Origin of the sequence: Eubacterium barkeri (genome assembly GCF_900107125.1) — a bacterium.
In the GTDB taxonomy this organism is placed as follows: domain Bacteria; phylum Bacillota; class Clostridia; order Eubacteriales; family Eubacteriaceae; genus Eubacterium_O; species Eubacterium_O barkeri.
Genome location: NZ_FNOU01000003.1, coordinates 57,672 through 115,342 on the forward strand (window position 1 = coordinate 57,672; position 57,671 = coordinate 115,342).

The following is a 57,671-nucleotide window of genomic DNA, read 5'->3' on the forward strand; positions in this document are numbered from 1 at the left end:
GCCACTTCCGTCAGGGTATCATCCATCTGTTCCACCACATGCAAGGCATTCATCCCTGTGGCGGCTTCAATCCGTCTGATTCCGGCAGCTACACCGGTTTCACTTAAGATTTTAAACATCCCCACCTGGGCAGAGTTTGTAATGTGGCAGCCACCGCAAAGCTCGATGGAGAAATCCCCTACCTTAACGACACGGACGGTTTCCCCGTATTTTTCCCCAAAGAGGGCCATGGCTCCCATGGAACGGGCATCATCGATGTTGGTTTCAAAGATACTGACATCCTGGGCTTCCAAAATCTCTTTATTAACGATTTCTTCAACCTGACGTTTTTCTTCCGCTGTCATGGGCTGGAAGTGGTTGAAGTCAAAACGCATCCGGGTGGGGGAAACAAAGGACCCGGCCTGCTCCACATGATCCCCAAGAACCATTTTCAAGGCTTTCTGCACAAGATGGGTGGAGGTGTGATTTCTCTGGGTTGCCGCCCGAAGGTCCTTATCCACCTTCGTCGTGACCACCTGCCCCACGGTAAAGGTTCCTGAAAGGACTTTGCCGTAATGGATATGGCGGTTTAAGCTGCCCTTTTTACAATCTGTTACCTCAATAACAGCACCATCCTCACCAAGGATCAGGCCCTTATCCCCAACCTGTCCACCACTTTCGGCGTAGAAAGAAGTCTGGTCTAAGAGAACCAGGACCTCATCTCCGGCGGTGACATTGTCCCGGAGATCCTCATCCCGGATGAGTCCTAAAATCCGTCCCTGGGTTTCTAATTGATCGTATCCCACAAAGTTCACCAGAGCGTCAGCTCCCAAGGGATTAAAGGGATCATCAGACCATACGGCGGTGTCGCTTTCTTCCCGAGCTTTCCGGGCACGGGCCCGTTGTTCTTCCATGGCTTCCTGGAATTCCTCGATGGATACAGTCAGTCCCCGTTCCTCAACGATTTCCTTGGTCAAGTCAAAGGGGAAGCCATAGGTATCGTACAGCTTAAAGGCGCCTCGACCTGGAAATACGGCTTCTTCCTGGGCGATAATTTCGTCCAGCTCCATTTCCAGCAGATTGAGCCCCTGATCAATGGTTTCTTTAAAGCGCTCTTCTTCGATCTTAATGATTTTCTGGATATAATCCAGCTTTTCATTGAGCTCTGGATAGGCACCCCCGGATACCCGGGCTACCTCCTTGGCAACATCGTATAAAAACAGCCCTTCTATCCCCAGAAGCTTGCCGTGACGGGCAGCCCGGCGGAGGAGACGACGGAGCACATATCCCCGTCCTTCGTTGCTGGGCATGACCCCATCGGCAATCATAAAGGTGACGCTGCGGACATGGTCTGTAATCACTCGAATGGACACATCGTCATCGTATTTTGCCCCGTATTTTACACCAGCCTTCTGGCAAATATAGTTGAGGACGTGGCCGATGGTGTCTACTTCAAAGATATTGTCCACACCCTGCATAATAGTGGCTAAACGTTCCAGCCCCATACCGGTGTCGATATTGGGGTTGGCCAGGGGGGTGTAGTTGTCGTTTTCATCCCGATCAAATTGGGTGAAGACCAGATTCCAAAATTCCACATAGCGGTCACAGTCGCAGCCGGGACCACAGTTTGGACTATCGCAGCCGTATTTTTCACCGCGATCGTAGAAGATTTCAGAACAGGGACCACAGGGGCCAGTGCCATGCTCCCAGAAATTATCCTCTTTCCCTAAACGGTAAATATGGCTTTCCGGGACCCCCACCACATCGTGCCATAAATCATGGGCTTCATCATCATCCAGGTAAACGGTGACGTATAATTTTTCCGGGTCCATGTCCATAACATCCGTACAAAATTCCCAGGCCCATGGAATGACTTCCTTTTTAAAATAATCCCCAAAGGAAAAATTTCCCAACATTTCAAAGAAGGTACCATGACGGGCAGTTTTGCCCACATTATCAATATCCGGTGTCCGGATACACTTCTGACAGGTGGTCACCCGTTTACGTGGGGGGATTTCATCCCCGGTAAAATAGGCCTTCATGGGTGCCATGCCGGAGTTAATCAGCAGCAGGCTCTTATCATTGATGGGCACCAGAGGAAAGCTTTTTAGCCGAAGATGGCCCTTGCTTTCAAAAAAAGCCAAAAACTGTTCACGAACTTCATTTAATCCTAATGGTTTCAATTTAATCTCCTTTTATTTTTTCCAGGGCAAAAAGCGAAGAGCCCCATCCCCATAGGGACGAAGCTCTTTATTGATATCCGCGGTACCACCCAGATTAGCACCAGTCGGTGCTCTCTTTTGCATAACGGCGCATCACCGTCATCCCCTAGGGCTGCAGCCTTCAGGGATAAAGCTCGAATGGGGCGTCCCCATGACTTCCATAGAAGCTTCCAGCACCGCTTCTTCTCTGGGATGGTCTGTCACAAAGTAATCATTCTCATTGCCTGTATTTATTACTAATAATCATTATAACAAAGCTAATGGATTTGTCAATCCTCATTTTTAGGCGCAGACGGAAGATCTGCCTTTGCCTGGGCAAATCCTGCCACCAGGTATTTCATAACGACACGAACAGTCCCCATGAGCGGCACGGCTAAAATCATCCCAAGGCCACCGAACATGGCGCCGAAAAAGAAGATTGAAAAGATGATAAGAACCGGATGGAGGCCCACATCTCCAGACATCAGGGCGGGCGCCACCACATTGCCACAAATGACTTGAACAATGCCCATCCATATCAGGATATACACCATTAGAATCGGGCTGGTGAACAAGGCCATCACACAAATGACCACCATCCCCACTGCCGGTCCAAAATAAGGAATCATCGTCGTTACTCCGGCGATAACACCAATGATGCTGGCATAAGGAAGTCCAATGACAGAGGCCCCTACACCCGTTAAAATCCCCGCTAAAATCGACATCAGGCCCTGTCCCCGGATAAACCCGCCAATGACCATGTCAATATCACAAAACATCTTGCGAATTTCATCCCGAAAATCAATGGGCACTAAATACATGAGCGCATTGGTAAAGACTTCCTTGTCCATGAGCAGCATAATCATCACCAGGGGAATAATGACTAAATTCATCAGCTGGCCACTATTGGCAATGAGGAAATTGGATAATCCCTGGAGCATCTGCCCCACGGTGGACCCAAGGGTCTTAAGGGTTTGTTCTAAGTTTAAGTATTGGGACATCCCCGAAGCATTGTACTTGGCAATAAAATCCTGGATGTCATTGGTATACCGTGAGAGACTTTCAATCATCTGTGGAATATTGGCGACCAGGGAGGCGATGTTGCTAATTAAATTAGGCACAAAGCTTAGGAAGGCTAAAACAATGATGGCCAGGAGTGCTAAAACGACAATCGTCACTGAAAGGCCACGTTTTATTCCCTTTCCCTCCAGCATCCGAACCAATGGGTTTAAAAGATAGGCAAAGATAATGGCTAAGAAGAATGGCATAAACATACTGGAAAGCGTTGGCCAAATCATTAAAAAAATGACAATGACAAAGGCCATGATCACGCAATTCGTAATAAAAATCCGTTTTTTCTCTGGTGATAGCTTCATGTCAGTCCTCCCCTAAAACCTTATTGAACACACCACCACTCCTCTTGGATTGTGGGATTTCATAATAATAATGCTGATAGTGGAGCACCCCATCCTGAGATGTCATCTGATCCATGGGAATAACAGCATATCCCCGATCCATATCGTCAAAGAAGCTTCGGGAAATCTCAAATTCCTGTACTTTACAATCTTCTCCAACCCGGGCATCTGCCACCCGTCCGATGAGAGTCCCGGCGTAATCAACAACCGTTAGCTTGAACAGGGAATCACTGCCTGCCATGGCGGCCTTCATTTCCTTGGCAGATAAGCGCTTCAAGGCTGACTCATCTGACAGCTCCAATACATCCGCCGATAAGGTGATAACATCCTCCGGACGAATAAAGAGGGCCTTACTCCATATCCCTCCCATGGAGAGCACCAGAGCATCTATGTGCCCGTCCCGAATTCGGATATCCTTCACTAGTCCTCGGACCAGTCCATTTTCGCCACAATGTACTGGCAAGTTGATCCATCGACTTGCTTTCATATCTTCACTCCTTTACGATATATTTGGATATTATTATACCACAGCTCTTCTTTCATTATATTAAAAAAACCGCAAAATGCGGTCTTTTTTTGATAAGCATTATGCTTGCTTGGATTTATAATCTTCAATGGCAGCAGCAATAGCTTCAGCAGCCAATACAGAACAGTGGATTTTTTCATGGGGCAGGCCGCCTAAGGCCTCAACCACTTCAGAATTTTTCAGCTTAGCGGCATCCTCAATGGACCGCCCCTTAATCATCTCCGTTGCCATGGAGCTGGTGGCAATGGCCGCCCCACAGCCAAAGGTTTTAAAGCTTGCATCCTCAATGATCCCATCCTCTGAGATTTTAAGGTACATTTTCATAATATCGCCGCAAGCAGGACTTCCCACCTGTCCCACAGCATTGGCATCGGCCATTTCACCGACATTCTTTGGGTTTTGGAATTCTTCCATAACCTTATCTGTATATTCCATCATTGTATTGTTCCTCCAATTTTTCTTTATTTTTCAGCATTTCATTTTTTATTAAATTTCAACTATTTCTAATGATGATGGTGTCCATGATCGTACACGGCGTCATCAATGGGGGTACTGGCATCAACGGGTGACATCATACGGAGGCGTTCAATAATGGTGACCAGATTGTCCACCACAAAATCGATATCCTCCCTGGTAGTATGTCGGCCGATGGTCAGCCTGAGGGAGCCATGGGCTATTCCAGCGGGCAGGCCAATGGCTAAAAGCACATGGGAGGGGTCCAGAGAACCCGAGGTACATGCCGATCCACTGGATCCAGCTACCCCAATGAGGTCTAAGCTCAACAGAATGGACTCCCCTTCAATGTATTCAAAGCAGAAATTTGCATTGCCAGGCAGACGCTGGGTTGGATGTCCGTTTAAACGCACCTGGGGAATTTTGGTCATGACCCCTTCAATGAGGGCATCCCTCAAATCCTTCATATGCGTAATGTTCGCATCCATTTCTTCATGGGCTAACTCAGCGGCTTTACCAAATCCTACAATAGCAGGGGTGTTTTCCGTTCCAGCACGGCGTCTGCGTTCCTGGGCTCCGCCGTCGATTAAATTTTCAATGGGAACACCCTTTCGGATGTACAGGGCGCCAACTCCTTTGGGGCCGTAAATCTTATGGCTGGACAGGGACATTAAATCAACATTCAGGTCCTTTACGTCAAGGGGAATGTTCCCCAGGGCCTGGACCGCATCGGTATGGAAGATAATCCCTTTGGGCTTGACGATTTCGGCAATGGCCTTAATGGGCTCCACCGTCCCAATTTCATTGTTGGCAAACATAATGGACACCAGGATGGTCTCATCCCGGATGGCAGCTTTTAAATCCTCCAGGGAAATGAGCCCATATTCATCCACTGGCAGATAGGTCACTTCAAAACCCTCCCGTTCCAGTGTCTGACAAGTGTGCAGCACTGCGTGGTGTTCAATTGTCGTGGTGATAATATGGTTCCCTTTTTTTCTGTTTTTTCGGGCAACCCCTTTAATCGCCCAGTTATCCGATTCAGAACCGCCAGCAGTGAAATACACTTCTTTGGGATCCGCACCAATAATATCAGCGACCTGGCGCCTGGCGTTTTCCACTGCCCGCTTGGCTTCGTGTCCTTCCTGATATACGGATGAGGGATTACCATAGTATTCAGAGAAATAGGGAAGCATCTCTGGCAGTACCCGTTCATCCACCGGTGTGGTAGCCGCATTGTCTAAATATATCCGTTTCATAAGTCTAACACCTCTTTCAATACCTCTATCTTAATTGATTTATCTTAATCTTCTACTGGTAAAACCGCCCCACTCTGGATCAGTAAATCCGCCAAGGTCCGATGGTCAATAATCCCCCGGATGCTCTCCTGGACTTCCATCCACAATCCCCGGGTGACACAATCCGCAGATTTTTTACATACAAAACCCTTGGGGCCCCCAACACATTCGGCCAATTCAATGGGCCCCTCTAATGCGTCAATAATCTGTCCCACCGTGATCTCTGCCGGTGGTCTGGACAACTGATAGCCGCCGCGGGCACCACGCAAGCTTTTAATGAGTCCTGATTTTTTCAGGGCTGAAAATAATTGCTCCATGTAGGCGTTGGAGAAGTCCTGAATAGCCGAAATCTCTTTAATCGATATGGGTCCGTCACCATAACGCCGGGCTAATTCGTACATAGCCAACACGCCATATCGGCCTTTTGTCGACAATCGCATTCGTCTTCCTCCTTTATTCCTAGTATTCCACTTGGATTTAAGGGTATTATAACACGTTTCACCAATGTTGCAAGCCCTTGGATTGTTTTTTCTCAAAAATTAAGAAAAACGGAGGATTCGAACCCATCGGCTCGACCTCCGTTTAAAATAGTCATTAACTCGGTGCATGTTTAACCATCGTGATGATGGCATTACCATAAGTATGACAGCGATCTGCGTTAAATCCAGGAATCGTTCGCAGCTCCTTTAAGGTTTGGGGCTTCATATTCACAATGCCATCCAGGGCCCGATTGTCAAAGATTTCAAAGACTGAAATCCGTTGGGCATCTGCCTGCTGCTTACGCCACAACACCAGAGCGTCCCGTAGAGCCAGCTCTGAACGGGTAAATCGGTCTTCAGGACGATATTTTTTAATGTGACGGGCCTCCCGGATTTTCTCCCGTTCCTCCGAAGACAGCTCCGTCAGAACATCCCCGGTCACTGCCCGTGCCTCTTTACAGGCACTTTCCTCCTGACGCTTTGCCTCCCGGGCTGCTTCCATTTCTTCCTTTAAGGCCTGAAGCCGGACCTCCAGCTGGTCGGATTTTTCAAGGACATCCAGGACCTGTTCAAACTGCGTCATTTCCTCTGCGGAGAAAACCGGATCAGAGACCATCATATCCTTTTCCAGTACACGGGTGAAATCCTTGGTGTTCACCACCCGGGCATTCCCAGTAATCTCAACGGAGCGTAGCTCGCACCGATCACTGAATACCACATAAGATTTATAAAAACTCCCATCCGTACTTGGGAAAAAGGCCATAAGATCTGTAATCGCCCCATCATTTTCCCAAATGGGATTTTCCACAAAATCACGCTCATCCGTTGCAATAAAATGGGTCCACCAGTGGCTTTCCTCCCGACCGAGAATCCATCCCTCCATATCCATGTAGTTAAAGACATAAATACCTGAAGCACAAAGCATCACCAGGGACAAAACCGCCGTGCTGCCATCCTCCCGAGGGACATATAGATTCGTGTAAACCTTGCTTTTCCCAACATCGATGGCTTCGATCATCTGGCTGAGCATTTGTTCACTGGGATTATCCTGACTAAAATCAATGACAGGTATGAGCACTTCTGCTTTTTCTTTTTTAGACTCCGTAACGCTAAGCTTCTTTTTCGTTATAAAAACAATGACTCCAACGATGACGATGAGTATTGCAAAATAGACGATTCCTAAAACTGGTGAAATCATGGTTTTCTCCTTTTTTCAAGATGTACTCATTATATCATAAAACCATAATCATAGATTAACTTTCTTTCTTGATTTTATTGGGAACCGGCAGTGATTGCGCCTTGGATTTAGATTCCTCATCAAAGGTTGACACATAAAGATATTTGCGAATGCCAAAGAGAATGGCGATCCCAATGATACATAATAGATATTCCAGTGCCGATGCGTGTTCCACCACTAACTGACGGGCGATGGAGAATAAAAGAATCTCAATCACTGAGCCTGGGGTTTGCTTGATCAGCATTTTTAAAAATTCAACCCCAATGATCACACTAAAGGCCTTTCCTAAGAAATCGGAAAGTCCAAAGATATCTGCATCCGTCTGAATGATTCCCGTATATAACTGTAATCCTAAGGCGACCAATGCTGCCAACAATGCAATAATTAACATCACTGCAATGATGAGCTCAAAATAATAAACGAAATGTAACACTTTTTGAAAAAACTTATTTGTCATACGACGTACGATCTTCCCTTCTCTGCTGAATTTACTGCGTCTTCTTTTATTATCTAATTTGTAAGCGTTATGTCAAGTGGAATTATTTGACATGCCTCTTTTTATTCTGTATAATAAGTAAATCACACTAGACGGGGAGGTAGCGGTGCCCTGTAACCTGCAATCCGCTATAGCAGGGTTGAATTCCCCAAAGAGGTTCCATTTTTTAGAGTCTGCCGGTATCAAGTGGTGTTGACGTTTGGACCCTCCGCAATAAAAACTTATGAACCCTGTCAGATCCGGAAGGAAGCAGCAGTAAGTAAGACCTTTTATGTGCCGGAGGATTATCTGAATTGAGCTAACTGATAGTGTAACGTCTGAAGGATGTCTATCGATGCGGGGTGTGTGTGTTTTTATTTCAATCGATTTTCGATATCCAGGTCTCATCCCGGTAGGCGGCGTAACACATTTCCACAGTATCTTTTGTAATACGGTGGGACAAGGGGGGTAAGGTCTCTAACGAAAAGAAATCCGCTGCTTCAGTCTCAATATTCTCCATAAAATGCCCGCCTTCTATGTCACAAAGCATAAAAACCTTATAAATTGAAAAAGGACAATTTTTTTGGCTTCTTAGCCAGTCCATCATTGCCACCAGACGGGTTGCGTGAACCACCATTCCGGCTTCCTCCCGTACTTCTTTCTCAACATTTTCTTTAACGGATAGACCAATATCTGCCCAGCCTCCGGGCATGGACCATTTTCCATCCTGTGTCTCTTTCACCAACAGAATCTGATCATTCTTAAAAATAGCCCCACGGACATCTACCTTTGGTGTCTGGTAGCCCGTTTCATTGCAAAACAAGTCTTTAATCTGATGAGTATCCACCTCTGTGTACGTTTCTAAAATTTCGATGGACAACGCCCGAAAGGCCTCATATCGTTCAATATCAAATTGATTATCACAATAAGCCAGTCCGCATTGGGACAGGGACTGAATTTTTTTTGCCCAAGTGAGCCATTTTTCTTCCATATGATCTTCCTTCTTTAAAATTATTTTAAATAAAACCGTTTTTTTAATGCTTTTTAAGAAACTCTATGCTATACTAAAAGCAATCATTAACTCATAGAGGAGGTCAATTAAATGTGTGAACCAAGATTCTACCGTTGCGCACACTGTGGCAATATCTTAGGGATTGTCAATGATGGAGGTGTTACCCCCATTTGTTGTGGTGAAAAAATGACTTTATTAAACCCCAATACCACGGATGGTGCCCATGAAAAACATGTCCCTGTTATTACCGTTGATGGCAATTTAGTCACTGTTGATGTTGGAAGCGTTGCTCATCCGATGCAGGTTGAACATTACATTCAGTGGATTTGTCTGGAAACTGCAGAAGGCAACCAGCGCAAATGCCTCAAACCGGGTGATGAACCTAAAGCAACCTTTGCTCTGGCACCTGGCGACAAAGCTATTGCTGCTTACGAATATTGTAACCTACACGGTTTATGGAAAGCAATGGTATAGTATACTATTTTTAAATGAAACGATCTGAGAAGAAGAAACCCCCCGCAATCTTAAAGGATAGCGGAGGGTTTTATGTTTTAGGATTATTTTGTGTTTTTTCTTAAAGTACCATATTCAGGAAATCAATGGTTCTCTGATTCTGGGGATTGCCGAAGACATCACTGGGCTTTCCTTCTTCTACGATGTAGCCATCATCAATAAAAACAACACGATCTGCCACTTCCCGAGCGAAGCCCATCTCATGGGTGACAACCACCATGGTCATCCCCTCCTGAGCTAAGCTTTTCATAACATTTAAAACTTCCCCAACCATTTCAGGATCAAGTGCACTGGTGGGTTCATCAAAAAGCATCACATCCGGATTCATGGCTAGCGCCCGGGCAATGGCAACACGCTGCTGTTGACCACCAGAAAGCATTCCTGGATAAGCATCTTCTTTCTCGGACATCCCAACGCGTTTCAACAGCTTTCGCCCCACTTCTTCCGCCTGTTCCTGACTCATTAGTTTTAAAGAAATGGGTGAAAAGGTGATATTCTTAAGCACCGTCATATGGGGAAAGAGGTTGAATTGTTGGAAAACCATCCCAATGTTTCGACGGTATAAATTGATATCTGCATGACTTCCGGTAATTTCATTGCCATCCACCACAATAGTTCCGCTGGTGGCCTCTTCCAACGCATTAATACAACGGAGCATCGTACTTTTCCCAGAGCCGGATGGTCCGATAACACAAACAACCTCACCCTCCTCAACGGAAAAATCAATATCCTTTAAAACTTCTAACTCACCAAAACTCTTTTTCAAATTATTAATTTCTATTTTTGCCATATTGCAGCCTCCCTTCGATATAGGATGAAATTTTCGAGAGGATCATGATAATCACAAAGTAAATAACACCAACAATCAGCCACATCTTAAAGGATTCCAAATTATTGGCAATGATGAGCTTCCCAGCCTGGGTCAGCTCCGCCATCCCAATGACGGAAAGAATGGAGCTATCTTTCAGCGTGATGATACACTGATTGACCAATGCCGGAATCATCGTCCGTACCGCCTGAGGTAAGATTACCTTACGCATGGCCATCGGATAGGGTAGACCTAAACTACGGGCCGCTTCCATCTGGCCTTTAGGAACAGACTGAATCCCCCCTCTGACAAGCTCTGCCGTGTACGCCCCGGCATTGAGACTAAGGGTAATAATCCCGGCCACAATGGCCTCCATACGGATATTAAGGGCACTGGTCATCCCAAAGTAAATAAAAAAAGCCTGAACAATCAGTGGCGTCCCCCTTATGATATCGACATATACTCTGGAAATACCTCTGAGTATCTTTTTAGGGGATACTGATAACAGGCCGAAGATTAATCCCAACACTGCTGCGATACAGAGCGAAATCAATGTCGCTTCAACCGTGACCCATAACCCCTGCATTAAACGCGGCCAGGTCTGGATCAATAATTCAAATATATTCACAATGTCTCCTTTCCAGAACGATACGCAGTACCAGGTATCCACCCAATACTGCGTTCCGGACTTTAATATGTAATTTTCTTAATCAATTATTTGGTAATATAGGTATCGATAATTTCCTGATATTTTCCATTTTCCTTGATGTTTTTCAAGCCAGCATTAAACTTTTCAATCAGTTCAGCATTCTTACCCTTAGAAACAGCCAGGCCATAAGGACTCCCGTTCTGGAGCTCGCCGATCATCTTAAGGGGCTGTCCCTTTGTGATGGCATAACCTAATACTGGATAATCTTCGAAGCATGCCGCTGCATTGCCAGATTTTACATCTTCATACATATTGGCAGAATCTTCAAAAGTGGTTAACGTAAACCCATATTTATCTTTAATGGAATCTGCAAATTGATATCCTTCTGTCCCTGTTTTAACGGCTACTTTCTTACCCTTAAGGTCCTCATAGGATTTGATATCGTTATTATCGGCAGCAACAGCCATCCCCACACCAGATTCAAAGTAAGGATTCGAGAAATCAAATTTCTGTTTTCTTTCATCCGTAATACTCATTCCAGCGATGACGCCATCGACCTGCTGGGATTCCAGAGCCTGAACAGCCGCATTAAAGCCTAAGACCTTGAGTTCATATTTAAATCCCTGATCTTCTGAAATGGCTTTTAACAAATCCATATCAATCCCAACCATTTCACCTTTTTCATTTTCAAATTCAAACGGGGCAAAGGTTGTATCTGTTGCGATGACATAGGTCTTATCCCCACCATCAGAACCACTGTTGGTGCTGCCGGATGAACAGGCTGCAAGGGAACACACCATTGCCAAAACCAATACAACTATACCGATTTTTGCAAATCTCTTCATTACAAAATCCTCCTATAAACATAAATTTATTGTTAAAATTATACCATTATTATGTTATTGATGCAAGAAAAAAAGGATTGGCGGCCTTTATAAGCCGCCAGTCCCTCCGATATCTGCTTAAATCTCAGGGTGCATGCTCAAATATTTCTGTAATGCGTCTAAATCCCCTTCATCAATAATGATTTCGGATTCCCCGCTATCCAGCAATACCTCATCCGGTAAAACCGTGATAATCGCATCTTCATAGTCCATGGGACGATGTGTTGCAATTCGGCGTTCGCGCTGCTCAATATCCGCCTGCCGTTTCGCCAGGTCAGCTTCCATCGAGTCCAAGTCGTCAATCCGACTGTTAATTTGCTGGGATAAACGGATTAAATCATCCAAAACCTCATCCACCAGGTACTGCTTATTCACAATGGTTTGGAGTTTATCCCGAACGATATTACCCGTTTCCGCAATTTCATCGTCCGAGGATAGGGTATCAATTTGTTCCAATTCCACTTTAAAGCTTTCCACTGCTTTTTTAAGGTTCGTCGTATCACGACTGGATGTTCCCACCTCAGTCATCAAGCTACCCAGGCGGTTTTCCAACTCTGTCAAATCCGCAGCATCTGATGCTGGCACATCTTCCACCACATCCTCAGCGTCAAACAACGCCGATTCAACAGGAGTGCCCATTTCTACTTCTGATTCCAGCACCAACGGTTCTTCTGCCACATCCTCCGTTTCAAAGAAAACAGAATCTCCGGCTTCATTGGTCTCTTCATCAAACAATACCGAGGCCTGTCCGTCTTCCATTGGCACTTTCTCTAGAACTGGTTCCTCCACCAATGTCTCAGGTGCGGTATCCATCGCCTCTTCTAATGATAATGGCGACTCTGAAATTTCCTCAGAGTCCTTGGAATTAGTGAAATCCACACTTTTCACTGCCGATAAATCAATGATCCCTGTATCACTGGTTACCGCCAAATCATCAAAAAGGCTTTCTTCCAATTGTACAACCCCTACTGGTATTTCCTGGGTAATGGCAGATGGTGGTAAATCCTCCAGAGAATCGCCCTCTTCAGCAATCATTTCTTCTTCCAAAACTGCTTGGGTATCTTCCCACTCTGCCGCATTAAGCTCATCAAAGAGTGAAGGCTCCTCCTCATCACTGGATAGTGCTGAGTAAATATCATCCAGCTCCCGTTCCTCGGCCTCACGATCCCGTCCGGACAGCCATGCCTTTTTTTCCTTCAAATCAGCAATGGGAACACCATAAAACTTTTGCCAAAGTAAATGCGCAACAACAACGAGAACAAGATCCGCGCCTGTATTAATAAATAATAAACGACTACTAACGCCAAAGGCCATCAGCATATCGACAAGGATAATGATCCCATTTGCAAGGAGAATGAAGATTGCGGCCGCCCAAAAACGCCGCGCTAATCCTGTAATATCACCGATTCCCATGACCAGGATTTTAATTCCAACAAAAAAACCCGCAATGATCATCATATTCGTATCAAAACCACTTCCCATAAGGGATAATGCAATTGTGGTCCCAAAGGTTGTCAGTATCACTGCAACACAATCAAAAATTAATAATAAACCAAGTCTGTCACTATTTCCGCCCATCTGCTACTCCTCTTCGTTTCCATTATCGGTCTGGGATTCTGGATTAGATTCTGATGCATCCGCCAACTGCGGTAAAGCCGCCCCCAAGGAACCTGCCAATAAATCAGTATCCTTAATCATTTCTTCCATTTCACGAATTTTATCATACTCCTGACGAAGAATGGCTTCCCGGCGGCTCAGCACCGCCTCCCGTTCCTTCAGATTATTGAAAATATCCTTAAGGGACGATAAAATGGCCTGCACTTCAGCCTCACGCCGTTCCACATCCTCCAGCTTTTGAATAAAATCCTGGGAATCCCCGTCACTGGGGTCCACCTGTTTCGGCGTTGTATCCGCTGAAGCCTCTTCCCCCATCAAATCCTTCAGCAGTGCATCCTTCTCAAAGATTTGTTGCTCAATTGCATCTTTCGGTGATTGTCCGACTCCACCTTCCATTCCATATCCACGGCTCGTATCTTTCATTTCAGCCACTCCCTACTTTATTCTATATTTCAAAAATCTCGTATCATTTCAAGTAATCTCTGCTTATTATAGCAGAAATGGGCATAAATGTATAACATCTTTCGGAAAAAACTCACGTCAAACCATTGAATTATGGTATAATGTTCAATATTTTAAAAAATCATTAAAAAAGCGAGGTAATCATTTGGATTATTCCAGGAAACAGAAACAAAACCCAAATCAGGCACCCGGTGATTATCGCAACGTCGCCAAACCTCAGAAGAGAACGGCATCGGGAAAAGCTACCAAAACCTTACAAACAACTCAACGGATATCCTCTTCCCAGGATCGCCATACACAGCAAACAGCAGCAGAGCAAGCTGCAGCTGCCCGTTCCCGACAAAAACGGCTGGCACGACAACAAGCCAAACAATCCTCCAAAACGACGGCAAGCCGTAAGTCCTCCAAGGAACCGCAGCGCACAAATTTCAGCTCTCCCCCTCAACGACCAACCCCACCGCCTAAAAAGAAAAAAAAGCTCAGTCCCTTTAAAAAACGGGTCATTCTTGTGGTTCTTCTTCTTTTAGTCGGTTCGACGGCCTACGCAGCTTTTCAGATTATGGGAAACCTGAACAAGGATCTTTCCTCCCAGGATTTAAGCAAATATGGGATTAGTTCAAGCGCCGCCAGCATCGCCCAGGATCATCGCATTGTCAATGTTGCCATCTTCGGAGTGGATGGACGGGAAGATGTCGAAGGCGAGCGCTCCGACTCAACGATGATTGCCACCGCTGATTTTGAGCACGGTGGCATCAAAATCACGTCCCTCATGCGGGATACCTATGTTTCTATCGATGCTGAAAATGACTTTGATAAATTAAATGCAGCTTATGCTCTGGGTGGCCCAACCACCGCACTCAAAACCATCAATCAGAATTTCGATACGGCCATCACAGATTATTTAGTCGTCGATTTTACCTGTATGGTTGAAATGGTCAATGCCGTTGGCGGTGTCACCGTGGATATCACCTCGGAGGATGAGCTTTATTGGCTCAATCAGTATCTAATGGATGTTAATGACAAGGTCAAGACCAGTTCTCCCGATGTGTCTGGTACCGGAAGCCAACTCCTTGACGGCAGCCAGGCCCTGGCCTATTGCAGAATCCGATATGTTGGTAATGGTGATTTTGATCGGACCCAGCGTCAGCGCACGGTCTTCGAACAAGTCATTAATAAAGCCATGAGCCTGAATCCCATTGCCCAGTACAGCCTGATCCAGTCCGTGATGCCTTACGTCAAAACCTCTTTGAGTTTCAATGAGATTCTAAAATATGCTGGTAATGCCATGCTTCTCCGTAATCGGTCCATCCAGCAAAAACAAATTCCAACAGAAGACTATGTGGAAACCGGTTATCTCGGCGATGTTTCCTATGTTTTCCCCGTTACCCTGGTGGATAATATTAAGGTGTTATATAATTTTATTTATGAGATCAACTATACACCTTCATCGGAGGCACAGCAGATTAGTGAAGAGATTCAAGATGTGTGGTAAATGGAGAATTTAATTCGTTTTATAAAAAGTGAACGCTTCAAAGAAATCTTTCGTTTTGGGATTACCGGGGGCCTGAGTTTTGTGGTTGATTACGGCCTCCTATACCTTCTTACAGAGTTCGGCGGGCTCAATTACCTGCTTTCTTCTGGAATTAGTTTCACCGTATCCGTGGTGGTCAACTACTTTCTTTGCATTTTATGGGTATTCGAAGGCGCCCAGGAAAAACAAAAGAGTACCAAATCCGTGGTACTCTTTGTGGGTTCCAGTATTGTAGGCCTCTTCATCAATCAGATTTTGATGTGGTTCTTTGTTGAAATTATTTTGATGTACTATATGTTCGCTAAAATCATCGCAACCATCATTGTCATGGTGTGGAATTATGTAATGAAGCGGAAGGCGATTGTGGATTAAAGCACCTACTCCCCCCTCGTCCAGTATGAGAGACTATTTAAAAACCGTTCAAAATTTTGGGTGTGCTGCTTCTTGAGCACACTCAAAATTACCCCACAAAAGAAATTGATAACGGCAATAATGGCAACGGCACTAATCACAATAAGGGTCGGGTACTTCTCGACAAGCCCTGTTTTCATAAAACTATTCATAATTGGAATAAAAAAACATAGGCAAACTAAAATCATCATCGCACTGATACTCGAGAAAAAAGCAAAGGGCTTTGTATCTCTGAACAGTCCAAAAATCGTTCGGATCACCCGCAGTCCATCGGTGTAAGTATTCAGCTTCGACTCACTTCCCTCTGGACGATCCCGATAATCAATGGGAATTTCTAAAATTTGAAAATTAGCGTCTAAAGCAAAGATCGTCATCTCGGTCTCGATTTCAAATCCCTTTGAAATAACGGGAAAGGATTTGACGAACTCTCGGCTGAATCCCCGTAACCCCGTCATAATATCTGTTACATCCGCTTTAAATAAGGTATTGATCATTTTTCGGACAAGAATATTTCCAATATTGTGAAATGGTCGCTTATTCTCTGTAAAATAGGTGGAAGAAAGCCGATCCCCGATGACCATATCTGCCCTTTTACCGACAATGGCATCTTCAATTTGCGGACCATATTTTGCCGGATAGGTATCATCTCCATCCGTCATAATATAACAATCTGCATCAATCTCCCGGAACATCCGACGCACTACATTGCCTTTTCCCTGCTTGTACTCATATCGGACGATTGCTCCCGCTTCCCGGGCAATTTCATCGGTTCCATCGGTCGAATTATTATCATAAACATAGATCACCGCATTCGGCATCGATTTTTTAAAATCTTTGATAACTTTTTCAATTGTTTTTGCCTCGTTATAACACGGGATTAGAATCGCTGTTTTCATTGGGGTTTTTCCTGTTTTTCTAATTCCCGTACCCTTTTTTCTAGTAGAGCCACAGCTTGTATCAACCGCCTCGATTTGGCATTGAGATGCGAAACAATTGCCGTTAGCGATAATAATATCAACAGAACAAACATAGCTTCAATCACAAAAACAACATTAACAGGATCGATCACCCCTATGAACCTTGCCAATTGGTTAATAATTTCAGGAAAAACAGCTATGATTAACATAACCAAAGCAGAAATGAGCCAAACCAGAGTATATCTAAGATTTAGATTTTTTTTACGAAGCATATTTATAATAATTGCCAAATATATGAAAATTGCTATGACTAAAAAAACTCGCAAACTAGTATTCATTTTTTTCCTCCCTTCCTTTTGTCACCAATAATTCCCAGTCGGTAAATAATAATAGCCAATGATACTTTAATCATATAGTAAATCGACTTAAATGCATTTATCGAAGATTCTCCACCTTGTCTTTCCTGCATTACAACGGGAACTTCTTGAATCTTAAAGCCGTTTAACACTGTGGCAATGATTGCCTCTGGCTCTGGATAATCCTGTGCATAATCTTTTGCAAAAAAAGAGGTTAACTCCTTGGATGTCGCTCTAAAACCACTAGTTGTATCAGTTATTTTCACACCACAACAAAATTGGATTAACTTTTTCAAAAAAACAATTCCAGCTCGGCGCATTGCCGATGACTGAAAACCATCCTTGGTAATGAAACGCGATCCTATTACCATATCTGCTTGTCCTTTCAACAGGGGTTGTATCAATATCTCTAAATATTCAGGATCATGTTGACCGTCACCATCCATCTGAATGGCAATATCATAATCGTTCTCAACAGCATACCGATAACCGGATTGCACTCCCCCACCAATTCCCAAATTAACGGGCAAGGTTAAATATGCAAAATCATTCTCTTTGCATATTCGCTCCGTTTGATCTGTAGAACAATCATTAATAATAATGTAATCCACTTGAGGTACACATTTCTTAAGATTCTTAATCACTAACTCAATTGATTCTTCCTCATTGTATGCAGGAACAATTACTAAAATTTTTTTATCATTTATCATTTTACCACGTTTTCTCCTGACTTTTTTGTAGAAGTATCTCGTCAATTCCTTTTTAAAATTAGATTTGATTCATAGAATATTGTCCAGATGATTAATGAGTAGCCCATCTTTTTAAGAGTATATTCTGTCATCCTCCTAATACCCATTCTTAAAAACCGCCGCCGGCGTCATAAATAATATTTTCACATCAAACCACGGCGTCCACTTTTCGATGTATTCAATATCACATCGGATTCGTGGCTCAATATCTGTATCTCCCCGCCAACCATTCACCTGAGCCCATCCAGTAAGACCAGGGCGCACGTGATGCTTAATCATATATTTGGGGATCTCGTCCTTAAACTTACTCACATAAAAGGGACGTTCCGGGCGGGGACCGACAATACTCATATCCCCTTTAAGCACATTAATCAGCTGTGGCAGCTCATCAATACTTGTTTTTCGGATAAAAGACCCAAACTTCGTCTTCCGGGGATCATCCTCAGTGGTCCACACCGTATTTCCAACCTCTGGCATATCATTTCGCATCGACCGAAATTTATAAATTTCGAAATTCCTTCGATTCATGCCCACGCGCACCTGCTTATAAATAATCGGGCCCGGCGACGTCAGCTTTACCAAAATTGCCGTCACCAATAGTAACGGGGACAACACAATCAAAACAAGTAGAGAGAATAGAATATCGAACAACCGCTTGATAAATTTATTAAAGGGCTCATCCAGAGGAATATATCGTGTATTAATAAGCGGAATCCCATCCAGCTCATCAAAGGCAGGCTTGGAGCCCTGGACCAAGTTAAAATAATCCGGAATAATCTGGGTCTTGATCCCTTGGTATTCACATTTGTCAATCACCTCATCAATTCGGCGATAGCTGGTGTTTGGCAGAGCGATTACCACTTCATCCACGCGGTATTCCTCAAGGATTTCATTCATCTCCCGGGTCGATCCTAGGATTGGTACCCCCTCTTTCTCGCTTTTGGGATAATAATCATCGACAAAGCCACAGATTTTATAGCCAAGCTGGCGATCGTTCATCACCTTCACAGCAAAGCGTTGCCCAAGGGCACCGGCCCCCACGATGATGATGTACTTAATATTAAAGCCACGCTCCCGCATGCTTCTTAAAATCTTTCGAATGATTCCTCGCTCAGCCGATACTAAAACCACAGAGAAAATATAGAACAGCCCCAGCATATATCGGGAAAAATGAATGCTTTTTCCCGTGTATAAAAATGCCAATAGAATCAAAATCCCAATGGTATTTGCTAAAATAATCTCCTGACATTCCTTGGTAAAACGCTGCTTTCGATAGGGTTTATACAGTCCAAAGATAAGGAATAAAACCAGGTAGACGGGTACCACAAAGGTCAGCAATGCCATATAGGCTTCAAAACGCAGGGTCCGTATACCATCATTAAAAAAAGGCGATGCAAACCGAATATACCAAGCTAACAGCAGTGCGCCACTGACCACAAGCATATCTGCTAAAACCTGGAGAAAATTAAAAAAATGTTGGTTACTTTTAATCATGAGTCCACCTCCTTATCGATTTCGCCAAAGGGCAAGTTTTTTCATCACCTGGGTTCCCCACAAGACGACATTGGTGGTCAGAGGATTATACTTTCCTCGATAGTGCTTTTGATAAAAAATCCCCATGGAATCATAAAAAGCCTCAATGGTTTTGGGGTTCCGTTTTCCAATCCCACTGGCCTTTTTATAATGAAAAATCCGCACATTCGGATAATAGATAATCTGAAAACCCGCTTTTTTAATCCGATAGCACCAATCCACATCCTCACCATACATAAAATAGTCTTCATCCAAAAGGCCAACTGCATCAATAGCCTGGCGACTCACCATCATAAAGGCCCCCATAATGCAATCAACCGAACAGATTTTATCCTCATTGACAAAGGTAAGGTTGTACTCTCCAAAACGTTTGCTTTTAGGGAAGCGTTTGTCCAGCTTCAGGGAATGATAGATCCCATTCGCCGGTGTGGGAAAACTCCGTTTGCAGGCCATATCCAAAGCCCCCGATTCCAAAAGAACTTTGCATCCCAAAGCCCCAACATGTCGATGATTTCTCATAAACGCTAACACATCACCAATGGTATTGCCCTCCACAATTGTATCGGAATTCAGCAGCAAAATAAAATCCGCCACCGAGCCGCGTATTCCCATATTATTGGCCTTGGAAAATCCAAGATTCTCAGAGTTCTTGATGATTTTCACCTGTGGATAGTGCCCCTCGATTTCTTCAATACTGCCATCCTCCGATGCATTGTCCACTACGATGACCTCAAAATCGATCCCTTTCATATTGGCTTCATAAATGGAATCCAGACAGTTTGATGTCAGCTCCAGGGTTTTATAATTAACGATGATGATTGATAAATCCATCTTTACCTCATTTCCGATTGCGTTAATGTTTCGCTTTTGCTTTTAATAATATAGATAGGGCGTCCCTTTGTCTCCAAATATGTTTTTGCCAAATATTGCCCGAGAATCCCAATACAAAAAAGTTGCACTCCCCCAATAAAAAGCACAATACACACGAGTGAAGGATATCCTGCAACAGGATCCCCCCAAATCAAGGTTTTTGCGATGAAGAAACCTATTAAACCGATGGCCAGCAGACAGAGAATAAACCCCATTACCGAAGCCAAGGACAGAGGCACCGTTGAGTAGGCAACCACACCATCCAGGGAATACAAGAAAAGATGCCAAAAGGACCATTTGGTTTCTCCCGTCACACGCTGTCTATTTTCATATTCCAGCCATTTCGTCTCAAAGCCAACCCAGCTAAAAATCCCCTTTGTAAAGCGATTGTATTCTTTTACGGACAAAACAGCCTCAACAACATCGCGCGTCATCAACCGATAATCCCGGGCCCCATCAACAATGGTCATCTTTGACATGCGATTCAGTACGTGATAATAGCGCCGCGCAAAAAAAGAACGAATGAAAGGTTCTCCTTTACGGGATACACGCCTGGCTGCCACACAATCATATCCTTCTGCGACAATGCCCAAATACATCTCGAACAAAAGCTCCGGCGGGTCCTGAAGATCCACATCCATCACCGCAACAAAATTACCCGATGCATGGGACAATCCCGCCAGAATCGCCGCTTCTTTTCCAAAATTTCGGGAAAAACTCAAAAATTGTATCGCGCCATCTTCTTCAGCTAGTGTTTTTAAAATATTGATGGTCCCGTCACAAGAGCCATCGTCGACAAAAAGTAGTGTGATTTCAACGCCAAACTCAGTACTAAATTGAGAGCGAATCGAATTCATCGCCTTGTAAAAGCAATGAATCGTTTTTGCTTCATTATAACAGGGGACCACTACCGTGAGCCGTTGATTATTCATCTTCGATACTTCGTTTCTAATTGTTTTAGTAATCCATCGATCAGCATTAATTCTATTTTGAAATAGTTTAATGTACGTTTTGCCTTAAAGGGTGATTTCTTCAGTGATTTAGCGCCTTTTAAACCCGCCATCAATCCACTTATATACTCTTTACCATATCCACGTACTGCAAACATCGCTGCCTTGGCTGTAAAGCCGCAGAATAGGAAAGGGAAATTCAATAATAATTGCCCTAAAGGCATATTTTTATAGACTAAATAAATGTTATTTCGTGCTGAAATTCGAACCTTAAAGGGTGAGTATTTATTGCCATCAGCGGTTGTTGCACTGCCGATGTGGTAGCAAATGGCCGTCGGCTCATACCAATTTTCATAACCATGGATTAATGCCCGATAAGAAACGTCCACATCCTCAAGATACGCAAAAAAGTGCTCATCAAAGAGACCTATTTCATCAAATACTGATTTTCGGTACAAAGCGGCGCCAGCACACACAGAAAAGACCTTTGTTGGCTTATGGTACTGGGAAATTGGATTCCCGTCACCTCGCTTAAAAGCCCAGCCCAGAATATTATAAAAATCACCAGTGTCATCCAGTTTATTCCGCTCATTAAAGCGAACCATGCGTGACGAAATGGCAAAGCGACGTTTATCAACATCAATCGCCCGGTACAGAGCCTCTACAAAATCAGCTTCAACAACAACATCGTTATTTAAAAGAAGTACAAACTCACCATAGCAAGCTTGAATCCCACGGTTAACCGATGCCGCAAATCCAGAGTTCACTTCATTTTGTAACACTCGCACATTTTTATAATCTGAAAGTACAGCCATGCTATCATCACTCGAACAATCATCCACTACGATGATTTCTATTTCGTCGTTACACTGCCCCATCAGGCTATCCAAACAGGGCTCTAGATACTTTTCTCCATTAAAATTAGGGATAATAATCGAAATTCTTTTAAATTCATCCATTTTATAATCATAACGTAAAAAAGGTGTAAACACAAGAGATGTCACTCCAAAACTAAAAATAATACCCCTCACAGCTTTGTCTTGATTGTTTATCTCAAGGTATTTGCTATAAAGGGCATTGTGATTTAATTATTGTAATTTTTGTTGAATCCCATTCGCATGGTACCATTTTTGAGATGGTTCTGATAGCTTGACGATGATCACGCCATCTTTTTCTATGATACTCCCCTCATTCGGCCATGTTGCCATCATCTGTGACGCATTGACAGCTCCCTGTTTTTGATCTGTTGAGGATGGTAATACGGTGTAACCCAATGTTTTTAAAAAGCCACTGATTCGTCCATTATTCCCATCGTCCCACAAAAAGTAGGAGCCCTTCATTCCCAATGTATCATGTTGATCCATAGCGATAGCATCCGGCTGCTTCGCACCAATGAATACCACTGGCTTTGAATGATAATCGTATCCTGATTTTTCAATTTCTAGCATAATTTCATTCCCAACGGTACAGTCATACTGGTAACGGATATAATCGTTGAAATAAATACGATTCATATTGGATAAATTGAGGAATAAAAGATAAATCACCATGACGATCACAACCTGATGAAGACGCCTATGCTGCTCAGTGGCATTGAGTATCAAAACCATCTGAAGTGCCCCTGTAAGACATAGGCCAAACAACATTCGTCCCATGGTATTATTGGTCCCCATTAGTACGTACATAATAAAAGGTCCGCATGCAAACATAATTGCATAAAATAGGAACTGCGCTTTTTCTTTCATTTCTTTAATGGTGAAAAAGGTGAATATAGCATAGCAAATATAAGCAATGGTCAGTATACAAATGACCGTTCCACCAAAAACACTCTCTGCCCCGAGGAATGGAGACCCAAAAGATACCCGGCAAATATTATAAAGTGCCTTAAAAAGGGTAAGAAAAACACTTTCACCACTCCACCAACCAATAAAACCCTCGGTAATATATGAATCATAGGAGCCACGTATGGTGACAATGCTGAAAAAAACAATAAAATAAGCTACTGTGGAAATAATAGCGATCATTGCCGATTTCCAGACCATTTCAAAGGTTTTAAATTCACGATTTAAGACTCGGATAAAACAGAGCCCAACAATGGCCGTAATGTATAAACCCAAAATTGCTTGGTATATGGAAATTCCATAAAACAAGAGGACAATCGCCCAAATCAAATTTACTTTTGACTTAGTTTTTAGCCATATGCGCGTATTTCCTACAGAAAAAGCCGTCGCCAGCAAGCCCGTCGCCACAGGAAAACTGGACATAGAAAATGCCATCATGTCACCTGCCACAAAGGGAATCGTTGCATAATAAACTAAAAAAACAATCTTAGCAAAGACCTTAAGCTCCGGCAATTCTTCAGCGAAAATAAAAAGGAAAATAAGGCCGGAAGAAAACCATGTTAGAATTGCAAAAAAATCCCAAAGAAAGGGGATTGGCGCACCATTATGAGAAAATATCAAATCGAAAATATGAATTGCAATTCGCCCCTGCTCTAACCAGCCTAAAGGTTGAGTCCCATTTAATAGCCACGTCTCCTCGTCAATGGATACCGTAGGATTGAACAAAAAGAAGCCATAGGCCAGAACTACACAAAAAAAAGCTATAATAATAGTTTTAAAGTTAACACGAAGGTATTCTTTTAATCTCACTGCCATCAGTCTCTCGTCACCTCATATCTTCTCAGCATCTAGCTGCTATTTAAAGAAACACTGATTAAATAAGACCCGAGTCAAACAGTCGCATTAATCAGTGATTCTTTCGCTCTATCAATATATTACCATATGTATGTAAATTTGTCTTCGATTTTTCAAAAGGAGACGGCATTCTCTCCACAATTTGTTCCAATACTAATCAGCTCCGTGGCCCATAACACCACCTTCACCCCTCGCTAATGATTGCATTGCATACGTATTAACCAAAAACTGTCCGTCTTCCTCTCGAACAAACCCGACTCTAGCTGTATAGTCACCTTGAAGTAGTAGTGTTACAATAAATTCAGAATCGCCCCCATAAGCAGTAGGTTCACCTACTTCAACGGGTGTACTAACATCCGTATACTCTCGTAAGTTTTTAATGAGATTGGTACCATCTGACATAATCAATGATTCTTGCGTATCTAAACAGGTTTGTAAATCAGTACTAAATCCCCTTGTCGACAAAGATTTCACTTTATCGTAGTCTGAATTAAATGCCGCTTGATAAAGCTCCATTGCCATCATTTTCATTTTTTCAGTCTCTTCTTTTGTCAACCCTTCTGCTGCCTGAACGGGAATCGTTGGTTTAGGAGTTACTGACACGGATGGAGTTATTACTGTCTCTTTAACACTACTCTCTGGATTCTTCTGTTTTAGGATACTCCATAATCCTATAAGAATTATTACCAAAACTAATATTAAGACACCTAAAATAATTCTGCTATTTTTTTTCATAATCCCCACATTTATAGATTCTTATACGCTCTATTCATATCAATTAACCCACCAAGGCCAGGAATTTGCCCTTTAGAAGAGTATTGCCAGATATCAAAAGATTTGTTAAAAGTTGGTTGATCGTTATATTGGGCAAGCCAAATTTTATAGCTACTCAATCGATCATAATCCAATTTATTTGTAAACCAGTTTAAGTTTGCATAGACCATCGGCGTATAACCACCGGCTTTTATCGTATCACAAAAAGCAATTGTAATATTCGTTAATTCCGTCTTACTCAACCCGCTCTGGCTTCCATCTTCTATATCAAAAGCAACAGGCAAGTCCAATGCACGTCCATTTAGAATACTCAAAACAAATTGAGCCTCAGCTTTTGCCTCTGCAACACTCGTTGCATAGCTATATTGGTACGTTCCAATTGGAAGACCTGCGGCCTTTGCTCTTGAGTAATTTCCCTCAAAAGTACTATCCTTTTCACCATCCCCGGACCGGCCCCAGCCAGTTCTCAAGATTGCAAACTGAACACCTGCACTTTTTGCTGAATTCCAATTATTATTATATCCATTCCAATATGAAACATCGACACCTGTTGAACCTGCTGTTATCGAATAGTCTGGCGTATAAGAAACTGGCTCCATGATCCACTTTTGTGCCTTTGATCCATTCAATTGATAGCACCAAACATTTGCTCCGTTATTTGTATATCCATAACAAATATCCATAGCTAAACTGTTGCATGCCGAAATAAACGTTACACTCCCATCCACATTATCTTGGATCCTCCATTTTTGAGCTACCGTTCCATTCCATTCATACTGTTGAATATTTGTACCATTTTCTTTTCCTGCACTCACAACGTCAAGGACTTTTCCACTTTTCATATTAGTTATTTTATAATAGTTGCTTCCTACACTTTCAACATTAAATTTCTGAGCATTAGTATTATTAGAATCATACAATTGAATATTTGCACCGCTATCTACTGATCCAGCTGCAACATCAACCACCTTGTTTTGGTTTAAAGTAGATTTAAATGTATAGATGCCCGAATAAGAATTGTTTTGTCGCAATATAAAACGTTGTGCTTTTGTTCCATTATTTTGATAAAGCTGGATATTTGTCCCAGCAAAAGTTAGTGCACCATAAACATCAATAACTTTACCATTTGAATTTAAAAAAGTAACTGTCCCATCCCCATTATCAATCACTTTCCACTTTTGAGCATTTGTTCCATTTGATGAGTATTGTTGAATATTTGCACCATTTCGATTCTCATTACTTGCAAGATCCACTGCTTTGCCCGAATTGACATTGATGAAAGACCATGTCTCATCATTGTTTTTTTGTGCCTTAAAGCGCTGTGCATCAGTTCCATTATATGACCACAGCTGAACATTAGCACCATTGTCCTTGTTCGCTGCATAAACATCCATGACCATGTTACCATTCAATGCAGAAACGATACTATAGATCCCACCATCTTTTATACCACTGTAACTGGTGGCATTCTCTAGTGCCATTGTACTCACTTCAGACTCACTATTTTTTTCTTTTACTTCGATTTTGAGTGAACTTTTTAATCCTTCACATTCTGCCCATATTTTAGTTTGACCAGATGTAATGCCCGATACGCATCCATTGTCATCAATACTTACAATATCTTTATTCTCTGTTGTCCATTTCACTCTCTCGTCTTGATTGAAAAACTCTGGCACTTTTACTGTAATAATGCTTTTTTCGTCTTTATCTAACGAAAAACTCTCCACCTCTTCGAATTGGATGCCTTCGGTGACTAATTTAAATCCATTTTCTTTCGCAAATTTTTCTGCATTACTTCCCACATTAGCATAAAAATTAATTTGTTCCGTTGTAGAAATATTTTCATCTCCAATACTATCCTCATCTATGTTAAAGCAACCTTTTTCAAAAAGAAGGACGCTATCAGGAATTACTATATTTCGTAATTCACGAACATGCAAAAAAGCATCCTTACTTATAGCCGTTACCGCATACTCTGATCCATCATCCAGTACTAATTCAGATGGTATGATATATGAATAATTGCTATAGGATGCCTCTTCAGACACAGAAATCAAACGCACCTGTCCTTTTTTTTCTCCATCCGCTTTTTGCATAATGGTATAAATCATGCCACTTTGTTCTATATCTTGATCTATTGTAGAAGATACTCCTTCTGCAAAAACTATATTCGAAAACAAAAGACTAAATCCAATCATAACAAACATTAATAAAAAATAACTATCTTTTCTAAAAAAGCTCAACTTCTTAACCATAATTATAAATCTACCTTTCTACGAAAAACATCATGAAATAGTTCAAATCATTAAAGTTCTTCGTGCTTATTTAATGTTTCACCCTTTTCAAAATTATACTTAATTACAATTGTCATTTCCAGCAGTCGTATAGACTACTGAAGCACATATTTATATTTACATTTCACCTTTCATATTTCTTTAGGCTTGCATTTGAGCATTGCAATAGGTAGTTATTTAAACTGCATAATATTTAAAAACTCTTTTTAAATTCCGATACAAATCAAGAAAATATTTTTATGTTTTTTTCCACAATCCTTCTCAATCTTTAAGCCCTTCAACTATGAATAAAATTTTAACCACCACCTAAATATTGTTTATCATCATAAGTGCCGTACCGCAATGATGTAATTGGATATAGTACAAAATGGTAACTTGCATCTCATCTCTGCTATTTTCAGTATGGTCAAACAGCGTTCTATACAAATATAATTTATAATAATACAGTCTAATTCTCTATACTTTAGCTTGTTCAATATTTCAAATTATACCCATATGACAAACTTCCATTCTGATTACAAGGTTTTGAGATTCATACAAATTACACCTATTAATATAAATCCAATACCAACCCACTGAAAAACTGTAATACTCTCTTTCAATATAAAAATTGATGCCAAAATAATTAAAAAGTAAGAAAGACCTGTTGTTAAAGGCTGAATATAGCTCAAGTCAAAACGTTGCACAATTACAATCCACATCAAAAAGCTCAGTATATAAAGACATAACCCAATTACTGTTGTATAGGATAATTGAAGATTAAAAAATGAATTAGAGAATGTAAAGTTATTAACATCTGAACCAATCTTCACCAGAGTCAATCCTCCAACTGAACAAAATAAATAAAGCACTATTAAAATAAAAATCATATTTAACCTTTCTGTTTTTTTATGACATCAAAATAATCAATCTGTTAAAAACACTACCACAATGAATAGAAGTATTGAATATTATGCTGAATACATAAAAAATAATTTAGCTACTACCGCAATTAGTACACATACTACAGCAGAGATTACTATCGCATTAACTCTATTCTGATTAAAATATGTCTTAATTTTCTCTGTTTTAAATAGTAAAGAGAAAGGTATTATTAAAGGTGCAAAATATCTTCCTTGAACCCCCAAAATGGTGATTGCCCGTATTGAATTAAAGGTGATATATAAAGCAGTAACTACCAACCCCCATGAAATAATAATTATAGACAAGATTACTGCTTTTTCTGACCGTTTATATTTCAACGTATCCGAATCATCTAATATTGCTAATGAAAACAAGCCACAAATTGCCATCAAAGAATAAACTGATGGCAGATTCCCAGAATATGCCAACGATACACTACTTCCTTCGATAAATGTCATTGCATTATTCTGAATATAATTAATGAATACAATTAGATAACGTAACGGATTCATTATAATTGTTAAAACTTGAGTCTTAGGGTCCATATTCGGCACTGGCCATTGGGCAATTCCATGTGTGGTTGAGTAGAGCGTACTTACTAATAGTACAAAGGTTAGAATTATACATAACAAGTATTTTGTTCTTAGCCCATTTTTCTTTTGCTGACTTTCCAGGGGTCCCAAACAAATTTGCTTCTTAACTCTGAAAAAGGATGGAATTTTTGCATTTGGTATAAGAAATATAAGTAAAAAAAACGGTATGTATGTAATCTTGCAAGTACATAGAAGAACAATTGACCCTAAAAAAATTATTAGGTCTTTTTTACTTACCTGTTTATTGTTATCACACTTTGCTTTCATGCAAATAAACATACTTAAAACTAACAATACGGATAGATTCGTAATTGGATCGGCCGAATAACTACTCGCTGTGTATATTTGTGTCGGTAATAATGAAAAAACGAAAAAAGTTTTTTTATAACAAGGGATTTTCCTTATAATAAGTGTCATGATGCTTATATACGAAATTAACGTGAAAAAACGTCCTGTATTAAACACCAGCCAAAATGGTAACTTTAACAACTTTGCTAAAAATATTCCGAATGCTGCTGGTAAATAAGCTGTGGGCATATAACTTTCAGCTGTTGTACTAATATATTGATAATGATTATACTGATTTATGTTGAATTCAGTAAAATAATTCTCTTTTTCATCCGAGGTATCAAAATTTGCTCCATTTCCATTATATGAAAGAAATTTCTCGATATTCTCCGGCCAAGCAATTTCACGTTGATTTGATAATGCAAAATCAAAAGAGGCAATTTGATATGCTTTTACAAAATGCTCCTTTTCATCAAAATTAAAATAATTAGGCATCAAATTTATGATATTCATTCCAAATACCAGTGCAATTATAAAGAAAGCAACATGTATTTTGCTAATAAAAAAACTTCTAAACAAGATTAGTATGCACAAGAGTATCATAACTGATGTACAAAGATAAAACCTACTCCAATTGAAGTCAAACGTGTTGTCAATCTTAAGGTTATCTATTTTTACTGTTTCTTGTAAATTGGAAAAGTTCTGGAAATAGATTTTAGATTTATCCCCATTTCCGTCAATATTTAAAACAATGTTACTCTTCCTTGAAGGAAATACTTGATAACTCTTAGAACCCCAAAAATCACTTTTTCCATTATCAATAATAATATTAAAATCCCCTTCTGTATTTTCAAATTCAATTTCTAAATCTAAAACATAGTCTGAACCCATAATCGATAACCATGTTTCTGCGCTCTCCTCCTTTGGTGATATTACTATTTTATCATCGTATATGCCGATATTTTCTGAAGCTTCAATTGAATCCATTGAAACCATTCTAATTCCTTTTTGCTCATTTGGCAATCGAAAATAAGAATAATTAGAGATAATTTCTATGATTCCCCCAATAACTACTGATACAAATACAATAAGTATAAAAGTAATTATTCTAGTTTTTCTAATACTCCTCATTATGATATTGTATGATGTTTATATTAACATAACATCATAATTTCCTTTCATTCAAATATTATGATTTTGATGCATTTGGGTGATGTGAATTTTAATTTTCATCTATTATAGAATTTCTTACTGGCACTCTATACAATATCTCATTTATTACTAATACTAAAGCACTTCATTGAAATATTCATTTCAATGACGTTAGCATTAATAATAATTGTAATTATTGCAAAATAAAACTTTGAGAAAATATAATTTGCATTGCTATTTCAAACCCCTGAATGATACAAAACAATTTGAATTCAACGCCTTACCAAGATTTAACTATAGTGGGTTAAATAAATTCTCACCTCATATCATTAAATGATAATCAAAATTAAAAACCCCGTTAATTCCTATATCTATAAATTTTCAGTTGCAAAAAACCATCAGCACTTTTATAAAATAAATTTATCGTCTAATCCCAGGGTAATACTTGCGTGCATACAATTCGCAACTTACAACTTCCTTACGTGGTCATTCTGTTTAAGCATTTTAGTACCGAAATCGCTTATTGTCAACTTCTGGACTCAACTATTGATGGATAATACTTAATTTCACTGATCGTGTACAGATTATCGCTCATAATCTTTTTAAACTTACACTTTTATCTCAAATCGTTCATTTTTTAAAGATAAATTAGGATTATAAAAAGGGTCTTTCAGCAAATATGTTCTCCAAGTTTTTTTCATATAATTAACTTCATTAGTAAAGCGCTGTTGCTTTTCTTTTGTATTTTCTAACCCTCTAGATTTAGATTCATAATGTACTGCACTAACATTAGGCAAACACACATTATAGTATCCTTTTCTCAACAACTTAATACACAAATCAACATCATTAAAGGCTACTGGCAAATTTTCTTCATCAAAACCATTGACAGCAAAAAATTTATCTTTTTCTATCATCAAAAATGCAGCAGTAACGGCACTATAATTTGCAACTATATCTAATTTGTTAAAGTAACCGTGCTCTGTGACCGCGTATCCTTTATGCCCGTGACCCGCAACTCCTTCTGACTCAAATCCTCCCCCCAATCCAAGAACTACCCCTGCATGCTGGATTGTTTTGTCATCATATAACAACTTTGCACCAACTGCTGCAATATGTTCCTGAGCGGCATACCCTAACATAATTTCTAGCCAATGAGGGGTAAATATTTCAATATCATTATTTAAAAAAACAATATAATCTCCCGTAGCTTGTCTAACTGCCTGATTATTAAGCTTAGAATAATTAAATGGAATTTCTATACGCAAAACTTTGAAAGCGTTCCCCAAGTATTTTTCATAATACTTGAACAATTCAAAGGTTTCTTGCTCAACACTGTTATTATCCACTACAATTATTTCAAAATCATCATAATTTATTGTTCTGAGCAGTGATTCAATACATAACTTTACATCCGCTGCATGATCTCGCGTTGGAATAATAATTGAAATCTTTGGATTTGTCTCAACTGTATAATAGGGAATGTATGTTCCGAGAGCATTCCCTTTTTTGACAACAACGTTCTTTCCCCTTCTTTTAAATGTATTTTCAAGTGCCTTTTTGCCTGCGTCAAAAGCATACATCTTTGACTCTGGGTTCACTGCTGTTGATTCTTCTATCATCCGCCAATGATACAGGATTTGTGGAATATGTTCAATTTTAGTTGTCCTCTCTGTACATTTTAAAATCAAGTCATAATCTTGAGCACCTTCCAAACCTATTGCAAAACCGCCAACATCATTAACTATTTTTCTTCTTACAACCAGAAAATGACAAATATAATTTTGGGAAAGCAGCGTATCTGGTGACCAATCTGGTTTAAAAAAAGCTTGACATCGTTTTCCTCTGTGATTGATTTTATCTTCATCGCTATACATTATATCTACATCTTTATTCTTGTTTATACATTCGACTATGCTTTCCAATGCGAAAGGAGCAAGAGTATCATCATGATCTAACAATCCGACAAACTCGCCATTTGCCATGGACAGCGCATCATTAGATGTTCGTGAAATATGGCCATTTTCTTTTCGAAATTTCACCTTAATTCGTTTGTCTTTTTGGTGGTATTTCTCAAGTAAAGGTTGGATATCTCTAAAATCTGAGCAATCATCTACCAAACAAAGCTCCCAGTTTGTATAACTTTGATTCAAAACAGATTCAATACACTCCACTAGCCATTCCAGTTTCACATTATATATCGGTACAAGAATTGAAATAAGAGGATTTTTTTTAAAGGGACGAACAGATTTTTCTGGAGGTTCGTTCTGCACTATCCAGTGGTTATACTTTTGTCCACAGCGATCGATTAGTTCTATATAGAGACGATTTGCAAATGGTTTGACACCGTGTCTCTGTAAATAATAATATCCACGTATTACTCCTTGAATAAAAGGGATTTTTTTTCCATTTCTTAAATCTATATCTCTATTTAATTTAATATAAATATCTTGTTGATTATTTTCTGAACGCATTCTCAGTATAAACTTTTTTTTATACTTGAACCAATTTTTATCAAAATAAATTGTAAAACCTACTGGTTCCTCAATACTTAAACCCAGAAAATCCAAAACATCATTTCGATACTCTTTCTGAAATTTTATGCCATCTGAAGATTCTCCAACAACAGAAAGCGATACAGATTGTAAGTCTTCAGTATCTATTCCCCACCCTTTCACTTCAATTTTTTCATCAATATGTGTGATTTTATCAATTCTATAACAGATATTATGGTTCTTTTTTATTTTCAAAGTATATCCTCTCAAAGAATTCTCACTATCGTTTTCTTCTTCCCTTCAATCTCCGATAGCAACTTGTCACCACACGATCAATATCGAGAAGTTTTCCAAAATGACGCAACTGGTAGTCCTGCTGATCAATAATTTTCTGTTGCCGCATACAAATTTCAGCGTACTTTTTATTTGAATTTTTCAGACTATTAATATAAGGCTTAATTATAGATAAGTCACTCGATATAATCTTCATTCTTAATTCTAATCGAGTGACCATTGTATCACCTAAATCAATAATTATTTGTGGATCCTCTGTATCAAATGCCCATAGTGTTCCTTCAATCTTAGTTCCATTAGTTAATAAACAATCAGATGATTCTAAAGTGAAAGCTGTTTCTAATTCATCTCCAATTTCTACGTACTCTATCGCCATAAGTGATGCCTTCTCCACAGGATCAATACGTAATAATTTTAGTCCATCGATTTTCTTCAAGTCTATGGACAATACGATCTCTTTATCCTCTCCTTTATAGGCATAAGTCTCTTTTTGTTCAGCATTAAACCCATTTCCTGTATCATAAAATACTTGCAAATGATCTTCTACACCATCTACTAATCTTTGAATATCTATCACACTCTTCTTATATGAATTTAAAGCACTTGAACTATTTACACCCAATACTTTATCTAAAAAAGCTTGTTCCATACTAGCATAGATTCGCTGTTCTTCTCTTGTGATTCCAAATATTTGATAGACTTCGATCTTATCAAATAAGGTCATTACCAAATTATGGTGCTTTGCTAGTAATGCATTAAGAGCACGATATTTGACAAAGCCTAAAGGTACCAGAAAATCACAGATCCACTCATAGTCAATAATGACCATCTCCCCGTTTTCCCTTTGCATAATATTATCAAAAGATAAATCAATGTTGACCATCCGTGAGGCCGGCAACTCGTCCACCAATAATAAATTTCCAAAGAGATCTGTGAATCCATCTTCTACTTGAAATGGAACAGTCTCCATATGTACTTTTTCAAAAACCTCAAGGTAAACTTTCAAAATATGGAGTACTGCAAATTTATCTCCGTCTTCCAGAGCTTTCAATATCAATTCATAGATGCTGATACCCTCTATATAATCAAAAGCAATGCCATTACTAACTTCCTTACATGCAGCTATGTTACTTTTTCCAAATTCGTTTGTCTGTGTATAATACTCCAGCATTTTGGCAATATGGACTTCGCCTTCTTTATGAATTGCTCGTTTGATTACAATTTTCTTTCCTTTACTATCCATGAATATCGCCGTCTCTGTTTGAAATTGTCGCTTTCTTTCTCTCGTGATTTTAGAATATATTTTTTTCAATGTTAAACTCCAATTTCAATTAAAAATGAATTTGCAAAAAACGGATAAACTTTAGATGCCAAAATATTCTTATAAACCGCTGTCTCATTAAACAAATACATGCGACTATTATCATACTGGTCTAAGCTACAGGTTAAGTCCTCCTCTTTTGGAAGACAATCTTCGGAAAAAATTATCCTTGGAAATTTATAATCGGGATGGGGGTAAAAGAACTCACAATGAGAAAACCCTGCTTTAACAATAATGTCTTCCAACTCAATTTTTGAAAAAGTCCTCACCTTACTGTCCGTAGCATGATAACCTTCTATGCCATCAAAAAACACTCCTGTATGGTCTTCACGCACACCTGCCCAATATTTAAGCCCGAATTTATTTTCAATAGCCATAAGGATTTTCCCCTGAGGTTTCAATAATTTTTTTATACGCTTCAGAAAATCTGTATATGGACTATCCCCTACTGTATAATATCGTGCATATTCAAATACCCCAATCAAAGTGATATAATCGTATTGTTTTTCAAAGCATACATCATTAAAATTCCCTACCAATATTTTAATATTCTCACAATCTTGATTTCGGTATGCATTGATTAGAGACCGCCGTTTGGATAATTCATTACAGGTTACTTCACTGGCCTTTCTGCTCAAAACTCCAGTAATCGCACCACATCCTGCTCCAATCTCCAATATTTCAGCATTTTTTTCAAAAGGATACCACTCCAGAATATTTTGCCTGACCAAAGAAAGATGGTACAGAACCGGCCAACGATTATCCTTCGCAATAACAATCTCAAGTTCCTCTTCCGTATTATTCTTAACTATTTCCAGGATTTCATTCTCAATATCTCCATCACTATAATCATCTTTTCCTGAATAAAAACAATAATCTACTTTGACATTACCAATCAATTCTACCACGATTTCTCCTCCAATAAATTCACCAACTCTGGCATAAATGGAAATGCATCTCTACTTTCATAATAAGTCATATTAATTGGTATCTCATCAACCACTGGCTTATATGTACAACAAATCTCTTCTAGTTGGTTTGCGATAGCCTGCGGTCTTACTTGCACAGATGTAATAAAAGGACTAAAGCTACTTAAATCCTTATTCTCAAATTGATTAGTGAGCGTTCTGACGCCGAAAGTTGCCATCTCTAAAGGAGGATAACTAGGATGTGGTGATACCATTAAAGAGATACCAGCATAAGATTCATCTAACAACTTTGCATACTGATCAATAGTTAGCTTTCCCAATGATTTTAAAAACATCTTTTTCCCAAGATCAATTTCTTCAAAGGATTCTCCAGCAGATAAAATAATCCAAGATTGAATATCACTTTGTTTTCCAACCCATATTTTTAAGGACTGTACAATAATTTCCATAGCATTCCGTGGCGTTCCTGGACGCCCATAAATTAAGATTTGTTTCTTTTTTATAGCTTGTTCTTTACGCTTCTTTTTTTCAATATATTGACGCAATCCGCTATTGAATACCGGGTCAAAACAATATTCCTTCTCAAAAACATAATTTCTTACCTTAAAAAAATCCATCAATTGGTATGAATTAAAAACAGCAATCTGTTTATGTCTATCCCGATATGTGGAATCTGCCAGCACATATTTACTGGACCAAGGATAAAAACCTGGTTCAAAATCCTGGATAAGATAAATAATAGGATGTTTGTATTCCCCACCATTCAATGAAAAAATATTTAACGCCTCTTGCAGACAATAGGCAGTCCACCATCCAGTTTCAATAAAGAAGTCATTGGGAGATACTAGGATACCATAAGGATCCCGATGAACATAGGAAATGATTTGGTTTCGATCATCACACTCTTCTTTACACTGTACAAAACGGTAAACCTGCTTATAATTTTTTTCAGCTTCCTTTGAAGGTTCTGCATCCACTAAAATAATTCTTTTGTCAAACCCTCCACATTTTGCCGCTACATCAAAAAACTTGAGTGCTGTTGCAATTCCACCAAACACATGCTCTGGGTTAATAGACGGTAAAAGTATATTGAGTCTTTTTCTTGGATACATTCCCTTTCGAAAATGATATGGATTAATTTCCGCAATTTTTGTTTCAATTTTACTCAACAGTTTTTTCTCCTTGTTGGAATCATACAAAAGGAATCTAATTGCTCATTAAAAAACGGATCCCCCTCAGTTCGCATTTTCCCATAAAAATGGTCGGATAGTTTAAAATCAGAATTGGGTACATTTGACGCATCTCTACTCTTCGACTCAAAATGATAGAGCCGCACCATAGGATCCACAATATTTCGCAACCCCATTCCTAGTGCTCTTAAGCATAACTCAACATCGCTGCCACAGATGAGAAAACGTTCATTAAAGAGACCAATTTTTTCAATGGTACGACGGCTAATCGCCATACAAGCACCCGTAACACTGGATACATTCCGAACAAGTAATGGCGAAATAAATGGCGTTCCTGTATGTTCAATCGGTGCTCCTTTATATACGTGATCCGCCCATCCGTTCATCCCAACCACAACCCCTGCATGTTGTATTGTCCTGTCCTCATACAATAACAAACCACCAACTACACCTACTCCATCCTGAGTTACTTTTGCCACCATACGCTCTAACCATCTTCCTTCAATAACTTCTGTATCATTATTTAAAAATACAAAAACATCGGCCTGACTATTTTTTATGCCAATATTATTGAGTTTCGACCAATTAAATGGGATATTTGCGTCAATAACCTTAACTGGAAGTGATGACTCTTGTAACTCAAAGAGATATTGAGCAGTAGTTTTTTCCTCAGATCGATTATTAATCAAAAGTATCTCGTAGTTTTTGTATGTTGTTTTTTCAATAATACTCTTGATACAATTTCGAGTCATCTCCGTTTGATCTCGCATAGGGATAACAATTGCAACTTGGGGATATCCTTCTATTTCATATTCAACATCATACATAAAAAACCGATCCAGCTCATTAACCCTTGCTTTCCCGATTCCATATTTTCGATTTAAATGATCTTGAACCGCCTGTTTGCCACTAATCTGAGAATATGGTTTGGCATTTGGGTTGACCGAAGTTGATGTAGGCAATGCTCGCCATGAGTAAAGAATTTTAGGAATATGATAAATATTTGTAGTCTCTTCTATCGATCTTAAAATCAAATCATAATCTTGACTTCCGTTATACTCGCTTTTAAAGCCTTCGACCTTTTCGAAAAGTGTCCGCTTCAATCCAACCAGATGTCCCATATACATCTGACTAAGGAGTAGATCATAGGACCAATCTGGTTTACATAAGGGATTACTTCTATGGCCCATTATATCGATCATATCTTGATCACTATAGATTATATCTGGATTATCTTGATCTACTGCTTTCTTAAACTCATATAGAGCATCAATTGTGATTTCATCATCATTATCCATGAGCAAAATATAATCTCCATCGGCCATACTTGCTGCTATATTGCTTGCCTCCGAAATACCCACGTTTTTATCAAGATTTCGGATTTTTATCCGATCTGACATAATTGTTTCCAGAAATTCTGCAACCCCCTCCTTTGTGGAACAATCATTCACAATACATAGTTCCCAATTAGGATAAATTTGTCTTTGAACTGACTCAATTGCTTTACTAAGCCATTTTATTTCCACATTATAAACAGGCATCACAATTGAGAATTTTATTTTGCAGCAGCTTTGATCTCTGTAAATCTTCCGAAGCGACCATTCTTTTTTCTTTCTGTTTGAATACCTTTTAACTTTGCGTGCACATATCTTACTCGCTATAAAAATTTTTCGGATTTTTTCCATATTATTCATTTTTTAATTGCTTTCCACACTCTTTTGAATACTTACTTTTGAATCCAAATCAAAATAACCTACTGTCGTTTTATCAGACATCACTGATATTTCTGCAACATCATACAAGCGATGATATACTACTAGATTACCTAATTGATCAAGACCTGTACATCCTAACGAAATAAAATAGTACCCGCTTTGAAGCGGAATCTTTTGAGTAAAAGATATTTCGTATACATCCCCCCTAGATGCTACAAACCCATTCATTTTTTCCGACATATTATTGGTTCCACAAATTTCTGAACCTTTTACATTCTTTATGGTAAACGCAAAAATAGGATTGTGAATTTCTTTATGAAATTTTACCTTAAAGCAAAAACTGATTTCATTGAATTTTTCAATTTGCTGACAAGCATTGCCTTGGGCATCCTCAAAGCGAATATCTACAATCTCTGCATCCTTCGTTCCATACTCCAGTATTTTTTTTGACAGAGCAATATTTGAAGACAAATTTTTCTCCACTATTTGCTCTTGTTCTCTTACATCATTATCGTTTTGATTAACTAAAATCTTTTTGTACAAGTCTACCATTTCTCGTGAAGATCCAAGTGCAACCTGCTCACCGTTGTTGATAACCATTACGCGGTCGCAATATTTAATGACACTACTTAAATCATGGGTTACAAATACAATCGTCTTTCCTTTTTCTTTAAATTCTGCAAACTTTTTATAACACTTCAACTGAAAAAAAGCATCACCAACACTCAGTGCTTCATCTACGATTAAAATTTCAGGCTCTACATTGATAGCTAATGCAAAGGCCAATCTGACAAACATTCCGCTTGAATAAGTTTTTACGGGCTGATATACATGATCCCCAATATCCGCAAATTCTAGAATAGTCGGTACTTTTTCTGCAATCTCTTCCCGACTAAACCCCATAATATCTCCATTTAAATAGATATTTTCAATTCCTGTGTATTCCTGATTAAAACCGGCTCCTAACTCAAGGAGGGCAGATATTCTTCCATTAATTTCTAAATTGCCTGATGTTTTCGATAAAACTCCCGTAATTATTTTTAATAATGTTGATTTGCCGGAACCATTTTTACCAATAATACCAAAGCACTCTCCCTCTCTGATAGTAAAATTAATATCCTGTAAAGCGTAAAAATCAGAATGATAATTTTTGCGAGTTAAAGAAAAAGCTTCTTTCAATCGGTCTTTTGGCTTTTTGTATAATTGATATATTTTTTGTATATGGCTAGCTCTTATAATTTCATTTGACATTTCTTGACTCCATTTTATAGCACATCTGAAAAATGTGGATTCATTTTATTGTAAATTAAGGATCCCAATAAAAGCATGACAAGAGTAACTATCCAAAAATACACTGTCATTTCTCCGTGCTGCCAAAACCAACCTTGGCTTAGAAAAGATTCACGATATCCTTGTACTATATACATTAGTGGATTTAACTTAAACAATAAATGGTACTCACTCGGAAACTGATTTATACTCCATAAAATAGGTGTTCCCCACATCAACACTTGCAAAATAATTCCAATCAAGTTTGTAATATCTGAAAAGAAAGGCTGAATTGAAGCTGTTATCCAAGTAATTCCTGTTAAGATAGCAATCAAACAGAACAAATAATATAAAATCTGTAGGCTATACAATGATGGGTAAAAACCATAAAGACTTGTCAAAAGAAAAGCTATCCCTATAAAAAAAATGTGTGTATAAAGATTCGACAATAACTTAGCAGTCGGAAGAACTTTAAAGTTAAAAACGACTTTTTTCACAAGATAACTATAATCTCGGAAACAATTTGTAGCTGATAATATAGTGTCCGAAAAAAAGAACCATACAATAATTCCCGTAACCAAATAAATAATGAAAGGGATACTTCCGTCTGTCATCCCTGCCTTCATGCCTTTTTCAAATACGAACCAATACACAGCAATAGTTACCATCGGTGTGAAAAACGCCCAAAAGACTCCAAAAAAGGAGCCTGCATATTTTGCTTTAAAATCATTGACTGAAAACTGAATCAATAGTTTTCGATTTTTATATAAATCCCTAAAAAAGGATAGAAAATCTTTAATCATATTATCCCTTCTAAAAATAACGCTGCCGCTGTATATACTTTTTGCAAAGACCAGCGGCAGCAATCATTTAATTGTATCTTACTTATTTCTTCGAATACATCTTATCGTAATATTCCTGATACCCACCGGATTTCACCTGGGCGACCCAGTCTTGGTTGTTCAAGTACCATTCAATGGTCTCAACAATCCCTTCTTCGAAGGTATAGGAGGGCTCCCATCCTAGTTCGGTGGTAATCTTCGTGTTATCGATGGCATAACGCCGGTCATGGCCCAGGCGATCCTCCACGTGGATTTTTAGGTCATCATTCATCTTAGATGTGTCAACTGTAATCCCCGTGTAAGAATCAGCATCCAGCTTCGCCTTCACATTTTCTAAGATCAGATCGACAATCTGAATATTGGCCTTTTCATTATTCCCACCAATATTATACACTTCACCTAAACGCCCCTGATGAAGCACGGTATCGATACCGCTGCAATGATCCTTGACGTGGAGCCAATCCCGAATCTGCATACCATCCCCATAAATCGGGAGGTTTTTCAAATCCAACACATTGGAAATCATCAGTGGAATGAGCTTTTCCGGGAACTGATAGGGTCCATAGTTATTGGAGCAACGGGTAATGTTCATAGGGAATTTAAAGGTGTTCCGATAGGCACGGACCAATAAATCTGCACCAGCTTTTGATGAAGAGTAGGGACTATTGGGCTGAATGGGTGTGGTTTCTGTAAACATCCCAGTCTTACCAAGGGCGCCGTAAACTTCATCGGTGGAGACCTGAAGGTATTTTACGTCATCCTTATAGGTTGGATAGCCATCGGCATCTTTCCCAGTCTGCCAGGCATCCTTGGCCGCTGCCAAAAGCACCTGGGTTCCCAGAATATTGGTCTGCACGAAAATTTCAGGATTCTCAATACTGCGGTCCACATGGGATTCTGCTGCAAAGTTCACGATATAATCAAAGGTGTACTCACTAAATAAAGTGGCGATAAAATCACGATCTGCTATATCACCCTTGACAAAAACATAATTTGGATTTTCTTCAATATCTGATAAATTTTCTAAATTCCCAGCATAGGTGAGCGCGTCCAGATTAACAATTAAATAATCGGGATGCTGATCAAGCATATATTTGACAAAATTGGAGCCAATGAATCCGGCACCACCTGTAACTAAAACTGTTTTCAACACATTCTCCTTTATCATTCTCTAAAATTCCAGAGTATCTTTAATTTCCTTCAAAAAGGGTTGTTTTTGATCCTTGTCTGATAACAATAATTCCCCTACCCCATCGATGGGCCATTCTACCCCGACATCGGGGTCATTCCAACGAATACCACCGTCGTATTCCGGAGCGTAGAGGTTTGTACATTTATAATTAAAGGTTGCTTCGTCAGTGAGCACCACGAAGCCGTGGGCAAAGCCTTCAGGGATGTAAAACATGGTTTTATTATCCGCACTCAAGGTGACGCCTTCCCATTGTCCATAGGTCTTAGAGCCCTTTCGCAGGTCAACGCCGACATCCCACACAGCCCCCTGGGTACAGCGCACAAGCTTCCCCTGGGAAAACTTCCGTTGGAAGTGAAGCCCCCGAAGGACACCCTTTTTAGACTTCGACTCATTATCCTGGATAAAGACCATATCAAGTCCGGCATCCTCAAAAACCTTTTGATTGTAGGTTTCCATAAAATAGCCCCGATCATCTCCAAACACCTGGGGCTTGACAATGACCAAACCATCAATTTTTGTTTTTACAACTTCGATTCCCATTATACCTCTTCCTTAACCAATCGCAACAAATACTGCCCATAGGCTGTTTTTTTCATGGGCTCAGCCAACTTTACTAACTGCTTTCCGTCGATAAAACCACGGCTATAGGCTATTTCCTCAACGCAGGAGACATAGAGTCCCTGGCGTTTTTGGATGGTTTCAACAAAATTAGAGGCTTCGATCAGGCTGTCGTGAGTGCCAGTATCCAGCCACGCCATACCGCGACTGAACAGCTCTACCTTCAAATCCCCGCGTTTTAAATAAGTTTCATTGACTGTTGTGATTTCCAGCTCACCCCGGGCAGATGGCTTAATGTTTTTAGCGATTTCCACGACATCATTGTCATAGAAATATAACCCCGGCACTGCAAAATTGGATTTAGGCTTTTCGGGCTTTTCCTCCAGGGAGATGACACTGCCATCCTCCGCAAATTCCACCACGCCGTAGCGTTCTGGATCAGTAACCGGATACCCAAAGACCATGGCTCCGTTTTTAAGCTCGGATGCTGCCTTTAGAGACTGGGTAAAGCCCTGTCCATAAAAAATATTATCCCCTAAAACTAGAGCGACTTTATCATCTCCAATGAATTCTTCACCAATAATAAAGGCCTCGGCCAAACCATTGGGGGCCTCCTGGACCTTATAGGTGAATTTCAATCCCAGTTCTTCCCCTGTCCCGAACAACCGTTCAAACATGGGCAGGTCCACTGGTGTTGAGATAATCAGTATATCCTTAATCCCCGCTAACATCAAGGTGGATAAAGGATAGTAAATCATCGGTTTATCATAAATCGGTAATAATTGCTTGGATACCGAACGGGTAATGGGATATAATCGCGTTCCAGAACCCCCCGCTAAAATAATGCCTTTCATATTCTCCTCCTTAAATTTGCTTATTCTTCAGCCAGTCCAGATACTCGACCAGAGCATCCTCCCAGGGTCTGAAGGTGTTGATTCCCAAATCACTGAGTCCCTTGTTTTTTAGTACGGAGTACTTCGGCCTCGGTGTCGGGCTGACATATTCCTCAGAGCTCACTGGATCCACCTGGATATCAATGTCACAGAGCTCAAAAATCTTTTTGGCGAAATCATACCAGCTGCATTGACCTTCGCAGGTAGCATGATACGTGCCATAAGCCTTTGTTTCGATCAGGTTCAAAATTGCTGTTGCTAAGTCCACCGTACTGGTAGGAGACCCAATCTGGTCTGCTACTACCGTAATATGATCGTGACTTTCTGCTAAACGCAACATGGTTTTCACAAAATTATTACCATCACCATACAACCACGCCGTGCGAACGATGAAATGCTTCGGTGTAATTTCTGACACATAGGCTTCACCGTGCGCCTTGCTCACCCCATAAACGGTTTGGGGATCAATGGCATCTGTTTCCTCATAGGGGCGTTTCGCTCCATTAACCGAGATTCCCTCGCCATCAAAAACATAATCCGTGGATACCTGAACCAAAACCAGATCCAGATCCCTTGCGATTTCTGCTAAATTCTTTGGTCCATCGGCATTAACACGTTCTGCACCAACACCATTGCTTTCACAACCATCAACATTGGTCATGGCGCCGCAATTAATGATAATATCCGGCGCTTCTTTTTGAATCAGCGCCGCAGTCTGTTCTTTGTTGGTAATATCCAACTCTGGAATATCATATCCACTATAATCAATACACTTTGCTTGAAGCTGCCGTGACAGCTCCCGGCCCAATTGGCCGTTGCTCCCTGTGATGAATACTTTCATGGTTCTCCTTCTTGTGATACATTTTCGAATAATCCGGTATTATTATACTTTACAGAAGACCTATTGTCTAATAATTTTCTTAATTTAAAATAAATTGTATCTTTTTTGTATCTTTTTATGCTATTATTATAAAGCTAATTATTTAAGAAAAGAACAAGGAATTCAGAAAGGACTTTGTATGACCCTTAAGAAAAAAGTCATTTCAATCATATTGGCCTTATTAATGGTTGTCATTGGCAGTACCGCTGTCTACGGTTTTAGTATCTTTAATAGTATTTCAGGCGCGAGCATTGATGATTCTAAGCTCAGCATTAACAGCCTCCTTGATTCCAACGAAAAAATTTTGAATGTTGCGCTTTTCGGTGTGGATGGCCGGGATGATGTGGATGGCGACCGCTCCGACACGATTATGATTGCTAGCATTAACTTTGAAACAGGAGATGTGAAAATCATTTCAGTGATGCGGGATTTAATGGTTCGAATTCCAGAAACAGATTCTAAAAACGTTTCCTACGAAAAAATCAATGCCGCTTATGATTACGGCGGTGCACAGCTGGCCGTCCAAACGCTGAATGAAAACTTTGATTTAAATATTCGTGACTATGTGGTTGTTAATTTTGACTGTCTGGTGGATACGGTGGATGCCCTGGGTGGTGTCGATGTTAATATTTCCAGTGAAGATGTCCTTTACTGGACCAATCAGTACATCTACGATGTCAATGACAAGGTGAAAAAATCCGATCCCTTTATTGAGGGGACCGGCATCCAGCACCTCACTGGTGTACAGGCATTGGCCTTCTGCCGCAATCGCTATAGCGACAGTGACTACGGCCGAACCGAGCGGCAGCGGGAGGTGGTTCAGCAAATTGCTGAAAAGGCCATGAATGTTGACCTGTTGACAGCCATCAACTTAATGGGTAAGGTTTATCCTTACGTTACCTCCTCTTTCACCTTACAGGAAATGAGCACCTATGCCCAGGCGTTTTTATCCCTTGAGAACAAAAATATTCTTAATAGCCGACTGCCCTTTGATAGCGTCAATACCACTGATTTAATCGATGGGGTCTCTTATGTCATTCCGACCACCCTGGCAGACAACGCAAAAGTCCTTCATGGCTATTTATACGGGGATAGTGCGTATGTTCCCTCCGATACCCTCCAGGAAATCAGTCAGCGTATTGTTAATATCACAGGATATAGCAGTACTGTTGATTGGACAACCACCACTTGGCAGGATATAGTGAATAAACAAGGCTCAGCCGTTGATGGTGCCACGACGGTCAACGAAACAGCACCCACGGAATCTACTTCCGCTGAACCAACGCCAATTGCTGAATAAATACCGACAGCAGGCCGCCATTATTATTGGCTGCCTGCTTCTTTTTATTCCTTGTCTTTTTAAATTTAACGCTTTTCAATAATGACTTGTTCCATGAATTGAAAACGTGTTATAATAAAGACACTACATCATAGGAGTATCATCATCATGGATGAATTCAAAAATATTTTAACTTTTGTCTCTGGACAAATTAAAGAGAATCGGCTGTTAAATTATGCTGCACAGCTATCCTATACCGTTCTTTTGGCCTTCATTCCCTTGGTTATGTTGGTTTATAATTTAGTGAATTGGTTTTTCGCAGATTTAAATGACCGGGTATTAAATACCCTTCAATCACTGTTGCCGTCTTTTCTAATGCCACTGATTGAAACGGCCAGCCACAACGCCAATGGTCCCCAAACCTCTGCCTGGAGCAATCTTGTTTTCGGGTTTCTAATTCTTCATCTTTCGGTCTCCGCTGTCCGATCACTCATCATCACCATTACCAAAGTAATGGGCGTCCCTGAAACCCGGAATTACTTAGTCTTATGGGAACTCGGCTTTGTTTATCTCTTGTTTTTCATTGCCCTCTTTTTGGTTTTCATTGCCCTGTATTTATTTACCCAAAAAATCATAACCTCTGCCTTTGAATACATGAGTCTTGGAACACTCCTCATTCGTTATTGGCGCCTTTTTTCCCTCATTCTGATTGCCGCTTATCTGGCATTGACCCTGACCCTGCTTTATATGTATGCGCCGCCCAAACGCCTCTCTTTTCTAAGTGCATTGCCCGGTAGTATCTTTGTTAGCTTGGGCTGGTTGTGCGTCACCCTTTCTTATGATGGCTTTATTCAGAATTATTTTGATATTCATAGCTTAACCCTTATTTTTGAAGGACCCTTTTCCTTTATTATTGTCATCTATTGTATCAGCTTGGTTCTGATCTTTGGCAGTGTAGTGAACCTTTATTTTGAAGATGCAGGAGGAATCTCCCATGAAAAAAAACGTTAATCTGGAAGCCATCAAAGATTCCGTTCTTTATATCATTGATGATTTATATGATACCGACTTTTTAGGGGTTTGCACCCAGATGGCTTTCTATTTTTTGTTGGCCTTCTTCCCCATGGTTCTTTTCCTCATTAACTTTGTTGGTAAGATTATTGTCCACTTCGATCAGTATCTTTTTGAATTTTTAAGGGCCTATCTGCCCCAATTATCCTACGATTATGTGGTCAATCTGACTGTAATACTAGAGAATAATATTAAAGACAATAACGTTCTGCTCCCCATACTGACCTTTATTTTTGCCAGCATGGCCGCCCGGGCCATTATGGTTGGTATTAATCAAAGCTATGGCTGTGAAGAGCGGAGAAGCCTCCCTAAAATCTGGCTTTTAGCCTTTGCCATCACCCTTCTTTTTGGTATCGCTTTAATTTTTATCGTGACAAGCTATGTCCTTCTCAGTGACGTAAGTACCCACCTCCTGAATGCTTTAGGTCTGGCGATTGCCAGTGCTTTTTTAACAAAGCTGATTTCCTTTTGTTTAGCCGTATTGATTACCATCTTGCTACTGGACTGTATTTATACCTTGGCACCCACAAAAAGAAGCTCCTTTAAAGAAAGTCTTCCGGGTGCCATTCTCGCCACGGTTGGAATGCTCATGGTTTTTCGCATTTTCGTCATCTTTGTTGACCATTCTTCCCGTTACACCATGCTCTACGGCAGCCTTGGAGGCCTTTTCGCCCTATTGGTCGCCATTTACTTTATATGCGTTATCCTAAATATTGGCAGTAAAATAAATGTTTATTGGCAGGATTATTTCAAAAATAGGGAGCGCTCTGAACAATGGTAAATATAATTGATGTAAAATGGATCATTTGATACCAAAATACAACTTTATATGGTAGAATATCTATATTGAAGACGATATATTACTATTGTTAAACAAAATTTTACCAATATTTAACCCAAGGAGGATAGAAATGGACAGGAAAACCGCTTTACACCTCTTTCATGAAGGGAATTATTTCAAAAGCTATGATTTCTTCGGTGCACACCCCACCAAAACCGGTGTGGTCTTTCGGCTCTGGGCTCCCCATGCCCAGGCTGTATCCCTTGTGGGCAATTTTAATCATTGGGACCCTGAGAGCCATCCCATGATCCTCCTAGATGATTCCGGCGGGGTTTGGGAATTAGTGACTGATCAATTATCCATGGGGGATTTATACAAATATTGTATCACCCGTTGCGATGGCGAACTGGCCTTTAAGGCTGACCCCTATGGCATCCACTGTGAAGTCAAGCCTAAAACAGCATCGGTTCTCTGGGACCTCAAGGGCTATACCTGGAAGGATCAGGCCTGGCTCTCCGCCCGGAAGAAAAAAGGACAGTCCCCCGGCCCCATCAATATTTATGAAATGCATCTGGGCAGCTGGCGGACCCACGAGGATGGCAGCCTGTTATCCTACACTGAAATCGCAGAGCAATTAGTCCCCTACCTCAAAGCACTGCACTATACCCATGTGGAATTTATGCCGGTGATGGAGCATCCCTTTGATGGCTCCTGGGGCTATCAGCTCACGGGCTACTTTGCCCCCACCAGCCGCTACGGTACGCCCCAGGAATTCATGGGTTTAGTGGATGCCCTCCATCGGGCGGGAATCGCCGTTATTCTGGACTGGGTTCCCGGCCATTTTTGTAAGGATGCCCACGGACTGTATAAGCTTGATGGTACCAATCTCTACGAAGCAACGGAGCACCCCCAATGGGGAACCATGGAATTTGACTACGCCAAGCCCGAAGTCGTCAATTTCCTCATTTCCAACGCCTACTACTGGTTTGAAGAATACCATATTGATGGCCTGCGTATCGATGGGGTCGCCAGTATGATTTATCTCAACTACGGCTACGATGATGATTACCGCCGAAATAAAAATGGCGGCAACGATAGTCTGGAGGCCGTTGATTTCTTGCGACGCCTAAACACCGCCATTTTCAAAAATTTTCCCTTTGCGATCATGTCGGCGGAAGAATCCACAGCTTATCCCATGGTCAGCTGGCCTGTAGACCAGGGCGGCTTGGGCTTTAATCAAAAGTGGGACATGGGCTGGATGCATGATACCCTCTCTTACATGGAAACCGACCCCTATTGCAGAAATGACTTTCACTCTAAGCTTACCTTTTCCATGGCCTATGCCTTTAGCGAAAACTTCGTCCTTCCTTTATCCCATGACGAGGTCGTCCATGGCAAAAAATCCATTGTGGACAAAATGTTCGGCTCCTATGATATGAAGTTCGATCAATTCCGTTTACTCTATGCCTACATGTATTTCCATTCAGGAAAGAAGCTCTCCTTTATGGGGAATGAATTCGCTCCCTTTACAGAATGGCGTTATTATGAATCCCTGGAATGGTTTTTACTGGAATATGAAAAGCATCAGGCTACTCAGATCTATATCAAGGCCTTAAATAAATTTTATGCCAGGGAAAAGGCCCTTTGGGAAAAAGACCATGGCTGGGATGGCTTCCAGTGGATTGATGCGGATAATGCTGGTCAAAGTATTCTTATCTTTAGACGTATGGGTAATCAGCCGAATGATGATCTCATCATCCTCATTAATTTCTGCCCCCAGGCCTACACGGACTACCGTATTGGTGTCCCTGAAGATAAAACCTACCGCTTGGTCTTCAATAGTGATGAAGCTCAATATGGCGGAACAGATTTTAAAATCAAAAAAACTGCCAAGGGGACAGATCAGCTCCCCTATCATAATCAACCATGCAGTCTGACGCTGAATATTCCGCCGTCAGCTGCCCTTGTGCTAAAACCTGTTGTTCCAAAATCTACTGGCAAAAGCCGTAGTCGAACGACGGTTAAAAATACATCCAAATCCCCTTCTAAAGGGACACGGAAACACTGAAAGGATTAGTAATGACAAAAAACACACACACACTAACTGGAAAAGCACTTGCCAAGGAGAAAGCCATTTTTAAGGATGCCTTTATTAAAAAGGTTGAAGAGGTTTCAGGTGAAAAATTTGCTGAATCCTCCACTCAAAACCAATATGATGCGTTGGCCGAACTGGTCATGGAAACCATCTCTGCGGAGTGGGCGGAAAATAACAGCCGTAACCGCACCAATCCGGATAAGCAGATTTACTTCTTTTCCATTGAATTCCTCATTGGCCGCCTGCTGCGCTCCTACATCAATAATCTGGGATGGGATGTCATTGTCCCCGATGTCCTGGGGGAGCTTGGATTGGACTATGAAAAAATTCAAGAGCGGGAACACGATCCGGCCCTGGGCAACGGGGGTTTAGGCCGTCTGATGGCCTGCTTCCTGGATTCGACAGCCGCCATGGATTTTCCTGGTCACGGCAACGGTATTCGATACAAATACGGCCTGTTCCAGCAGAAAATTGTGGATAACGAGCAGGTTGAAATTGCCGATAATTGGCTGCGCAACGGCTATCCCTTTGAAATTGCCAAACCCGAAAAATCGGTGATCGTCAAATACAAGGGGGATGTCCGCACGGAAATGGTCGGTGAAAAAATGGTTTTCATCCACGAAAACTACGAGCCCGTCCTGGCCGTTCCCTACGATGTCCCCATTAAGGGTTATCATAATGACACCGTGAACTCCCTGCGTCTCTGGAGTGCCCAGCCTGTGGAGGATTTCGATTTAAACACCTTTAATCAAGGCCATTTTATCAAAGCGATGCAGCGTAAATCCGAAGCCGAAGCCATCAGCCAGGTTCTCTATCCCAGCGATAACGGTTTTGAAGGGCAGCAGCTGCGATTGAAGCAGGAGTACTTTTTCGTTTGTGCGGGACTGAAGCGCATCGTCCGCCGTTACAAAAAACATAATAACGGCTCAATGGATGGTTTTGCCGATAAGATTTGTATTCATATTAACGATACCCACCCCGCACTCTGCGTTCCGGAGCTCATGCGCATCCTCATTGACGAAGAAAACTATGCCTGGGATGATGCCTGGAACATTACCGTGGGTGCCATCAGCTTTACCAACCATACCGTGCTTCCAGAAGCACTGGAAAAATGGCCCATTGATATGCTAAAAGAACTGCTTCCCCGGGTCTATCAAATCATTGAAGAAATCAACCGACGTTTCGTCAATGATATGAACTGGTTCTATCCCGATCAGGAGGCCCGGAATTACAATATCTCCATCCTGAAGGATGGTCAGGTCCACATGGCCCACCTTGCCATTATCGGCAGTCATTCCGTCAATGGTGTGGCGGCACTCCACAGTAAGATCCTCCGGGAAGAAACCTTTAAAGATTTCTATGCCGTCTTCCCGGAACGCTTCCACTCCGTGACCAATGGGGTTACGCCAAGACGGTTCCTCATGGCGGCAGATGCGGATCTGAAGGACCTCATTACTGATACCATTGGGGATTCCTGGACCGAAGCCAATAACCTGTCTGCCCTGGAAGCCCTTCTGCCCTATGCCAATGATGGGGCATTTAAAAACAAGCTGGCCCTGGTCAAACGCCAAAACAAGGAACGTTTCGCCCGATACGTCAAAGAACATCAGGGCATTATCCTTAATCCGGACTCTATTTTTGATATTCAGGTTAAGCGAATCCACGAGTACAAACGCCAGCTGCTCAATGCCCTGCATATCATACACCTATACAACAAGTTGCGTTCCAATCCCAATGCGGATATCGTGCCTAAAACCTTTATCTTTGCTGGTAAAGCGGCACCTTCATACTATTATGCAAAGGAGGTTATCAAACTCATTAATGTCTTGGCCCACAAAATCAATCATGATCCACAAATGGGCGATAAGCTCAAGGTGGTGTTCGTCCCCAACTTCAATGTTTCCAGTGCGGAAATTATCTATCCAGCTGCCGAAATTTCTGAACAAATTTCCACTGCGGGTAAAGAAGCCTCTGGAACTGGTAATATGAAGTTCATGATGAACGGTGCCCTGACCCTGGGCACCATGGATGGTGCCAATATTGAAATTGCAGAAGCCGTTGGTATGGACAATGTGTTCACCTTTGGCCTTTCCGATGTTGAAGTCGCTGGTTTTAATGCCCACGGAGGCTACCGTTCACTGGACATTTACGAGCAGGACCCCCGGGTACAGGAGGTTATGAATCAGCTCATTAATGGTTTCCTGGATGGGACAACCTTCCAGAGTATTTACGATTCCCTGCTGCTCCATAACGATGCCTACTTTGTACTGAAGGATTTTGCCTCCTACGCTGATATCCAGGAGGTCTCCAGCCAAGTGTATCGTGATCAGACCCGATGGTTATCCATGTCGACGATCAACATCGCCAAATCAGGTATTTTCAGCAGTGATCGTTCCATTGCAGACTATCAAAAAGAAATTTGGAAAATTAAAGAATAGGGAGGAAGCAACATGAATACGGAATGTGTAGCAATGCTTTTAGCTGGTGGACAAGGAAGCCGTCTTGGGTCTTTGACCTTTAATAACGCCAAACCAGCCGTCCTGTTTGGGGGGAAATATCGCATCATCGATTTCCCCCTTAGTAACTGCATGAATTCAGACATCGATGTCGTAGGGGTACTCACCCAATACCGCCCCTACATTCTTAATAATTACATCAGTGATGGGAGTGCCTGGGCCTTGGACAAAGTGGGTGCAGGGGTCCGCATCCTTCCCCCTTACATGGGGCAGAAGGGTGGCCGTTGGTACAACGGCACCGCCGATGCCATTTATCAAAACATTGACTTCATTGATCAGTTCAACCCCGAGTATGTCCTTATTTTATCCGGTGATCATATCTATAAAATGGACTACTCTAAAATGATCGCATTCCACAAAGAACGCGCCGCCGACCTGACCATTGCCGTAATGGATGTTCCCTGGGAGGAAGCCAATCGTTTTGGTATTGTCTGTACCAATGATGACCAGCGTATCCAGGAATTCCAGGAAAAGCCCGATGAACCAAAGAGCAACCAAGCTTCCATGGGAATTTACATCTTTAGCTGGCCGGTTCTGCGTAAAGCCCTCATGGACGACGCCGAAAATCCGGAATCTGAAAATGATTTTGGACACAATGTCATCCCCATGCTTCATGAAGAAAAGAAGCGGCTCTTCGCCTACACCTTCTCTGATTATTGGCGGGATGTCGGAACCATTCAAAGCTATTTCGATGCCAATATGGACCTGTTGGACGAATCCTGTAATTTTGATTTAAGTGATCGAAATTTCCGAATTTACTCCAATAACACCAGTCGGCATCCCCAGTTCATAGGACCGGATGCCAAGGTCACCCATAGCCTCATCTGTGATGGCTGCGTCATTTTTGGTGAGGTGGAGCATTCCATCATTTCCCACGATATTCTTATCGGGAAGAATACGGTTATCCGAAATACGATTATCCACACCGGTGCTGTCATTGAGGATGGTGCCTATCTGGAGAACTGCATCGTTGGTTCCCGGGGTGTCGTGCGGGGCGATACCCGAATTTTGGCCACAGACAGCGATAACCCGTCGGAAATCCACGTCATTAATGGTTAGTTAAAGGGGGATACTCAAATGAAACGAACAATTGGATTTATTTTAAACATTGATGGGGATAACACCGACTTAAATGAGCTGCTTCAGCACCGCAGCATCAGCACCCTCCCCTTTGGCGGCCGCTACCGGCTCATCGATTTTACCCTGTCCAACATGGTTAATTCCGGCATTAACCATATCGGGGTGGTGGGCTCCCATAAATACAGCTCCCTCATCGATCATCTCGGTACAGGGAAGGAATGGTCCCTCAGCCGTAAGACCCAGGATCTTTCTATTTTAGCTGGCAGCAACAGTGTCCGCTTTGGCAATTACATCAAGATCAGCGTTCGGGATCTCTACAATAACCGGAGCTTTCTCGACCGTTCAGACGTGGATGATGTCATTATTTCAGCCCCAAATCTCATCACCAGCTTTGACTTTAACCCAGCCTATAAAATTCATAAGACCAACAACAGCGATGTTACCCTGATCTTTAAAAAAACCATTCCCTCCTTTAGCTTTAACGAGAATGATGCCTTTGTCAGCTTTGACAAATACCGGGTGACGGATATCACCTATAAATCCGAGGGGATGACCGATCACTGTTATGCGGATATGCTGATTATCAAAAAAGATATTCTGTTGAGCCTTTTGGATACTGCAGGACGCCTGGGGGAATGGGATTTGATGGATACCATCCGCAATAACATCGATACCCTCCGGGTCTTCGGTGCCCCACACATCGGCTACATTAACCGGGTCCATAATCTGCAGAAATACCTGGAGTCCAATATGGATCTTCTTGACTTCGACATTATGAAGGCATTGTTCCTGGGTGATAACCCCATTTATACCAAGATTAAGGATAATCATCCGACCCTGTATGAAGATGGCTCCCTGGTTACCAACTCCATTATTGGGTCTGGGTGCCAGATTGACGGAGATATCTATAAAAGCATTGTCTTCCGGGACAGCCGTATTGGCCATAATTCTGAAATCACCAATAGTATTATCATGCAAAAAGCAGAAATTGGAGAAAACGTTAAGCTAAAATACGTCATCTTCGATAAGGATGTCAAAATCCGGGATAACGCGACCCTCATTGGAACCAAAGATAATCCCATTATTTTACGAAAAGGGAGGAGAATTTAACCATGGATAAGCTTAAGGTATTATTCGCCGCACCAGAGTGTTACCCCTTCGCCAAAAGTGGCGGGCTGGGTGACGTGGTGGGTGCTCTGCCCAAGGCCTTCCCCAAGGACGAGGTTGATATACGGGTTATTCTGCCCAAATATGCCTGTATTCCAGAAAAATATAGTAAAGAATTCAAGCTATTGGATATTTTCTACGTAACCATTGGCCGCACAGACCAATATGTCGGTATTCAGAAATACCGCATGGATGGCGTAACCTATTACTTTTTGGATAATGAGTATTATTTCAAACGTCCTGAGCTTTATGGGTACTACGACGATGGGGAGCGCTTCATCTATTTTTGCCGGGCAGTTCTGGAGGCCATTCCTTACATTGATTTTTATCCGGATATCCTCCATTGCCACGACTGGCAAACAGCACTGATTCCCTATCTTCTAAAGGAGCAGTATCAGTGGCATTATCTGAATACCCGCAGTATTTTTACCATCCACAATATGAAATACCAGGGGCTTTATGGCTTTGACGATTTACAGCATCTGCTGAATTTCGATTATTTCCCGGCCGCAATGGAATACTATAAAAAGATCAATTTGATGAAGGGGGCGCTGTACACCTCAGATTTAGTGACCACCGTCAGCCCCTCCTACGCCGAAGAAATAAAGGATCCCTTTTACGGCGAAGGTCTGGATGGCGTCATCCGGGATATAGCAGACAAGGAAGTGGGCATCTTAAACGGTATCGACGAGAAGGAATACAACCCCCAAACCGATCCTGCCATCTATGTGAACTATACCCGCTCTCTGAAAAAGAAAACCGAAAACAAGCTGGCCCTCCAGGAGGAACTGGATTTACCGGTTACCGCCAATAAGCCCATGGTTGCCATGATTACCCGTCTGGTAGAACAGAAGGGCTTAGACCTGGTGGCTGCGGTTATCCATGAAATTTTGCAGATGGATATCCAGCTGGTTATTCTGGGCACTGGTGATCCGGCCTATGAAAATCTTCTGCGGGAGGTGGCCTACACCTATCCGGATAAGATGCGCACCATCATTGATTTTAATGAAGGCCTCTCCCGGAAAATTTATGCCGGTAGTGATCTATTCCTCATGCCCTCTAAATTCGAACCCTGCGGCCTCTCCCAGATGATCGCCATGCGCTACGGCAGCATTCCCATTGTCCGGCAAACCGGAGGCCTCAAGGACACGGTCCAGTATTTCAACGGGGACACCGGAGAAGGCAATGGCTATGGCTTTGCCACCTATAACGCCCACGATATGCTTTACACCATCCAGACTGCGGTCGGTTTATACTACGACTATCCGGAGCTTTGGAAAACGTTAGTCAACAATGCCTCAAAAACAAACTTTGATTGGTCCCAGTCCGCACAAACCTATCTTTATTATTACAAAAAAGTTGCCGGTAAGCTGGTTTGATTAACTTCCGACATAATTCCTGGGATTTAGCATTCCGCGAGCCCTTCGGAGCCCTTCCGACGGGCTCGCTTGTTACCATCAAAGTGTATGCCGAAGATGCCGCCAACATTAAACTGCGGACCTATTATCAAAACACCGAGCGCTACTTCGACATGCAGCCCACAGAACCAGGATCAGACATCTATATCTGCAAACTTCCCCTCCCGGAGCAGCCTGATCTGCTTTGGTACGACTTTCGATTCGATTCTGGTGGACAAACCTATACCTACGGCACCCAGGGTGACCACCTAGGGGGAGAGGGTCAGATTTATGAAAGCTGTCCCCCCTCCTTCCAAATCACCCTTTATGAAGAATCCCACGAGACGCCCCGATGGTATACCGATGGCATTATGTATCAGATCTTTCCCGATCGTTTTGCCAAGGGGAGTACCTATCAGCCCACCTATTTTCCCCATGCCATGGTACATGGCTGCTGGTCCGATTCTCCCCATTATTTCCGGGGCAAGGATGGTTCCATTGACTACTGGGATTTTTTTGGTGGGAACTTAGAGGGGATTACTGAAAAGCTGGACTATTTGTCCAGCCTCCATATCAGCATCCTCTATCTGAATCCCATCTTTGAGGCCCGGAGCAACCATAAATACGATACTGCTGATTACACCCGGATTTCACCGGAATTTGGGGATGAATCCCTTTTTAAAACCCTCTGTACCGAAGCCGAGAAACGCGGCATCCGCATTATTCTGGATGGTGTTTTCAACCACACCGGAGATGACAGTATCTACTTTAATCGCTATGGGCACTACCCGGCAGTGGGTGCCTACGAATCCCTGGATTCACCTTACCATAGCTGGTATCGCTTCTCAGAATTTCCGGATACCTATGAATCCTGGTGGGGAATCACCTCCATGCCTAATGTGGAGGAACTGGACACCAGCTATCAGGATTTTATCTTTGAAGGACCAGACTCAGTCATTCGCCATTGGGTACGGGCTGGAGCTTCCGGCTGGCGCCTGGATGTGGCCGATGAGCTTCCCGATGATTTTATTGTCGGCCTGAAAAGGGTTCTTGTCGAAGAAAAGCCCGATGCCGTTCTCATTGGAGAAGTCTGGGAGGATGCCTCCAGAAAGGTTGCCTACAATCAGCACCGCCGGTATTTCATGGGACAGGAGCTGGATGCGGTGATGAATTATCCCTTTCGGGATACCTTTATTGAATTTTTCACAGGCCAAATCGATGCCGGGGCTGTCGGCCGCCAAATGATGGCCTTGTATGAGCATTACCCCAGAAGGCAATTTATGGGTAACATGAATCTCATTGGGTCCCATGACCGAACCCGGATCTTAACCCTGCTGGGCAACCCACCGACCCTAAGCACTGAAGCAGAAAAGGAAGCCTTTTCCTTATCTGACACCCAGTATCAACTCGCCCTCAAGCGGTTAAAGGCTCTGGCTTTGCTCCAGATGACCTTCCCTGGGGTTCCATGTATTTATTATGGGGACGAGGCCGGATGCCAGGGCTTTGAAGATCCCTTTAACCGGGGGACCTATCCCTGGGGGCAGGAGGAAGAGGAGCTGCTGACCTGGTATCAGTCCATTACCGCCATTCGGGCAAAGTATGAGGCCTTCAAGCGCGGGCGATGGTACCCCTTACACTCTGAGCCCGATATCTTTGCCTTTGTACGTAGCTTGGGGAACGATGCTTTCCTTTGCCTTTTTAATCGGAACAAACGGGCCTACATCCCCTTTGAAAATCCCGATTTAGTAGGGCGGCTGGGCACCAATCTCCTCACCGGAGAAACCCAAAACATGAACAAAATTCTCCTCCATCCCCTGGAGGGTGTTATTTTTAAGCTGGACGGTGACGATACTCCTATTCACCCCCTCTTAAAATAAAAATAGGGCGATCACATTAACAACAGCTATACGCTATTTCCCTTGTGACCGCCCTATTTATTTTTTATCCCCTCAATTATAATTCCTCATAGACGATATTTTCTTCAAAATCATCAGCGACTACCCGGCCATGTTGCTCAAGATAGGCACGATAGGCCGCTTCTTCATTGTCACTTTCCAGTCCAGCACTAACGAATTCGTTATTTGTCCGGTCGCAATAATAAACCGCCTTGGGATAAACCACGACAATCTCATCGAACCGATACTGTTCATTTTCCCATCGCAATTCCACCTCGTGCTTTTCCTGGCAAAAAGGACAGAACGTCATTTTTAATTCCATCGTACACCCTCATTTCGGAAATCCATTGCTTCATTCTAATCGATGCCCAGCCGCGGTGGTCAATGTGAGCTGGTTTAAATCCTCAGAACCTAGGCTTCTGTGTGATGATCGGTATCTGCTCCTTCTGTATCCGCTGGGGATACCCCTTGGGTTTCCTCTGTGCTCTCATCCCCAGGCTCAACCACCGTGGCCTCTTCAACGGCATTAGGGGCACCACATTCCGGACAAAACTTTGATTTAACCGGAATAACGGCACCACAATGGGCGCAGAGTTTTTTCCCTGGATCCAGGGGATTTTCAGCTGCGGCTTTTATTGCGGCAATCCGAGCTTCCATTTCATCAATATTTTCTTGTATTTCCGCAATTTGGTCGAAGTAAGCTTTCACTTCATCATCCGGGGTACCCTCTTCGGAAATCTTTTGATAATAATATTCTCCAATTTTTTGTTCCGCTTCAGTGATAATTTTT

General features: G+C 41.4%; 50 protein-coding genes, 1 other RNA gene, 1 pseudogene and 1 other annotated feature (2 of these 53 cut by a window edge). Of the genes and pseudogenes, 13 read left to right on the forward strand and 39 right to left on the reverse strand.

Going from position 1 to position 57,671, the window contains the following annotated elements; translation table 11 throughout:
* The 8 genes from alaS to BLU30_RS02890 all read right to left on the reverse strand — a co-directional run.
* Positions 1 to 2,162: the 5' portion of an alanine--tRNA ligase gene (alaS, locus tag BLU30_RS02855; protein WP_090243277.1), read on the reverse strand. 481 nt of this gene lie to the left of the window's left edge; 2,162 of the gene's 2,643 nt are visible here — the first part of the coding sequence; the start codon lies at positions 2,160 to 2,162; its stop codon lies off the left edge, out of view.
* A gap of 50 nt (positions 2,163 to 2,212) precedes the next feature.
* Positions 2,213 to 2,431, reverse strand: a binding site (T-box leader).
* Positions 2,432 to 2,470: 39 nt separating this feature from the next.
* Positions 2,471 to 3,556 carry an AI-2E family transporter gene (locus BLU30_RS02860; RefSeq protein WP_090243279.1) on the reverse strand — a complete coding sequence of 362 codons (1,086 nt, stop codon included), beginning with the start codon at positions 3,554 to 3,556 and terminating at the stop codon, positions 2,471 to 2,473.
* Between the two features lies 1 nt (position 3,557).
* Positions 3,558 to 4,082, reverse strand: a complete 525-nt coding sequence (locus BLU30_RS02865) for a PRC-barrel domain-containing protein (RefSeq protein ID WP_090243281.1) — start codon at positions 4,080 to 4,082, stop codon at positions 3,558 to 3,560.
* A 99-nt stretch (positions 4,083 to 4,181) separates the two neighbouring features.
* Complete coding sequence (locus BLU30_RS02870) at positions 4,182 to 4,556, reverse strand: iron-sulfur cluster assembly scaffold protein (protein WP_090243490.1); 375 nt, start codon at positions 4,554 to 4,556, stop codon at positions 4,182 to 4,184.
* Between the two features lie 68 nt (positions 4,557 to 4,624).
* Positions 4,625 to 5,830, reverse strand: coding sequence for a cysteine desulfurase NifS (nifS, locus tag BLU30_RS02875; protein ID WP_090243282.1), 1,206 nt, complete (start codon positions 5,828 to 5,830; stop codon positions 4,625 to 4,627).
* Between the two features lie 44 nt (positions 5,831 to 5,874).
* Positions 5,875 to 6,309: an RrF2 family transcriptional regulator gene (locus BLU30_RS02880; protein WP_090243285.1), complete on the reverse strand. Its 435-nt coding sequence runs from the start codon at positions 6,307 to 6,309 to the stop codon at positions 5,875 to 5,877.
* Between the two features lie 154 nt (positions 6,310 to 6,463).
* A complete protein-coding gene (locus BLU30_RS02885) occupies positions 6,464 to 7,546 on the reverse strand; it encodes an HRDC domain-containing protein (RefSeq protein WP_090243287.1) in 1,083 nt (360 codons plus the stop codon).
* A gap of 55 nt (positions 7,547 to 7,601) precedes the next feature.
* Positions 7,602 to 8,042 (reverse strand): hypothetical protein, encoded by a 441-nt coding sequence (locus BLU30_RS02890; protein ID WP_090243289.1) that lies wholly within the window; start codon positions 8,040 to 8,042, stop codon positions 7,602 to 7,604.
* A 122-nt stretch (positions 8,043 to 8,164) separates the two neighbouring features.
* Between BLU30_RS02890 and ffs the strand changes: the two genes are divergently transcribed.
* An RNA gene (gene ffs / locus BLU30_RS02895) (signal recognition particle sRNA large type) lies at positions 8,165 to 8,430 on the forward strand.
* A gap of 9 nt (positions 8,431 to 8,439) precedes the next feature.
* Here the strand turns inward: ffs and BLU30_RS02900 are convergent.
* Complete coding sequence (locus BLU30_RS02900; RefSeq protein ID WP_090243290.1) at positions 8,440 to 9,051, reverse strand: NUDIX hydrolase; 612 nt, start codon at positions 9,049 to 9,051, stop codon at positions 8,440 to 8,442.
* Between the two features lie 111 nt (positions 9,052 to 9,162).
* On the opposite strand from BLU30_RS02900, the gene BLU30_RS02905 reads away from it, so the two are divergent.
* Positions 9,163 to 9,546, forward strand: a complete 384-nt coding sequence (locus BLU30_RS02905) for a desulfoferrodoxin family protein (protein WP_090243292.1) — start codon at positions 9,163 to 9,165, stop codon at positions 9,544 to 9,546.
* A 100-nt stretch (positions 9,547 to 9,646) separates the two neighbouring features.
* Here the strand turns inward: BLU30_RS02905 and BLU30_RS02910 are convergent, their stop codons facing one another.
* From BLU30_RS02910 to BLU30_RS02930, 5 genes are all read right to left on the reverse strand, one after another.
* Positions 9,647 to 10,375 (reverse strand): amino acid ABC transporter ATP-binding protein, encoded by a 729-nt coding sequence (locus tag BLU30_RS02910; RefSeq protein WP_090243294.1) that lies wholly within the window; start codon positions 10,373 to 10,375, stop codon positions 9,647 to 9,649.
* The gene (locus tag BLU30_RS02915; protein WP_207647815.1) at positions 10,356 to 11,021 is read right to left on the reverse strand and encodes an amino acid ABC transporter permease; all 666 of its coding nucleotides are present in this window, start codon (positions 11,019 to 11,021) and stop codon (positions 10,356 to 10,358) included. Before BLU30_RS02915 ends, BLU30_RS02910 begins: the two co-directional genes overlap by 20 nt.
* 86 nt (positions 11,022 to 11,107) lie before the next feature.
* Positions 11,108 to 11,887 carry a transporter substrate-binding domain-containing protein gene (locus BLU30_RS02920; RefSeq protein ID WP_090243296.1) on the reverse strand — a complete coding sequence of 260 codons (780 nt, stop codon included), beginning with the start codon at positions 11,885 to 11,887 and terminating at the stop codon, positions 11,108 to 11,110.
* Positions 11,888 to 12,004: 117 nt separating this feature from the next.
* Positions 12,005 to 13,504, reverse strand: a complete 1,500-nt coding sequence (locus BLU30_RS02925; RefSeq protein ID WP_090243298.1) for a hypothetical protein — start codon at positions 13,502 to 13,504, stop codon at positions 12,005 to 12,007.
* Positions 13,505 to 13,507: 3 nt separating this feature from the next.
* Entirely contained in the window at positions 13,508 to 13,966 is a 459-nt protein-coding gene (locus tag BLU30_RS02930) for a hypothetical protein (RefSeq protein WP_090243300.1), read from the reverse strand.
* A gap of 184 nt (positions 13,967 to 14,150) precedes the next feature.
* Here BLU30_RS02930 and BLU30_RS02935 point away from each other — a divergent pair, with 184 nt between their 5' ends.
* Together BLU30_RS02935 and BLU30_RS02940 are read left to right on the forward strand one after the other, a co-directional pair.
* Positions 14,151 to 15,497 (forward strand): LCP family protein, encoded by a 1,347-nt coding sequence (locus tag BLU30_RS02935; protein ID WP_242873486.1) that lies wholly within the window; start codon positions 14,151 to 14,153, stop codon positions 15,495 to 15,497.
* Entirely contained in the window at positions 15,498 to 15,908 is a 411-nt protein-coding gene (locus BLU30_RS02940) for a GtrA family protein (RefSeq protein WP_090243302.1), read from the forward strand.
* Positions 15,909 to 15,913: 5 nt separating this feature from the next.
* Here the strand turns inward: BLU30_RS02940 and BLU30_RS02945 are convergent, their stop codons facing one another.
* The 23 genes and pseudogenes from BLU30_RS02945 to rfbD all read right to left on the reverse strand — a co-directional run bounded on the left by BLU30_RS02945 (position 15,914) and on the right by rfbD (position 43,561).
* Positions 15,914 to 16,843, reverse strand: a complete 930-nt coding sequence (locus BLU30_RS02945; protein ID WP_090243304.1) for a glycosyltransferase family 2 protein — start codon at positions 16,841 to 16,843, stop codon at positions 15,914 to 15,916.
* Entirely contained in the window at positions 16,840 to 17,202 is a 363-nt protein-coding gene (locus tag BLU30_RS02950) for a DUF2304 domain-containing protein (protein WP_090243306.1), read from the reverse strand. Before BLU30_RS02950 ends, BLU30_RS02945 begins: the two co-directional genes overlap by 4 nt.
* Positions 17,199 to 17,930: a glycosyltransferase family 2 protein gene (locus BLU30_RS02955; protein ID WP_090243308.1), complete on the reverse strand. Its 732-nt coding sequence runs from the start codon at positions 17,928 to 17,930 to the stop codon at positions 17,199 to 17,201. Before BLU30_RS02955 ends, BLU30_RS02950 begins: the two co-directional genes overlap by 4 nt.
* A gap of 135 nt (positions 17,931 to 18,065) precedes the next feature.
* On the reverse strand, positions 18,066 to 19,463 hold the full coding sequence (locus tag BLU30_RS02960; protein WP_090243309.1) for an undecaprenyl-phosphate glucose phosphotransferase: 1,398 nt from the start codon (positions 19,461 to 19,463) through the stop codon (positions 18,066 to 18,068).
* A gap of 12 nt (positions 19,464 to 19,475) precedes the next feature.
* Positions 19,476 to 20,333: a glycosyltransferase family 2 protein gene (locus BLU30_RS02965; protein WP_090243311.1), complete on the reverse strand. Its 858-nt coding sequence runs from the start codon at positions 20,331 to 20,333 to the stop codon at positions 19,476 to 19,478.
* Between the two features lie 2 nt (positions 20,334 to 20,335).
* Entirely contained in the window at positions 20,336 to 21,304 is a 969-nt protein-coding gene (locus tag BLU30_RS02970; protein ID WP_090243313.1) for a glycosyltransferase family 2 protein, read from the reverse strand.
* Complete coding sequence (locus BLU30_RS02975) at positions 21,301 to 22,281, reverse strand: glycosyltransferase family 2 protein (RefSeq protein WP_090243495.1); 981 nt, start codon at positions 22,279 to 22,281, stop codon at positions 21,301 to 21,303. Before BLU30_RS02975 ends, BLU30_RS02970 begins: the two co-directional genes overlap by 4 nt.
* Before the next feature lie 129 nt (positions 22,282 to 22,410).
* On the reverse strand, positions 22,411 to 23,979 hold the full coding sequence (locus tag BLU30_RS02980; protein ID WP_090243315.1) for a glucosyltransferase domain-containing protein: 1,569 nt from the start codon (positions 23,977 to 23,979) through the stop codon (positions 22,411 to 22,413).
* Between the two features lie 192 nt (positions 23,980 to 24,171).
* Positions 24,172 to 24,753 carry a hypothetical protein gene (locus BLU30_RS02985; protein ID WP_090243316.1) on the reverse strand — a complete coding sequence of 194 codons (582 nt, stop codon included), beginning with the start codon at positions 24,751 to 24,753 and terminating at the stop codon, positions 24,172 to 24,174.
* Between the two features lie 11 nt (positions 24,754 to 24,764).
* The gene (locus BLU30_RS02990; protein WP_090243319.1) at positions 24,765 to 27,047 is read right to left on the reverse strand and encodes an RICIN domain-containing protein; all 2,283 of its coding nucleotides are present in this window, start codon (positions 27,045 to 27,047) and stop codon (positions 24,765 to 24,767) included.
* Between the two features lie 554 nt (positions 27,048 to 27,601).
* Positions 27,602 to 27,958, reverse strand: a pseudogene (locus BLU30_RS14075) (DMT family transporter); the annotation flags it as partial.
* A gap of 78 nt (positions 27,959 to 28,036) precedes the next feature.
* A complete protein-coding gene (locus BLU30_RS02995) occupies positions 28,037 to 29,857 on the reverse strand; it encodes a DUF2142 domain-containing protein (protein WP_176770807.1) in 1,821 nt (606 codons plus the stop codon).
* A gap of 773 nt (positions 29,858 to 30,630) precedes the next feature.
* Positions 30,631 to 32,772, reverse strand: a complete 2,142-nt coding sequence (locus BLU30_RS03000) for a glycosyltransferase family 2 protein (protein WP_090243323.1) — start codon at positions 32,770 to 32,772, stop codon at positions 30,631 to 30,633.
* 25 nt (positions 32,773 to 32,797) lie between these two features.
* The gene (locus tag BLU30_RS03005; RefSeq protein WP_090243325.1) at positions 32,798 to 34,123 is read right to left on the reverse strand and encodes a hypothetical protein; all 1,326 of its coding nucleotides are present in this window, start codon (positions 34,121 to 34,123) and stop codon (positions 32,798 to 32,800) included.
* Between the two features lie 2 nt (positions 34,124 to 34,125).
* Positions 34,126 to 35,040, reverse strand: a complete 915-nt coding sequence (locus BLU30_RS03010) for an SAM-dependent methyltransferase (RefSeq protein ID WP_090243327.1) — start codon at positions 35,038 to 35,040, stop codon at positions 34,126 to 34,128.
* Positions 35,034 to 36,230 carry a rhamnosyltransferase WsaF family glycosyltransferase gene (locus BLU30_RS03015; protein WP_090243329.1) on the reverse strand — a complete coding sequence of 399 codons (1,197 nt, stop codon included), beginning with the start codon at positions 36,228 to 36,230 and terminating at the stop codon, positions 35,034 to 35,036. The genes BLU30_RS03010 and BLU30_RS03015 overlap by 7 nt, the downstream gene beginning before the upstream one ends.
* Positions 36,227 to 37,945 (reverse strand): glycosyltransferase family 2 protein, encoded by a 1,719-nt coding sequence (locus BLU30_RS03020; protein ID WP_090243331.1) that lies wholly within the window; start codon positions 37,943 to 37,945, stop codon positions 36,227 to 36,229. Before BLU30_RS03020 ends, BLU30_RS03015 begins: the two co-directional genes overlap by 4 nt.
* A 3-nt stretch (positions 37,946 to 37,948) precedes the next feature.
* Entirely contained in the window at positions 37,949 to 39,217 is a 1,269-nt protein-coding gene (locus BLU30_RS03025) for an ABC transporter ATP-binding protein (RefSeq protein WP_090243332.1), read from the reverse strand.
* A gap of 14 nt (positions 39,218 to 39,231) precedes the next feature.
* Positions 39,232 to 40,038 (reverse strand): ABC transporter permease, encoded by an 807-nt coding sequence (locus BLU30_RS03030; protein ID WP_090243334.1) that lies wholly within the window; start codon positions 40,036 to 40,038, stop codon positions 39,232 to 39,234.
* 82 nt (positions 40,039 to 40,120) lie between these two features.
* Positions 40,121 to 41,227 carry a dTDP-glucose 4,6-dehydratase gene (rfbB, locus tag BLU30_RS03035; protein WP_090243336.1) on the reverse strand — a complete coding sequence of 369 codons (1,107 nt, stop codon included), beginning with the start codon at positions 41,225 to 41,227 and terminating at the stop codon, positions 40,121 to 40,123.
* A 21-nt stretch (positions 41,228 to 41,248) separates the two neighbouring features.
* Positions 41,249 to 41,809 (reverse strand): dTDP-4-dehydrorhamnose 3,5-epimerase, encoded by a 561-nt coding sequence (rfbC, locus tag BLU30_RS03040; protein ID WP_422717889.1) that lies wholly within the window; start codon positions 41,807 to 41,809, stop codon positions 41,249 to 41,251.
* A complete protein-coding gene (rfbA, locus tag BLU30_RS03045; protein WP_090243339.1) occupies positions 41,809 to 42,681 on the reverse strand; it encodes a glucose-1-phosphate thymidylyltransferase RfbA in 873 nt (290 codons plus the stop codon). Before rfbA ends, rfbC begins: the two co-directional genes overlap by 1 nt.
* Positions 42,682 to 42,691: 10 nt before the next feature.
* On the reverse strand, positions 42,692 to 43,561 hold the full coding sequence (gene rfbD / locus BLU30_RS03050; RefSeq protein WP_090243341.1) for a dTDP-4-dehydrorhamnose reductase: 870 nt from the start codon (positions 43,559 to 43,561) through the stop codon (positions 42,692 to 42,694).
* A 178-nt stretch (positions 43,562 to 43,739) separates the two neighbouring features.
* Between rfbD and BLU30_RS03055 the strand changes: the two genes are divergently transcribed.
* The 9 genes from BLU30_RS03055 to BLU30_RS03095 all read left to right on the forward strand — a co-directional run bounded on the left by BLU30_RS03055 (position 43,740) and on the right by BLU30_RS03095 (position 56,863).
* Positions 43,740 to 44,900: an LCP family protein gene (locus BLU30_RS03055; RefSeq protein WP_090243343.1), complete on the forward strand. Its 1,161-nt coding sequence runs from the start codon at positions 43,740 to 43,742 to the stop codon at positions 44,898 to 44,900.
* Between the two features lie 147 nt (positions 44,901 to 45,047).
* The gene (locus BLU30_RS03060) at positions 45,048 to 45,890 is read left to right on the forward strand and encodes a YihY/virulence factor BrkB family protein (protein WP_090243345.1); all 843 of its coding nucleotides are present in this window, start codon (positions 45,048 to 45,050) and stop codon (positions 45,888 to 45,890) included.
* The gene (locus BLU30_RS03065; protein ID WP_176770808.1) at positions 45,874 to 46,731 is read left to right on the forward strand and encodes a YihY/virulence factor BrkB family protein; all 858 of its coding nucleotides are present in this window, start codon (positions 45,874 to 45,876) and stop codon (positions 46,729 to 46,731) included. The genes BLU30_RS03060 and BLU30_RS03065 overlap by 17 nt, the downstream gene beginning before the upstream one ends.
* Positions 46,732 to 46,861: 130 nt before the next feature.
* Positions 46,862 to 48,799 carry a 1,4-alpha-glucan branching protein GlgB gene (glgB, locus tag BLU30_RS03070; protein WP_090243349.1) on the forward strand — a complete coding sequence of 646 codons (1,938 nt, stop codon included), beginning with the start codon at positions 46,862 to 46,864 and terminating at the stop codon, positions 48,797 to 48,799.
* An 11-nt stretch (positions 48,800 to 48,810) separates the two neighbouring features.
* Positions 48,811 to 51,264 carry a glycogen/starch/alpha-glucan phosphorylase gene (locus tag BLU30_RS03075; protein WP_090243351.1) on the forward strand — a complete coding sequence of 818 codons (2,454 nt, stop codon included), beginning with the start codon at positions 48,811 to 48,813 and terminating at the stop codon, positions 51,262 to 51,264.
* Positions 51,265 to 51,276: 12 nt separating this feature from the next.
* Complete coding sequence (locus tag BLU30_RS03080) at positions 51,277 to 52,401, forward strand: glucose-1-phosphate adenylyltransferase (protein ID WP_090243353.1); 1,125 nt, start codon at positions 51,277 to 51,279, stop codon at positions 52,399 to 52,401.
* Between the two features lie 18 nt (positions 52,402 to 52,419).
* Entirely contained in the window at positions 52,420 to 53,532 is a 1,113-nt protein-coding gene (glgD, locus tag BLU30_RS03085; RefSeq protein ID WP_090243355.1) for a glucose-1-phosphate adenylyltransferase subunit GlgD, read from the forward strand.
* 2 nt (positions 53,533 to 53,534) lie between these two features.
* The gene (gene glgA, locus BLU30_RS03090) at positions 53,535 to 54,968 is read left to right on the forward strand and encodes a glycogen synthase GlgA (protein WP_090243357.1); all 1,434 of its coding nucleotides are present in this window, start codon (positions 53,535 to 53,537) and stop codon (positions 54,966 to 54,968) included.
* On the forward strand, positions 54,965 to 56,863 hold the full coding sequence (locus BLU30_RS03095) for a glycoside hydrolase family 13 protein (protein WP_242873487.1): 1,899 nt from the start codon (positions 54,965 to 54,967) through the stop codon (positions 56,861 to 56,863). Before glgA ends, BLU30_RS03095 begins: the two co-directional genes overlap by 4 nt.
* A gap of 76 nt (positions 56,864 to 56,939) precedes the next feature.
* Here BLU30_RS03095 and BLU30_RS03100 read toward each other — a convergent pair whose 3' ends face one another.
* Complete coding sequence (locus BLU30_RS03100) at positions 56,940 to 57,203, reverse strand: hypothetical protein (RefSeq protein ID WP_090243360.1); 264 nt, start codon at positions 57,201 to 57,203, stop codon at positions 56,940 to 56,942.
* An 89-nt stretch (positions 57,204 to 57,292) separates the two neighbouring features.
* Positions 57,293 to 57,671, reverse strand: partial view of a zinc ribbon domain-containing protein gene (locus BLU30_RS03105; protein WP_090243362.1) — the 3' portion only. It continues 104 nt past the right edge of the window; only the last 379 of its 483 coding nucleotides appear in the window; its start codon lies off the right edge, out of view; it ends in the stop codon at positions 57,293 to 57,295.

Coding starts and splice junctions, on each gene's coding strand:
- BLU30_RS02920 (WP_090243296.1), bottom strand. CDS start 11,887: ATGAAGAGATTTGCAAAAATCGGTATAGTTGTATTGGTTTTGGCAATG.
- rfbD (WP_090243341.1), bottom strand. CDS start 43,561: ATGAAAGTATTCATCACAGGGAGCAACGGCCAATTGGGCCGGGAGCTG.
- BLU30_RS02980 (WP_090243315.1), bottom strand. CDS start 23,979: ATGGCAGTGAGATTAAAAGAATACCTTCGTGTTAACTTTAAAACTATT.
- glgB (WP_090243349.1), top strand. CDS start 46,862: ATGGACAGGAAAACCGCTTTACACCTCTTTCATGAAGGGAATTATTTC.
- BLU30_RS02945 (WP_090243304.1), bottom strand. CDS start 16,843: ATGAAAACAGCGATTCTAATCCCGTGTTATAACGAGGCAAAAACAATT.
- BLU30_RS02950 (WP_090243306.1), bottom strand. CDS start 17,202: ATGAATACTAGTTTGCGAGTTTTTTTAGTCATAGCAATTTTCATATAT.
- rfbC (WP_422717889.1), bottom strand. CDS start 41,809: ATGGGAATCGAAGTTGTAAAAACAAAAATTGATGGTTTGGTCATTGTC.
- BLU30_RS03030 (WP_090243334.1), bottom strand. CDS start 40,038: ATGATTAAAGATTTTCTATCCTTTTTTAGGGATTTATATAAAAATCGA.
- glgD (WP_090243355.1), top strand. CDS start 52,420: ATGAAACGAACAATTGGATTTATTTTAAACATTGATGGGGATAACACC.
- BLU30_RS02955 (WP_090243308.1), bottom strand. CDS start 17,930: ATGATAAATGATAAAAAAATTTTAGTAATTGTTCCTGCATACAATGAG.
- rfbA (WP_090243339.1), bottom strand. CDS start 42,681: ATGAAAGGCATTATTTTAGCGGGGGGTTCTGGAACGCGATTATATCCC.
- BLU30_RS03020 (WP_090243331.1), bottom strand. CDS start 37,945: ATGAATAATATGGAAAAAATCCGAAAAATTTTTATAGCGAGTAAGATA.
- BLU30_RS02890 (WP_090243289.1), bottom strand. CDS start 8,042: ATGACAAATAAGTTTTTTCAAAAAGTGTTACATTTCGTTTATTATTTT.
- BLU30_RS03055 (WP_090243343.1), top strand. CDS start 43,740: ATGACCCTTAAGAAAAAAGTCATTTCAATCATATTGGCCTTATTAATG.
- BLU30_RS02990 (WP_090243319.1), bottom strand. CDS start 27,047: ATGGTTAAGAAGTTGAGCTTTTTTAGAAAAGATAGTTATTTTTTATTA.
- BLU30_RS02870 (WP_090243490.1), bottom strand. CDS start 4,556: ATGGAATATACAGATAAGGTTATGGAAGAATTCCAAAACCCAAAGAAT.
- BLU30_RS03065 (WP_176770808.1), top strand. CDS start 45,874: ATGAAAAAAAACGTTAATCTGGAAGCCATCAAAGATTCCGTTCTTTAT.
- BLU30_RS02995 (WP_176770807.1), bottom strand. CDS start 29,857: ATGGATTCAATTGAAGCTTCAGAAAATATCGGCATATACGATGATAAA.
- nifS (WP_090243282.1), bottom strand. CDS start 5,830: ATGAAACGGATATATTTAGACAATGCGGCTACCACACCGGTGGATGAA.
- BLU30_RS03100 (WP_090243360.1), bottom strand. CDS start 57,203: ATGGAATTAAAAATGACGTTCTGTCCTTTTTGCCAGGAAAAGCACGAG.
- BLU30_RS02940 (WP_090243302.1), top strand. CDS start 15,498: ATGGAGAATTTAATTCGTTTTATAAAAAGTGAACGCTTCAAAGAAATC.
- BLU30_RS02885 (WP_090243287.1), bottom strand. CDS start 7,546: ATGATTTCACCAGTTTTAGGAATCGTCTATTTTGCAATACTCATCGTC.
- BLU30_RS02930 (WP_090243300.1), bottom strand. CDS start 13,966: ATGAAAGATACGAGCCGTGGATATGGAATGGAAGGTGGAGTCGGACAA.
- BLU30_RS03080 (WP_090243353.1), top strand. CDS start 51,277: ATGAATACGGAATGTGTAGCAATGCTTTTAGCTGGTGGACAAGGAAGC.
- BLU30_RS02865 (WP_090243281.1), bottom strand. CDS start 4,082: ATGAAAGCAAGTCGATGGATCAACTTGCCAGTACATTGTGGCGAAAAT.
- BLU30_RS02985 (WP_090243316.1), bottom strand. CDS start 24,753: ATGAAAAAAAATAGCAGAATTATTTTAGGTGTCTTAATATTAGTTTTG.
- BLU30_RS03075 (WP_090243351.1), top strand. CDS start 48,811: ATGACAAAAAACACACACACACTAACTGGAAAAGCACTTGCCAAGGAG.
- glgA (WP_090243357.1), top strand. CDS start 53,535: ATGGATAAGCTTAAGGTATTATTCGCCGCACCAGAGTGTTACCCCTTC.
- BLU30_RS02925 (WP_090243298.1), bottom strand. CDS start 13,504: ATGGGCGGAAATAGTGACAGACTTGGTTTATTATTAATTTTTGATTGT.
- BLU30_RS02905 (WP_090243292.1), top strand. CDS start 9,163: ATGTGTGAACCAAGATTCTACCGTTGCGCACACTGTGGCAATATCTTA.
- BLU30_RS02960 (WP_090243309.1), bottom strand. CDS start 19,463: ATGATTAAAAGTAACCAACATTTTTTTAATTTTCTCCAGGTTTTAGCA.
- BLU30_RS02975 (WP_090243495.1), bottom strand. CDS start 22,281: ATGGATGAATTTAAAAGAATTTCGATTATTATCCCTAATTTTAATGGA.
- BLU30_RS03025 (WP_090243332.1), bottom strand. CDS start 39,217: ATGTCAAATGAAATTATAAGAGCTAGCCATATACAAAAAATATATCAA.
- BLU30_RS02910 (WP_090243294.1), bottom strand. CDS start 10,375: ATGGCAAAAATAGAAATTAATAATTTGAAAAAGAGTTTTGGTGAGTTA.
- BLU30_RS03060 (WP_090243345.1), top strand. CDS start 45,048: ATGGATGAATTCAAAAATATTTTAACTTTTGTCTCTGGACAAATTAAA.
- BLU30_RS02880 (WP_090243285.1), bottom strand. CDS start 6,309: ATGCGATTGTCGACAAAAGGCCGATATGGCGTGTTGGCTATGTACGAA.
- BLU30_RS02860 (WP_090243279.1), bottom strand. CDS start 3,556: ATGAAGCTATCACCAGAGAAAAAACGGATTTTTATTACGAATTGCGTG.
- BLU30_RS02965 (WP_090243311.1), bottom strand. CDS start 20,333: ATGGATTTATCAATCATCATCGTTAATTATAAAACCCTGGAGCTGACA.
- BLU30_RS02900 (WP_090243290.1), bottom strand. CDS start 9,051: ATGGAAGAAAAATGGCTCACTTGGGCAAAAAAAATTCAGTCCCTGTCC.
- BLU30_RS02970 (WP_090243313.1), bottom strand. CDS start 21,304: ATGAATAATCAACGGCTCACGGTAGTGGTCCCCTGTTATAATGAAGCA.